The organism is Clostridium sp. NSJ-145, assembly GCF_021044725.1.
GTDB classification, from domain to species: Bacteria; Bacillota; Clostridia; order Clostridiales; family Clostridiaceae; genus Clostridium; species Clostridium disporicum_B.
This window is the reverse complement of record NZ_JAJNOS010000017.1, coordinates 1-57,671: the sequence shown is the minus strand read 5'-3', so window position 1 is coordinate 57,671 and position 57,671 is coordinate 1. Positions and strand designations below refer to the sequence as shown.

Below are 57,671 nucleotides of genomic sequence, written 5' to 3'. Positions count from 1 at the left end.
TAATATCAGGATTCTTAGCTACAGGTCATATTTCAGGTGCAATATTAGCGTTAGTTAATATAATTATATCAATAGTAATTTACTTACCTTTTGTATATGCAGCAGAAAGAATGGAAGCGAAGAAATACGCTGAATAAAAAAGTATTTATTAATAGAAATATTTGAGATATAAAAAAGAAATGCCTTCGGATTATTTTGGCCGAAGGCATTTTTGTATAATAAACAATATTATTGGCAAAGATAAACTATCACTTCAATGGAGTTGACCATAATCTTTGTGTAGAAAATCATCACCTCAGCATAGCGATATTTCCCATTTTGCAAAAGCAAAACCTTTCATCTTACCTCAGGTAATCTTTCACCTTTACGAAGTAAGCTTACTCGTATTTTTCTATTTTTTTAATTACGTTTTCATACATGGTATTAACAACATCAAAATTCATAGCTTTTATATAGAATTCTTCTAAATCATCATGTAGAGCATGAGAATTACTAATTAGAGAAATAGCTTTATCAAGTAATTCATAGAAGATTTTACTATTATATTCTATTTCTGAAGCTTTAGAAGCAAGTGAATTAGGTTTTGTATAGTCTTTTAGATAATAATTTATTCCGGAATAATTTGCTCGGTTAATTTCATTGTTGGTTAAGACACATGTTGATATTTCAGGAATGAATATATGCTCAATACGCTCAGGAATAAATGGATCATACATATATTCAACATAATATCCTTTCTTTTGTCCAGAAGTACCTAAGTATTTTAATATATCTGTTTTTCCCATACCTGGTCCACCAGTCAGAACATATATGTTTTTATATCCATTAGATAAATTATCTGCAAAAGTAATTATACCGTTAGGAGTTATAGCTGTTGCAAAAAGTCTACGCTCTCCACCATAGCCAGATATATCTGTTCTAAAAATATCATTTTTTAATGTTTCTATTAATACAGATATTTTATTAGAATCTAGAGATTCATAATTAAGATTACTCCAATCATCATGAATAGACCTTGCAGCAGCAAGATATCTATAAGCTCTTTTGTAACATTTGCTTATATCTCTGTTTATACATAAAATGTCTCTTTTATGCTTTGACAGCATATCCATATCTAGTGCATCACCCATATTTAATATTTCATCTACAGCTCCTGGAGTTATTGGATCAACTATGTGTGGAGATGTGCCATCAATTAATGCTACACCTAATTCTTTTATTACTATTCCATCTAAAGAATTATTGTCAGAGGAACAATGATGATATTCGATTGTATAGCCTTTGTTAAAAAAATAATCTCCTACTTTTTTCATCAAAGAAGATTTACCTGTGCCAGGGCCACCCTTAAGACATAAAATACGCTTGGCATCATCTTGACTTAGAATATATCTATAAAAAGAGTAAAATCCTTTTGATGTATTGCCTCCAGGAAAAAAGTGTCTCCCTTTCAAATTATCCATTTGATCACTCCTAATAAAATTTTAATAATATATTTTATTCAAGCAACCTATAAATGTAGACTTTAAAGAGAATAAAAAATGAAAATACATATGAATAATTGGTGAAAGTTTATGCATATAGATATAAATACTGTAAAAAAGGTATCTTTAAGAATTGATATAAACAAGCATTTTTACTTGTTTATAGTTATGTAATTAGCTTGAAATTATAAAAAGGGAAAAAATGTTTAAAAAAACTCTTGCATAAATATGATTTTATGATGTATAATTATGCAAGAGTTAAAAAGACATTTCAGAAATAAAAAGGGGGATTAAATATGAAAAAATCATTAATAAAAAAAATAATGGCAGTTGTTATTGTTGGGGTAATTGGAATTATGGCTGTTGGATGTAGTAGTAAATCTACAGGAGAAGTTAAAGACAAACTTACAGAAATAAAAGAAAGTGGAAAATTAGTTGTAGGTATGAGTGCTGATTATGCACCTTACGAGTATCATGCCTTAATAGATGGTGAAGATAAGATAATTGGATTTGATGTTGATATAGCACAAGCTATAGCTGATGATATTGGAGTAGAATTAGAGCTTAAAGAAATGAACTTTGATTCATTATGTGAGGCTGTTCAATTGGGAAAAATTGATATGACTATATCAGGAATGACTCCTAAACCAGATAGAAAAAAAGCAGTAGATTTTTCAGACATATATTATAAAGCAGAGCAAGCATTTTTAATACAAGCATCTAATAAAGATACTTACAAAACTTTAGCTGATTTAGAAGGTAAAAAAATAGGAGCTCAAATGGGATCTATTCAAGCTGAGATAGCTGAAGGAATTGAAGGAGCAAGTGTGAAACTATTATCTGATGTTAACACTTTAATACTTGAACTTAAAAATGGAAATATTGATGCATTAATTATTGAGGCTCCAGTTGCGAACTTAGCAACAACTACTAACACAGACTTAGTTGTTGGAGAAGAAATAATAGAAGATTCTGAAGGGGGATCAGCTATTGGTATGCCAAAGGATTCACCAGAATTAGTTGAGCAAGTTAATTCAACATTAAAAAAATTAATGGATGAAGGAAAGATAGATGAATTTGTTCAAAAAGCAGTAGAACAAGTTAAAAACCAAGTGGAATAGTAGTTAAGGGTTAACAGAGAAAAGTTAATAGTTTATGATAGTTTAATTAATGACTATTAACTTTTAACTCTTAATTTCTAACTAAGAAAAGTAGGTGGATAGGATGAATTGGGATTTTGATTTTATAACCAATGGACAGATGGTTTATTTTTTTCAAGGGGCAAAGTGGACTTTAACAATATCACTTGCTTCAGTTGTATTAGGGGTAGTATTCGGAACTATATTAACATTTTTAAAACGTTCAAAGATTAAATTATTAAAATTTATAGCATCAGCTTATATAGAAATAGTTAGGGGAACACCGTTACTATTACAAATTTTTATAGTTTATTTCGGTTTGAGTAATGTTCTTAAAATAAATGAATTATTTGCAGTTATAATAGCATTGTCATTAAATTCAGCTGCATATGTTTCTGAGCTTATAAGAGCTGGTATTGAAGCGGTTGATAAAGGACAAATGGAAGCAGCAAGAAGTCTAGGCATGAGTGAAAGTATGGCTATGAGATTGATAGTTATACCACAAGCTATAAAAAACATATTACCTGCTATAGGTAATGAATTTGTTGCAATAATTAAAGAGTCTTCAATGGCTTCAACTTTAGGAGTAGCAGAGCTTATGTATGCAGCAAATGTTGTTAGTACAAGAAGTTTTAATAAGACAGAAACTTTAATAATGTCAGCGGTATTTTATTTTATAATGACATTCTCATTAGGTAGACTTATAAAATACATCGAGAGGAGGTTGAAGGTAAGTGATTCAAATTAAAAATCTTCATAAGAGTTTTAATCAAAATGAAGTACTAAAAGGCATCGATGATAACATAGAAAAAGGCGAAGTAGTTGTAATAATAGGACCTTCAGGTTCAGGAAAAAGTACTTTTTTAAGGTGTTTAAATTTATTAGAAGTTCCTACAAGTGGAGAAATAATATTTGAGGGAACTAATATAACAGATAGAAAGATTGATATAAATAAAATAAGAGAAAAGATGGGAATGGTTTTTCAACAATTTAATTTATTCCCTCATAAGACAGTGTTAGAAAATTTAATTATAGCGCCTGTTATGGTAAAAAAAATAAGTGAAGAAGATGCAAAGAAGAAAGCATATGACTTATTAGGAAAAGTTGGACTAGTAGATAAGGCAGATGCATATCCAGCATCACTTTCAGGTGGGCAAAAGCAAAGAATAGCAATAGCAAGAGCGCTTTGTATGGAGCCAGATGTTATGCTTTTTGATGAACCAACATCAGCGCTAGACCCAGAAATGGTTGGAGAAGTTTTGTCAGTTATGAAAGACCTTGCAAAAGAAGGAATGACTATGGTTGTGGTAACACATGAAATGGGATTTGCAAGGGAAGTTGGAGATAGAATATTGTTCATGGATAATGGAAAGATAGTTGAAGAAGGTTCCCCTCAAGAAATATTTAATAATCCAAAGAATCCAAGAACAATAGACTTTTTATCAAAAATTATTTAAAAAGAGCCGAGAGGCTCTTTTTGTTTTGCTGTGCAAAAAGTGAAAAGTCAGCTTTGCTAGGGGGAAAAGTTTTTCTTAAAGATAAAGGTGAAAGGTCAACTTTGCTGATATTAAAAGTTTTGCTGGTGCAAAAGATAAGAAGTACGTTTTCATTATTGCAAAGCAATGTTTTCACTATGATGCAGTCAGATTTTACCCAGAACATAGTTCAATTTTCACTTGGAAATAGTCCACTTTTCGTTGCTACAAAGTAGACAAATAATCATATATAAACTTGCTTACTAATAAAATAGTAATAGATATTAAGAGTGCTTAGGAGGCAAGATGGAAAATAGACTTAATTTGGATTTTTTGAAGATAGAATTTAGAAAGTTATACACTGAAGTTAATAATATCTTCGATTATAAAGGAAAAGATATAATAATTCATTTTAAGAGTATAGTAGAGTATATTATTTTACTTATTTATGAAAAAAATAAGATTTTGTATGATGATAAAGTAGGGTTAAATGAAAATATAACTAGATTATATAATAAGGGAATACTACCTGGAAAGATTTACAGAAATATTATATTAGTCTTATCACAGATAAATATTTGTTATCAGTGTAAAAATGACGAAGATGAAACTGAATGGTTTGAGGGGTTTATAGACAAATACAAAGATAGACTATATGAAATATTAGTTTTTGTAGCTGTAAAATGTGGTGAAGAAAATTATTCTCTTATATTAAGCGGATTAAATGAAGAGGAAAAAAATATATTTAAACAATATTTAAATAACAAAGAAAGCAATATTATTGACGATAAAGATGAAGAGAAGAGATTAGTTTTATATGAAGATGCGGCAAATATGGAAGATATAGATTCTGATGAAGTAAAAGAAAAAGTTTCAAAGTTAGTTGAAGCTGGTGAAAATTATTATTTAGGAAGAGGAGTACAAAAAAATAATAAGGAAGCTTTTAAGAATTTTATAGAAGCAGCTAAATATGATAGCGAAGTAGCAGAAGCTTATCTAGGTTTGTTTTATGAAAGGGGATTGTCTGTTGAAAGAAATTATGATTTAGCTAATAAGTGGTATAGGAGAGCTGCAGCTAAAGGTAATTCTTTTGCTCAATATTCATTAGGATGTTTATATCTAAATGGAACAGGAGTAGCTAGGGATTATCAGAAAGCATTAATATGCTTTGGAAAGAGCTCAGAAAGTGAGTATAGTCCAGCTTATTATCAATTAGGAAGAATGTATTATAACGGATATGGTGTAGACAAGAATTTAGAGTTTGCTTTTAAGTGGTATAAGAAAGCTGCAGAGGAAAATTTACCAGCAGCACAACATGCTTTATCGTATATGTATAAAACAGGAGAAGGTTGTGAAAGGAATATAGTTAGAGCATATTATTGGGTAGAAAGGGCAGCAGAAAATGATTATGAGGATGCTTATTATATTGTAGGAAAATCTTATTTAGAAGGAATATGTTATGAAGTAAATTATGAAAAAGCATATTATTACTTAAAAAAGGGATATGAAGCTTATGATACAGATTGTATAGAGTCTTTAGCAGATATGTATTATTCAGGATTATATGTAGATAAGGATGTAACTAAAGCTTTAGATTTATACAATAGAAGTATAGAATGTGGAAATAGAAATATATTCTTTAAAGTAGGCAAAATATATGAAGATGAAAACTTGATTGATGAAGCTATAGAACTATACGATATGGGAAGTAGAGAAGGGGATTTAAAATGTATACAGAGATTAGGAATAATGTATTACAATGGAGAATTAGTAAAGAGAGATACAGAAAAGGCCATAAAATATATAGAGATAGCTGCAGAGAATAAGGCTGCACATGCTATGTATATGATGGCTATAGCATATCTTAGAGTTAATAAATTTGGAGAAGACACTACAAGGATAGTTAAGAAATTATTAGAAGAGGCTTATGAGCTAAAGTCCCAATTTGCAGCAGAGTATTTAGCATTTCTAATGTTAGCAGATAAAAAGGATGGTAAAGATATAAATGAAAAGAAACTACTAGAATATTTAGAGTTTGGGTTTGCTAATGGAGTAGTTGGATCATCTTTTCAATATGGCTATATATACGAAAATGGTATCGTAGTAGAAAAGAATTTAGAAAAAGCTTATTCATATTATAAGATGGCTGCTGATAGAGATTATATAAAAGCTATAGTTAAGCTTGCTTCTTGGTATAAGATAGGTAAGTTTTTACCTCAAGATATAAATGAATCTATAAAATTATATACAAAAGCAGCAGAGCACAATGATATTGAAGCTATAGAAAGTCTTATAGAGATATATGAATTAGGGTTTGGAAATAGTAAAAGTGATATTAAAGCATTAAAATATGTATTTAAACTTATAGAACTAGATGCGTTAAAAGGTAAGTGTAAGCTTGCTTATTATTGTTTAGCTGGGATAGGTGTAGAAAAAGATGAAAAGAGAGCAAATGAGATAATAAAAGAAATAGAGGATATTGATAAAGGAACAGCTAATAATCTTAAATGCATTTTAGCAGAAAAACAATTAATTACTAATATGTCTCAAGATGAAATAATAGACACTTATATGGAAGGAATAGATCTTGGAAACTCAGATTGTTACGGAAACTTAGCATTATATTTATATAATAATAATCTATATAAAGATAAAAAATACGAAGAATACTTTAAATCAGCAATGGCAGGTAAGGATCTTGGAATAAAGAAATGTAACTACGTTTATTTAAAAGATATATTAAAGAAAAAAGAAGAAAATTCAATTGTAACGGAAGAAGAGATGAGAGTTGTAAAAGATTTAAGAGATATGATTGATAAGGGTATGTATGAAGCTATAAATGACTTATTAGAATGGTATGATATCAGAGATAAAACAGATGATAAGAATTACTATGAATTAAAAAAACAAGCTATCTTTTATAATATTACAAGGCCTAAACAAAAGCATAAAAAAAAGCTGTCAAGGCAAGAAACGCTTAATGTAATTACTATAGTTTCAGTATTTATGCTGATTATAATAATGATATATGCAATAGTTAAATAAGGTTTAGAAATTAGATTAAAGTGCAATAATTTAAAAAGTATAACTTAATAGTTGATGTGGGCTACTGGTATCACTTATACATAAATAATGTATTTCCTTTTTATGAGGAGGTGATACTAATGACGAATGAAGCTTTAACTATACTATTACAATGTGGTTTATTTTTTATAGCCTTCTTAGAATTAATAATAGGCTTGATAGATAAATTTACAAAAAAATAGTAGCCCCACCTCACAATTGGACGCTACTAGTTTTTTATAACTATATGTGATACCAGTTGTCTTAAACAACTAAAGTTATATTATAGGAATCTAACATATAACAGTATGTTAGATTCTTTATTTTATGCAAAATTTATATAATTTATTATTATTATTATTATTATTATCAAATTTTAATAAAATAAACATAAAATTCAATATCAAATTTAATGTGGCAAATAATTTTTTTTATATATTAATTTTTTTACTTTTTTGAACAAACTTTTAAATTGAACATACTGATTTTTATACCTGAAGAAATTTATTATATTAGTTCTAAATCTACTGTTATTATGCAATTAAATTGCGGGTGTAGCTTTTTAATATCTCGTTCTATAAATTGAGAAAGCTTTTCTTTAGTAAAGCAATCATTTAAATCTGTAGGATTTACTACTATATCAAAAATTAAATTTTTAATATCATTTTCTCCAACAACTCTAAAATCATGAAGCGATTTAACTGCTGGATATGTTTTTAATACATCTTCAACAATTTTACGAGCATCAATAATTTCATCAGTGTCCACACAAATAGGATCCATGTGTATTACTAAGTATATATTTAACTTTTTTGAAATCTCTCTTTCAGCAGTATCAATTATATGATGTATAGTCATAACATCAATGTCAGAAGGTATTTCAGCATGAATTGATGCCATAATTCTTCCAGGACCATAGTTGTGTACTACTAAATCATGAATACCATTAATATTTTCATAAGACATTACCATATCTGAGATATTATTAACTAACACTGGATCTGGAGCTTCTCCAAGAAGAGGATTTAAAGTTTCCTTTATAAGTCCGTATCCAGAATATATAATAGCACAAGCAACAAATACTCCTATATATCCATCAAGAGGGAATTGAGTAAATTTTGCTAATAAAAATGAAATAACAACTGTACTTGAAGTAAATACATCTCCTAAAGCATCAGTAGCAGCAGCTTTTAAAGCTGAAGAATTTATTTTGTGTCCTACGGTTTTATTAAATTTAGAAAGCCACAATTTAAAGAATATAGATACAAGAAGAAGTAAAAATGGTATAACTTCAAATTTTACAATAGAAGGATTAGTTATTCTTTCAAAAGAACTTTTAATAAATTGTAATCCTACTAACATAACTAAAAATGACACTATTAAAGCAGAGATATACTCTATACGACCATGTCCAAAAGGGTGTTCTGCATCAGCAGGTTTATTAGCCATTTTAAATCCAATTATAGTTATGATAGAAGAAGCTGCATCAGATAGATTATTAAAGGCATCAGCCATTACAGCTACTGATCCAGCTAAAAGGCCAACGGATAACTTTATTGCAAATAATAATACATTAACTAATATACCTACAGCACCAGCTAAGTTACCGTAAGCATTTCTAACTTTGATATTATCGACTTTTTCATTATCCTTGACGAATGTTTTAATTAGGTAATTTGTTATCATATTAAAAACACCTCAGAAATATTTTTTGCATTAACTAAAATAAATATTAGTTCAAAATCAAAAGCCCTTATTTGGTAATTTGAAGCTAACTAAAAGCTTGAGTAATTTGATAGCTAGAAGTTAGAGTATAAATATATTTATACTAAATATATTAACAAGGATTCTCTTATATTCTATATCCTAATTTATCCAAAAACAAAAGTCAATAAGCATATCTTATTGAGAAAAATATGAAAATAGGATATATTATAAAGTATACGCAATAAAGCAAAAAGGGAGAGAATTACATGGAAAAAGTATTAGCAAAAGAACTTATAGAATTTTTATATAATAGTCCATCAGCATCTCATGGAGTAGAATCTGTAAAAGCTATGTTAAACGTAGCTGGATTTACTGAAATAAAGGAAGCAGATAAATGGAACCTTAAAAAAGGTGATAAACATTATGTTGTAAAAAATGATTCTGCACTTATAGCTTTTGAAGTTGGAAATGAAAATATAGAAGAGTCAGGATTTAGACTTATAGGAGCACATACAGATGTACCAGGTTTTAGAATAAAGCCAAATCCACAAATGATTTCTGAAAATACATATGTAAAGTTAAACACAGAAGTTTATGGAGGACCGATATTAAGTACTTGGTATGATAGACCATTAGGGATTGCTGGGAAAGTTGCAGTAAAAGGTTCATCTCCATTAAAACCAGAAATAAGATTAGTTAATATAAATAAACCGTTATTAATAATCCCAAGCTTAGCTATACATATGAATAGAGAAGTAAACAATGGTTATAAATATAATGCACAAGTAGATACATTACCTTTATTAGGACTTATAAATGACAAGCTAGAAAGAGAAGACTATTTAATGAACATTTTAGCGCAAGAGCTTAATGTTGATAAGAGTGATATCTTAAACTTTGAACTTGGATTATATGAGTACGAAAAAGGATCATTAATAGGAATGAATGAAGAGCTTATATCTTCTGGTAGATTTGATGACTTATGGATGGTATTTGCAGGAGTTAAAGCTTTAATAGATAGTAAGGAAATAGATGCAACTAAAGTTATGGTATGTATAGATAATGAAGAGATAGGAAGCAGAACAGCTCAAGGTGCTGCATCTTCTATACTAAATAATCTTTTAGAAAGAATAATATTAGGATTAGGAAAAGATACAGAAAGCTATTACAGAGCGTTATCAAATTCAATAATGATTTCTGCAGACCTTTCACATGCAGTACATCCAAACTTAGGAGATAAACATGATCCAACAAATAGACCTGTATTAGGAAATGGACCTGTTCTTAAGATAGCTGCATCAGGAAGCTATAGCACAGATAGCTTTAATGGAGCAGTATTTGCATCAGTTTGTGAAGCAGCAAATGTTCCATTCCAAAAATTTGTTAATAGATCAGACGTTAGAGGTGGAAGTACTATAGGACCAATAACATCAGCTTTATTAAACATTCCTGTAATTGATATGGGAGCACCAGTTTTAGGAATGCACTCTATAAGAGAGTTAGCAGCTGTTAAAGATAACTACTATACAGTTAAAGCATTTACAGAATTCTTTAGCATTTAATTAAGATGGAACAGTTGAAAAGTAAGGATTAAACTTATAATTTAGGAAATTTTAAGCCAGCAATATGCTGGCTTTATTTTTTGGATAATTTTGATGATTATTAGGAGAGATTAAAACTCTCTTTTTTATTTTACAACAAAAAACAAAAAAAGATAAAAAAGTAAAATAATGATGAATAAAATTGTTTTGATAGGATAGAATCAAGACGTAATTACAAAAAATGGATAATAATGAGGTGAGTAGTGTATTTAATTTAAGGATAAAAATTAGTAATACAGTATGGAGTTTTGTATTAATATGTGCAATATCATATTTAATATCTTCTTATAATGTTTATAAAGGAGAAGAAGTCATACCTAATATTTTAGGGGTGTATGGATTTACAATAAGTACAGGAAGTATGGAACCAACTATTAATGCTGGAGATTATTTAGTAGCAAAAAAAGTAAAGAGTGATGATATTAAAGTAGGAGACATAATAACTTTTGTAGAAGGAAATATAATAATTACTCATAGAGTATCAGGGATTATCAATAATCAGTACGAAGAGATAATGTTTATAACTAAAGGCGATGGAAATAATGTGGAAGATGATATTTCTATAATGAGTGAAAATATTGTTGGTAAATATGTATTTAAAATACCTATGCTTGGATATGTTTTAGATTATTTTAAGTATATGAATCCAATGATAAAAGTAGGAATTTTATTATTAATGTATCTTATTTATTTAAATATAGGTAAAGAAAAAAATATAAAACAGGAGGAACAGTATGAAGAAAATAGATAAAAAGACAGCATCGCTTTTCATAATTTTATTATGTTTTATTATAGGAGGTAGCTTAAGTTTCGAAAGCTTAGCTAGATTTACAAAGAAATTTGAGATAGTAAATAAGAAGGTAAGTGTAGCAACTTTTGAAGTAAGCGCAGATAGTGAATTTGTATCAGAAGCTGAAATTAAGCCTGGAGATGTATTATCGGCAGATACTATAAAATTAAAAAATGATAATGATTATCCAGTTGAATTTACTATTAGTTTAAGTGAAAAGAGTGAAAATAATAATAAAGACAAGTCAACAAGTGAAGGAGCTAAAGACTTAATAAAGTATTTGACATTAACCATAGAGGGGGTGAATCAAACAGAATCAAAAAATCACTATACAACTATAGTAAATCCTAATAATGAAAAGGTTGTTTCAGCTAAAATAGAATGGATTACAGATGATGATATAGAAATATATGAGAATGATATATTAGATAATATTGCTAGATATACTTATGATATTAAAGCTAAACAAGTATTAGTTGATGATACTATACCACCAAGCACAAGTGATGAAAACAAAGAAATAGTATTTTATAAAAGTGATTTTGGAAATACAGGTTATATACATGATTGAAAGATATATGATCAATCTATAGAAAATATTAAAAAAGTTTATATAAAAGATTCTTCTTTGATAGTTGGAACTAGGGCATGGGTTGCATTAGGAAATGAAAATCTTGATTTGAAAAGTCAAAAATTATATTTTGATGCAGAAATAGAGATATTAGATGAGTTAAATAATAGCAAAGGAAATGGATTTAATCTTACAGTTGGTATTAGAGATACATTAAATGAAGACAATAGCAATAATTTTACGTATCAATTTTATAAAGTTAAGGAAGATGATAAAAGTAATATATTCACTAGATTAACTAATAATAATGGTTCAAATCTTCAGAATGTAATGTATCTCAAAGATGATAATGATATAGTTATTGATAGTGAAAAATTAATATTAATAGGAGAAATAGAGCTAAATGGGGATGAAACAATTGTATGTAATCTTATTATAAAAGATTATAATAGTAAGACTATATTATATGAAAAACGGCTAGAGGGAAGAAAATATTCTAAAAATAATAAGATTTTTATTAATATTAGCGGATTTTGTGGTGGAGAAGGAGTTAAAATTAACTCAATGGAAGTAAAAGCGAAGGAAATATAGATATAAAAAGTTTTTTGTATAAATAATATATAGAATTTTAATAAGAGTTACGAACTAATAATTTAGTAAGTAACTCTTATATTATTATCTAGAATTTATTGTTGTAACTATTCCGTTGGTCATAGTAAAGTCATATTTTTCGGTATTAAGTAAATTTCTGCAATCTTCAATAGTAAATTTTGATGGAATTTTAGTAATTTCGGATAAAGTTACAGGGCTTCCAGATAAACTTACGACTGATTCTATATAATCTTTTTCTGTTAGTGTATTGAATTTTAGATTTAGGTTTTCATAGGCTGTTAATACTCTTTTTGCTTGATCTAAAACTACAACTTTTCTAGCTTCATCCATATAACCCGATAATTTAGGGGTAAAGGCAGCAGCTAATACTGCAACTATAGCTATAACAACTACTAATTCTATTAATGTAAAGGCTCGCTTTTTAGAGTGGGATTTAGATTTGTTATTCTTTATCATGAATATCCTCCAAATATATTTGCTTATCTAAAAATTATGAACATATTTATGGATAAATATTCAAATTAATTAAATCTGAAGTAAGATATTTACAGATTTTAGACAATAGTCTTTTATTTTGGTAAAAAAATAAGCTACCAATGGTAGCTTATTAAAATTCAAAATCATTTATGCTTTCGATGAATATCTTACCGTCTTTATCTACTACAACTTTAGCAATTACGTCAGAATAAATACTAGGTTTACCTATAGTTACAGACACATTGTATCTTATTTCGTACATTGATTCATATCTAGAATCATTATTTTCTATATTTTTTACTAATGTGATAAGTAAATCAGAATAAGAAACTTTTTCGCCATAAGATATTATCTTATTTATCATGTTTTCAGCACCTTCTGGTGTAAAGTTTTCTTTTATGTAATTCTCAGCTTCAATAGATTGTTCTTCATTGGAGTAATCTTTTGTATATAAGTAGTCCATAATTTCAGTAAATTTTTCTTCTATTTTTTCTTCAGTAATTTCTTCAACAACTACATTTGATTCGACATTTTTATCATCTGAAGAAATTTCATCGTCTTTTTTATCATCTTCTGGTTGTTGTTCGTGCTGTTCTTGATTAGAATTTTGAATATTATTATTATCATTGTTGTTTCCACAACCAACAAATAAAGAGATTGATAATGCTGATATTAAAATTATTGATAAAATCCTTTTTTTCATTACATTTCCTCCAAAGTATAAAATAGGTACAAGGTAATTATAACATAAATAAAAAAAATAATAAAAGTTTAGAATAATAGGACAAAAAAGTGGTTAGAACAATAGTAAGAAGTAGAAAAACTACTTCTAGAACTTTGATTTCACATCATAGAGTTGGGACACAGACCTAATATTATGTTAGGGCATAATTCCATCTTTATATTATTAAATTATTAATAAGCCTTATATATTAGGTGATGGTTCAAAAGTATTCAACACAGATGATGTTGAGCATAATCTCGGAAATCCTTAAAAATATACATACTGCATTAATATAAGGACATCAAAGTTATCTTTTAGATAACAAAAAAGGTTATGAAATATACTTTGTGAGTACAAGTCACGATGGTTAAGGGACTGTTAGTAATTTGATAATCTATAGTTTATAGCTATAAGTATTGTAATGTTAAAATATTACAATGATGAAGCAGAAAACTATAAGTGTGGTCAAAGTTCTTTTATTTTACATAAGAGTAATGAATTTTTTGTAATTGTGAAAACTATATTGACATGGTAAAAAAAGGATGTTAATATATAAAACAAATATTAACTAATTAATAACAAAATAGCTATATTTTGAATACATTATCAAACATATAGGTTTATGATTGATAAAACGTTTTCTTAAATAATGCAATTTTGATAAAAAGTTAATTTGGGGATGAAATTTTGAGAATAATAAAAAAAGGGGGCTAAAAGGTATGAAAAAGAGATTATTAGGGGGAATATTAGCTTTATCTATGCTGACTATGGGGCTAGTTGGCTGCGGAAATGGACAAGGTTCATCTGATGATGCAGATGAAATAGTAATTGGGGCAATAGGACCATTATCTGGTGCAGCATCAACATATGGACAATCAGTTAAGAATGGAGCTCAAGTATTTTTAGATAAGGTTAATGCAAATGGAGGAATCGACGGAAAGCAAGTTGTATTGAAGTTTGAGGATGATGAAGCAGATCCAACTAAATCTATAAATGCTTATGATAAATTAGTAAATCAAGATGGAGTTAAACTTTTATTAGGTCCTGTAACTTCAGGAGCAGCTAATGCAGTTGGACCTAATGCTACAGCTGATGGTGTTCCTATGATAACTCCTTCAGGTACAGAAACTAATCTTACCACAACTGGTGGAGAATATGTATTTAGGACATGCTATATAGATGCGACACAAGGTGAAGTTATATCAAAATATGCTAGCGAAAACCTTGGAGCAAAGACAATGGCTATTCTTTATAATAAGGATTCAGATTACTCAATAGGTATTGCAGAAGCTGCTAAGGCACAATTCGAATCTAATGGAGGAACAGTAGTAGAGTATATATCTTACAATGATGGAGATAAGGATTTCTCAGCTCAATTAACTAATATTAAGAGTTCAAATCCAGATGTTTTAGTATTACCTGATTATTATAGCGTGGTTCCAGTTATTGCAGACCAAGCTAGAAAGATAGGAATAACTTCACAATTAATGGGTGGAGACGGATGGGATTCACCAGAATTAGTTAAGATAGGTGGAGATGCTGTTGAAGGTGCTGTATTTGTAAATCACTATTCACCAGATGACTCTGACCCAGAAGTTCAAGAATTTGTTAATTCATATAAAGAAAAATACGGAGAAACTCCAGATGCTTTTGCAGCATTAAGCTATAGTACTTTACAACTTTTCGAAGAAGCTATAACTAAAGCAGGTTCAACTGATGGAGAAGCTGTTAAAGATGCATTAAAAAATATAGATGTTGATACAATTTCAGGAAATATAAGATTTGATGAAAATAGAAACCCACAAAAATCAGTATCAATAATAAAGATAGAAAATGGAGAAGCAAAACTTGAAACTAAAGTCAATCCATAAAACTAATATTAATATGAGCCACTTACTTCGGTACTAATTCACTAGCATAAGAGTTTCTATTGTTCCTTACATTAAAAATTGCTAAAGTTTATGAACTCACTACGTTCAGGCAATATAAACATTTTAACGCAATTTTTAATTGCAGGAACAATGAAAATCTAAATACTAGTTCATGATGTACCTGTATAAGCATCTCATATTAATAAAATGTTTAATGAATTATAAAAACAAAGATAAGTTAAATTTAATAAGCTAACAATTAGTTTGAAGGGGGGAAAGAAATATGGCATTTATACAGCAAATTATAAATGGATTATCGTTAGGATCTATTTATGCACTCATAGCTTTGGGATATACCATGGTTTATGGAATTATTAAATTAATAAATTTTGCTCATGGAGATATCTACATGATTGGGGCTTTTGTAGGATTATACTGTGGGACGACTTTAAAGTTATCACTTATTCCAACATTATTGATATCAATGCTTGGGGCAGCATTGGTAGGAGTAATTGTTGAGAAGGTAGCTTACAAGCCATTAAGAAATTCACCAAGAATAACATTATTAATAACAGCGATTGGGGTATCTTTGTTATTACAAAATGGTATGAGGTTATTAATGGGACCTTCACCTAAGGCATTTCCAAAGTTATTAAGCAAGGAAGTAATAAAAATAGGGGCTTTATCTATAGAAACGTCAAAAATATTAATGCTTGCTGTATCAATAGTCTTAGTTCTTCTTCTTCAAATTATTGTATATAAAACTAAGGTGGGTAAGGCAATGAGAGGTGCTTCATATGATATTGAAGCTGCATCATTGATGGGAATAAATGTTAACAACATAATCTCACTTACATTTGCTATAGGATCAGCTCTTGCTGGGGCAGCAGGAGTACTTGTATCCTTAGCATTCACTGTAGTAGAGCCTTATATGGGCATAATTCCAGGATTGAAAGCATTTATTGCAGCTGTTTTAGGGGGGATAGGTAGTATACCAGGAGCATTAGTCGGAGGTTTATTGATAGGACTAACTGAAACATTGACAAAAGCATATATATCTACCACTTTATCAGATGCAATAGTGTTTGCAATTCTTATAATAATTCTTCTTGTTAAACCAACAGGTTTATTAGGAAAGAAAGTAAATGAGAAAGTGTAGGTGAAGAAGATGAAAAAATATAGAAGTCAAATAATTATGATAATACTAGTATTTGGAGCCTTTTTCATCATTAATTCACTTATTGGAGCAAATATAATAAATAGATATATCACAAGGCTAATGATACTTAGCTGTATTAATATAATTTTAGCAATTTCACTAAACCTGATTACAGGAATAACTGGACAATTAAGCTTAGGAAATGCAGCATTTATGGCAATTGGAGCATATGTTTCAGCATTTTTTTCAGTAAATTTAGGAATGCCATTTGTTGTATCACTTATAGCTGGAGCAATTACAGCAGCAGCTATGTCAATAATTGTAGGAATTCCAACATTAAAATTAAAAGGAGACTATTTTGCAATAACAACTTTAGGAGTATGTGAAATAGTAAGAGTTTTAATAACAAATATGGACATAGTAGGTGGAGCTAGAGGTTTCACTGGAATACCAAAAAAAACTACATTTACAATAGCTTATTTTGCAGTAGTTATTGTAATAGTAGTTGTAGTGAACATAGTAAAATCTACAAAAGGTAGAGCGATGCTTGCAATAAGGGAAAATGAAATTGCAGCAGAGGCTATGGGAGTTAATACAACAAAATATAAAGTAGTAGCATTCTTTATATCAGCATTAATTGCAGGTTTTGCAGGAGGATTATTTTCACATTATACAGCATTTATTCAACCAACAACCTTTAACTTCTTAAAATCTATAGAGATAGTAACCTTTGTAGTACTAGGGGGAATGGGGTCAATAACAGGTTCAGTAATAGCGGCAATAATATTGACAATACTTCCAGAAGCACTAAGAGAATTCGCAGATCTAAGAATGATATTCTACTCAATAACACTAGTTGTATTAATGATATTTAGACCACAAGGTTTACTGGGAACACTAGAAATAACAGACTTAATTGAAAAATTCAAAAATAAAAGAAAAATAAAAAAACAAAACAAAGCAACTACAATAGCAAGTAGCAAGTAATGCTTTATTAATAAGAAGTGATATAGTAGTAAATTAGAGGAGAGGAGCATAAAATAAGACTCCTAGAAAATAAATATCTAAGTAGTAAAATTGAAAATAAAAAGTTAAGAGAATATGTTCTAGAAATTTAAGATATTAAAAAAGTAGAAACTACGAAGTAGTTTCATCCTTAAGTATGGTAAAGAATTAAAAGATTATGTTAGTAGTAATATTGAAAATATATATTTGTGGAAGCACATATGAATGAGTAACTATGATTTCATTATTTCTGGAATTAAAATTGCGTTAAGAGGTTTAATTGTTTGAGGTACGAGTTATTAAACCTTAGTAATTTTAATGAAAGGAATAATAGAAATTATATACGAAATGAATCGGTGCTAAAGCAAATATATATTTTCAATAAGACTAACATGAACAAGGAGGGAATATGCTAAAGGCTAACAGACTTACAATTAAATTCGGCGGACTAGTTGCTGTTTCAGATTTTTCTATTGAAATAGGGGACAAAGAAGTCGTAGGACTGATTGGCCCTAATGGAGCAGGAAAAACTACAATATTTAATATGCTAACAGGTGTTTATACACCGACAGAAGGTACTATAAGCTATCTTGGAGAGCAAATAAATGGCCTAAAGCCATATGTTGTTACTTCAAAAAAGTTAGCAAGAACATTTCAAAATATAAGATTATTTGAAAAGATGACAGTTATGGATAACGTAAAGATATCCTATGATTATAGAGTTAAGTATGGTTATTTCGATGCTATATTTAGAACGAAAAAATTTAGAAAAATAGAAAATAAAATGGATGAAGAGGTAAGGGATATATTAGATACCTTTAATCTGCTAGATAAGGCAAATGAAAAGGCAGGTAATCTATCTTATGGGGAACAAAGAAGACTTGAAATAGCGAGAGCACTTGCAACAAATCCAAAGTTACTTCTTTTAGATGAACCTGCGGCAGGTATGAATCCACAAGAAACAATGCAATTATCTGAGTTAATTAAAAGTATAAGAGATAAATTTAATATTTCTATACTGTTGATAGAACATGATATGAAGCTTGTTATGGGGATATGTGATAGGATTTCTGTATTAGATTATGGAAAGAAGATTGCGGAAGGAGCTCCTGAAGAAATTAAGACAGATAAGCGAGTTATTGAAGCATATCTTGGTGCCTGACAGTAAAAAAATGTTTTCTCCCACTTAATATATTAGCTTAATTAATGCTCATGAATATTCTAAAATTCATGAGTGTTAATTAAGATTTATAATTTACTATACATTATAAATGCAATTAAAGTAATTAACATATACCACTATATGTAAAATTATGGTAAAATATTAACCTAAAGGGAAGGTGTGTATATGAATAATAAAAGAGAATCAAATATAGAATTACTTAGAATTGTATCGATGATCATGATAATAGGATTGCATTATTTTAATGGATCAATGGGGGGAGCGTTGAAGTATACAAATAGTGGGGGAGTAAATTGGTATATTATTAGATTTATAGAAAGTATGTTTATAATGTCGGTTAATATATTTGTATTAATTACTGGATTTTGTATGATAAATAAAAAAGAAGTTAGGTTAAAAAAAATAATAGATTTATATATAAAGCTAACTATATTAAATGTATTTATATACATTACATTTATAATTTTAAAAATAGAAACATTTAGTGTTAAATTGTTAATTAAGAATTCTTTACCATTATTATATAGTGAGTATTGGTTTTTTAAAATATATATAGCATTATTTTTGCTAATTCCATTTATAAATTCTTTGTTAACTAGATTAGATGAAAGAGAATATAAAAGACTATTGATTATATTAATTGTGGTTTTTTCGATTTATGACTCAATAATGACTAATAAAGTGGTTAATGATGGAGGGTATGGTATAGTAAATTTTATTGTAATATATACTATCGGGGGATATATAAGGTTACATTATAAAAATCGTAGAAGCTCACTATTTTGGAGTAGTGGATATATGTTATTTAGTATAATTACATTTGGCTCAATATTTATTCCAATTATAAATAATAATTCATGGAATTATAATTTTATTACTAATATATTAGGAGCAGTATGTTTATTTAATGCTTTTAATAAACTAAAAATTAGAAATAATTTTATAAATAAAATAGCATCTAGTATTTTTGGGATATTTATATTACATTTAAATCCTTATTTACTGAACATTCAATATAAAATAGCAAAAACACATTTATTTTGGAATAGTAAATATATGATTATTCATTTTTTAATAACTTGTATAAGTATATTTTTTATTTTCGTATTGTTAGATAAAATAACCGAAAAAATAATAAACTTAATTAATATAAAAACCTTAGAAAAGATTGATTCATTGAAAATAAGTATATAAGTAATATTTTATAAAAATATAATTATATGTGAAAGGAGGCGTAGCTATTGGAAAAGGTTGTTTTGGAGATTGAGGATCTTAATCTTTATTACGGAGGGATTCATGCTTTAAAGGGGATAAGTCTAAAGGTGCGTGAGGGAGAGATTATTACTCTTATAGGAGCAAATGGTGCAGGCAAAACTTCAACTTTAAGAGCCATATCTTCATTAGAAAAGATTAAGTCAGGTGAAGTGTCTTTTTATGGAGAAAAGATAAATGGGGTTAGTGCAAATAAATTAGTATCAAAAGGATTAAGCCATGTTCCAGAAGGCAGAAAGATATTTGGTAACCTTACAGTTATGGAGAATCTAGAGCTTGGAGCATATTTAAGAAAAGATAAAGCTCAAGTTAAAAAAGATTATGAGATGGTTTTTGAAAAATTTCCAAGATTAAAGGAACGAAGAAATCAAAATGCAGGTACACTTTCAGGGGGAGAGCAACAGATGCTTGCTATAGGAAGAGCTTTGATGAGTAGACCTAAAATGCTTTTATTAGATGAACCTTCAATGGGACTAGCTCCTATGGTAGTTAAAGATATATTTGATACTATTGTAGAAATAAATAAATCAGGTACTACTGTATTACTTGTAGAGCAAAATGCTAATATAGCACTTTCGATAGCTGATAGAGCTTATGTACTTGAGACAGGAACTATAGTTATTGATGGTAAAGCAGATGTATTGCTTAAGGATGATAGGATAAGAGAAGCGTATCTTGGATAACAATATATAATAACCTATTCTGTTTAAACTTCAGGATAGGTTATTTTTATTAATTAAGATTTTAATAAAATATTACTATATAAGCGTATATTAATAGAAAATAATAATTATATTACAATTAAAAAAAATATATACTTTATTAAAAACGATATTATGAAGAAGAGTATTTAAAGCACTAAATAAAATCAGATAAAAAGTCCTAGAAAAGTGGATAAGTTGAATAATATAAGTAGATAGATGACTAAGTCTATCTTTTTTTATTTTAAATATACTCTTAAAATGGAAAATTAAGCTATGAATAGACATTGCACTAAATAAAATAAATATTATCTTAAGAAAAAACACGTATTAGAAAAAAAGTTTCGTAATAGAAATTTGATTTTATTTAAGTTAACATCAAAAAAATAATAGTTAAATGGAATATATAATTAAATTTATAATTTGTATGAAAAAAATTTTTGATAAAGACATTATTAGAAGTATTTCAATAAATAAAACTATAAATATAAAATTTTTCTAGAATAGAAGAGATTAAGGGAGGAAAAAGACGATAAAAACCTCTCTAATTCCATGTAAATAAATGGTAGAATATAAAATATAAGGAAGGGATGAGTTTGATGTTATATGATATTTCTGGAACACTGAGTAGAAAGACAAAGATAATAGTATTGATGATAATAGATATCTGTATAATAGTTGCATCATATTTATTTAGCTTTTTTATAACACATATTTACTATTATAATAAGTTAACTTTTAAGCCAATACTAAAAATACTACCAGTAATAACTATTACATATATAGCTGTACTTTGGATACTTAATATGTATAGGAGTATATGGAGCAAAGCTGGTGTATACGAAGGTGTTAAGTCAGTAATAGCTTGTCTAATATCTGGAGCATTAATTTTAGTAGTAACGAGTGGATTTACTAATTTAATTCCAAGAGAACTTAATTTTATAGCTGGGACATTTATAGTGATATTCTGTACAACAACTAGATTTTCTATACATCTAATTAAAACTTTTACTACTTATGCAATATCATTATTAAGTAGTGGTAAAGAGAATGTGCTTATTATAGGTGCTGGGGTGTGTTCATCAATTCTTATAGATGAGATAAGAAGAGAAAAAGCAAATGAATACAATATTATAGGAATAATAGATGATAGTGTAAACAAAAAGAATACTTATTTAAATGGAATTAAGATATTAGGTAATAGAAATGATATTTTAAAAATAGTTGAAGAAAAAAATATAGATTTAATATTATTTGCTATATCAAAGATACGAAATGATGAAAAGAAAAAAATTATAGATATATGCCAATTAACTAATGCAAGGATAAAGGTTATTCCAGGAATATATGAATTATTAGACAAGGATATTTCAATGAGAGCGATGAGAGATGTTAATCTTAAGGATTTACTTGGAAGAGATGAGGTTAACTTAGATAAAGAAGGCATAAGCGAATATATAGAAGGAAAAACAATATTAGTAACTGGAGGAGGCGGGTCTATAGGGTCTGAACTTTGTAGACAAATTGCAAATTATAATCCAAAGCTGCTACTTATTCTTGATATTTATGAAAACAATGCATATGATCTTCAAAATGAATTAACTATGAAGATGCCATATTTAAATAAAAAGGTAATTATAGCATCAGTAAGAGATAAAGGTAGATTATCACAAATATTTAATAGCTATAAACCAGATATAGTATTTCATGCAGCAGCACATAAACACGTACCACTTATGGAAGATAATCCAACAGAGGCAATAAAAAATAATGTTATAGGTACGTTAAATGTAGCAAAGTGTGCAAGCAAATATAATGCTAAAAAGTTTGTATTAATATCAACAGATAAAGCGGTAAATCCAACAAATGTTATGGGAGCAACAAAAAGATTATGTGAAATGATAATACAAGCTATAGATAAAGAAAGTAAAACAGAATACGTAGCAGTTAGATTTGGTAACGTATTAGGAAGTAATGGTTCGGTAATTCCATTGTTTCAAAGGCAAATTAAAGAGGGTGGACCAGTTACATTAACACATATGAATATTACAAGATATTTCATGCTTATACCAGAGGCAGCTCAGCTAGTTATGCAAGCTGGAGCATATGCTAAAGGCGGAGAAATATTCGTTCTGGATATGGGGGAACCAGTAAGAATATATGATTTAGCTAAAAATCTAATAAGATTATCAGGATTAAAGCTGAATAAAGATATAGAAATAAAGGTAACAGGTTTAAGGTCAGGAGAAAAACTTTATGAAGAATTACTGATGAATAATGATAACCTAAAAAAAACATCACATAAAAAGATTTTTATAGATAAACCAGAAAAATTTGATTTAAAGGAATTAGTTTCTAAGATAGATGAATTGGTATTTGTAGCAAAAACTGAAGATAGGGAAAAATTAGTCTCTACTTTAAAAGAAATTGTACCAACATATACATCAGCAGAACATTACAATAAAAATAATAATGCTAATAAAGAGGTTGCTTTAGATTATCAGTAGGGGGTAATGAGTGTGGAATTAATAAAGGAAAAAGCTAAACCCAAAATTAATAAAAGAATATTTTTATCATCACCACATATTGGCAAATACGAAAAGAAATTTATAGATGAAGCATTTTTAACTAATTGGATAGCACCATTAGGAGCTAATGTTGAAGGATTTGAAAAAGAGCTTTCAGAGTATGTGGGAATAAGGGGAGGATTAGCGTTATCATCAGGAACAGCAGCACTTCATATGGCTGTAAAGTTATTAGGAGTTACAAAAGGAGATATTGTATTTTGTTCAAGCTTAACATTTGTGGCGAGTTGCAATCCAATAATGTATGAAGGAGCAGAGCCAGTGTTTATAGATTCAGAACCAGAAAGTTTAAATATGTCTCCTATAGCCTTAGAGAATGCGTTCAAATATTATGAGGAGTTAGGTAAATTACCAAAGGCTGTTATAGTAGTTCATCTTTATGGACAAAGTGCTGATATGGATCCAATAATGGAGATTTGTAATAGATATAATGTACCAATTATTGAAGATGCAGCAGAAAGCTTGGGAGCAACATATAAAGGTATTCAAACGGGGACAATTGGTAAATATGGAATATACTCATTTAATGGAAATAAGATAATTACTACTTCTGGTGGAGGAATGCTTGTATCAGATGATACTGATGGACTACTTAAGGCAAAGTTTTGGTCAACTCAAGCAAGAGATAAAGCAAGACATTATCAACATAGTGAGCTTGGATACAATTATAGAATGAGCAATGTTGTAGCAGGAATAGGAAGAGGACAACTAAGAGTTTTAGAAGACAGAATAAAGAAGAAAAAAGAAATATATGAGCTTTATAAAGATGGTTTTAGTGAAATAGAAGATATAAAAATGGCACCGATAAGAGATTATGGAGATTCAAATTACTGGTTAAGCGTTGTTATCTTAGATGAAGCTTCAAAGATAAAGCCAATTGACATAATCTTAGCTTTAGAGGAAGAAAATATAGAATCAAGACCAGTTTGGAAGCCAATTCATCTTCAGCCTTATTATGAAGAATACAGATTTTTTAAGCATAATGAAGATTTAGAAATAAGTGTTGCTGAAGATGTATTTAATAGAGGAATATGTTTGCCTTCAGATACAAAAATGACTATAGAAGAACAAGAATACGTAATAGAAATTATAAAAAATTTATTTAGAGAGATATAAGTTATGTTAATTAAAAGAGTATTTGATATTTTAGTCTCAATGTTGTTATTATTTTTTTTATGGCCTTTGATATTAATTATTTACTTATCAGTAAAAATTAGCTTAGGAAGTCCTGCATTCTTTCTTCAAGAAAGAGTAGGAAAAGATAATAAAGTATTTAAGATAATTAAATTTAGGACTATGAAGGATGCAAAAGATAAGTATGGAAATGACTTGCCAGATTTTGAAAGAGCGACAAGGTTAGGTTTATTTTTAAGAGCTACAAGCTTAGATGAACTTCCAGAATTAATAAATGTTATAAAGGGAGAAATGAGTTTAGTAGGACCAAGGCCACTTTTAACACAATACTTAGGTGTATATAACGAAGAACAAATAAGAAGACATGAAGTATTACCAGGTATTACAGGCTGGGCACAAATTAATGGAAGAAACTCGTTAACTTGGAATGAAAAGTTTGAGCTTGATGTTTGGTATGTAGATAATAGAACATTTTTATTAGATTTAAAGATACTATTCCTAACAGTATATAAGGTTTTAAAGAGAGATGGGATAAACCAAGGAGAAGGAGTAACGATGGAATATTTTAATGGAAGGAATTAGTTTGATTCGCAAGTAAAATATTTTTATTGCGGAAAAGATTAAAAGTATCTGTAGCAGATAAAAAGTTAACTTCATAGAGGTGAAGGATTTTATAACGCAAAGAGAAAGAATGGAATAGCTGTGTGGGGGAAAGGGTAATAACTTAACTTTATAAGGTTAATAGGGGAGTAAGTGAGATACTAAGGTTAGGGAGTGATATGAAGTGGATGATAAGTTGTTTGACTTTGAGGAAATGTTTTATTTATTTAAGAAAAAGTTTTGGATTGTTATTTTGATAACTATAATTACAACAAGTTTTGCAATATATAAGGTGTCTAAATATCAACCATCTTATAGCGCAAGAGCTAAGATTTTTATTGGCAAAAGTACTGAACTTATGAATTTTTACTCTCAACAGGAATTGGAGTATTATTCACAATTTGTGGACTTATTTAGTGAAGTAGCAAAGATTGATGGATTTTTAGATGAGGCATTTGAAAAAAATAATATAGATGTACCATCATCATCGATTGCTTCAAGATTAAGTTTTTCATCAAATTCTTCAAATGTACCTATTTATACAATTTCTTATTCAAGCTATACAGATAAAGACATGGCAAAAATATTAAATGTAGTTTGTGACGAAATGATAAAAAAGGTAAAAGAAATGATGCCTGAAACAGTTCCTTCTGTTCTTAGCAAGGCTACTGTATCAACTATATATCCTGATAAACGTAAATTACCAATAATGGCTTTTGGGGTAGGAATAGTACTATCAATAGGGTTAATTTTAGTAATAGATTATTTAGATGATAGATTAATATCTAAAAAACAGTTAGAGAAGGCATTACCTATACCAGTTATAGGAGAAATACCAACTCATGAAAAAACTTTTATTAAGGAGGATAAACATGTTAGTAGTAAACAAACTTCCAAGGTCGCTGTCAGCAGAGGCATATAAATCTTTAAGAACTAATATTAAGTATGCGTCTGTAGATAAAAAATTACAAACAATAGTAGTAACAAGTTCTCAACCAGGTGAAGGTAAATCAACAGTAGCAGGAAATTTAGCATATACATTAAGTAAAGATGGAGCAAGAGTGTTACTTATGGATTGTGATTTAAGAAAACCAACACTTCATAAAAAGTTAGATTTAATTAATGAAAAAGGAGTAACAGATTTTTTGGTTGATAAGTGTGATATTAAGCTTTCCATACATGAAGTTGAAGATAACCTTTTTGTAATGCCTTCAGGCTCAAGAGTTCCAAATCCATCGGAAATATTAGGTTCTAGAGCTATGGAAGAGTTCTTAAATGATTTAAAGAGAGCTTATGATTATATAATACTTGATACACCTCCAGTTATACCTGTAACTGATGGATTAATATTGGCAGGGAAAGCAGATGGAACAATATTAGTAGCAAGATCAAGAAAAACTCAAGAAAGAATATTAAAACAGAGCTATAGTGATCTTACAAATATTGGAGCTAATATTATAGGTTCAGTTTTAACTGATTTAGAAAATACAAGATATGATAAATATCATGAATATTATGGAACAGGAAGAATGGGATTTAGAAACAGAAAAAGAAAGTAAAAGTTTAATATTTATAAGTAAAGGGTTAGTGAAATGAAGAATTTAGTTATCATAGGAGCAGGAGGGGTCGGAAGAGAAGTTTCATTAATAGTTCAACAAATTAATGAGATAGAACCAACCTGGAATATGATTGGATTCATTGATGATAATGTGGACAATTGGGGAAAGGTCATAAATGGTTATTCAATAATTGGTGGAGTAGACTCTTTAGATTTCTTAACACAGGATCATTATGTAGTAATAGCTATAGCAAATTACGAAGCTAAAAAGAGAATAGTAAATAGGCTTAAAGGTAGATTTAAGTTTGCTACAATAATTCATCCTAAGGTTTGGATACATGATTTTATGACTTTAGGAGAAGGATCGATTGTTTATGAGGGAGTTATACTTACTGCAAATATTGAAATAGGAAAACATGTAATTATAAGTCCTAAATGTGGTATAGGTCATGATTCTATAGTTAAAGATTACGTTTCATTACTTTGGAATGTTAATATATCAGGTAATGACTTAATTGAAGAAGGAGTAATGATGGGATCAGGATCAACTGTTATTCAAGGTAAAACAATTGGACAAGGTTCAACAATAGGAGCAGGTGCTGTTGTTATTAACGATATTAGTAAATATAGTACAGCAGTTGGAGTGCCAGCAAAAGTAGTTAAGAGTTATTAGCTAAGAATTATTGTATATTTGCATAAATATAATAAAGGAAGGCATAGATAAGGAGAAAATAATCAAGAATTATTTTAATAAAATATAGATTAAGTTTAATAAGCAATAGTTATAGAGGTGAGGAATGTGAAAAAAGTATTATATATAACAACTATGAGTAGAACTATAAATGCATTTTTAGTTCCTCATATTGAGATGCTTTTAGAAAAAGGATATAAGGTTGACTGTGCTTGCTCAATAGATAGGCCTATAGATAAAAGGCTAATATCAAAAGGTGTTAGTATATTTGAAGTACCTTTTTCAAGAAATCCATTAGGAGTAGATAACTTAAAAGCTTTTAACAAATTAATAGATATACAAAAAATAAATAATTATGATATTGTACATGTTCATACACCAGTAGCAGCTACATATGGTAGATTACTTAGATTTAAATTTCCAAAATTAAAGACTATATATACGGCTCATGGATATCACTTTTTAAAAGGGGGATCAAAATTAGGATGGTTACTATATTATCCAATAGAAAAATTTATGGCAGCGTTAACTGATATAACAATAAATATAAATGAAGAGGATTATGAAATAACAAAAAGTAAACTTAAACCTGAAAGATGCTATTTAATGAATGGTGTAGGTTTAGATCTTAATAATTATAAAAAACTTAGTAATGAAAAAATAAATGAAAAGAAAAAGGAACTTGATTTAAAGGAATCTGACTTTATAGTGTTAATGATTGCAGAGCTTAATAAAAATAAAAACCATATTCAACTTATTAAAGCTATAGAATTATTAAAAGATAAATATGCAAATATAAAAGTTATTTTCGTAGGAGAAGGAAACAAGCTAGAAGAGTTAAAAGAAGAAGCCAATAGGTTAGGTCTAGAAAACAACTTTAAATTTTTAGGATTTAGAACTGATATTAATGAGCTTATAAATGTAGCTGATATAGGAGTTTTACTATCATATAGAGAAGGGCTGCCAAGGAGTTTAATGGAGTTTATGGCTTGTGGTAGAAAAGTTGTAGCTACCAATATAAGAGGATGTAGAGATATAGTTTGCAATGATAATGTTGGACAGGTTGTAGAAGTAGGAGATTATGAGGCTACAGCTAAGGCTATAGAGATATATTATTTATTAAATGATAAAAAATTTAAGGTACAAGAAGAGATTGATAAATACAACATTAAAAATATTACGAAAGAATTAAGTGATATTTATGAGGATATTAATAATGAAATATGTCTGGAAAGAGGATTTGCTTATCATATGAAAAATTTATTTTTCTAAGATTTTAAAGAATATAAGATACGTAAGAGGGGGCGAAGAGATGGATAGGGTGTTACATATTTTACCTATGAATAAGATGAGTGGTGCAGAAAGAATGGTTTTATTAATGTGTAAGAATTTAAAAAACTATGAACCAGTTGTAGTGTGTGGAGGAGAAACGTTAAAGAAAGTATTTGAAAAAAATAAAATAAAAAGCTATAGTGTAAGATTTTCTAATAAGAATATGATATCAGTTATAAGCTCATTAAAGAAAATCATCAGGGAAAATGATATAAAAATTGTGCATGCTCACGATAATAACGCATCATTAATAGTTTATCTAACAAAGAGAATATTTAAATTAAATATAAAGGTAGTGTCTCATATCCATAATTGTTATCCATTTTTAAAAGATGGTGGGTTAAATAAAAATATAGATAAGTTTATTAGGAATAAGTATGATTCAAATATTACTTGTGGGAAGATTGTAACTAAATTTTATAAAGAAAATGCTGATTATTTTAAGAGTGATAAGGTGCTTACGATATCAAATGCAATAGATGTAGATTATATAACGAATATAGACTATAAAAAATGTGATGAAGTAAGAGAAAAATATAATATTCCAAGTGATAAAAGGATATTAGGTTTTATAGGGAGACTTGATGAACAAAAAGGGTTAATTCCTTTTATAAATGAATTTTTAAAACATAAGGATAAGTTTAGTGATTCAAAAATATTAATAGTAGGAAACGGATCACAAGAGAAAGAGATAAAAGAATTATTAAATAGATTAGAATTAGAAGATTTATTTATATTAGTAGGTTTTCAAGATGATATTTATAACTTTTATCCAATTATAGATATTTTCTTTTTACCATCATTATATGAAGGATTACCTATGGTTTTATTAGAAGCAATGGCTTTTAAGAAAGCAGTAATTTCTATGAATGTAGGAAGTATAAATGAAGTTATTAATAATAATACAGGAATATTAGTTGCACCAGAAAAATATGATATATTCATAAATAAGCTAATATATTTAAAAGAAAATAATGATTTAATAAAAAGATTCGGAAATAATGCATACAAACTTATAAGTACTGAATTTAATATCAATAATTATATTAGAAAAGTTGAAGACAAATACTTCGAAATAAATAATATATAAGCTAAGGGGAAGTTTATGAAACCATTATTAACTATATTTACACCAACATATAATAGGAGAGAATTATTAACTAGATGTTATGAGAGCTTAAAGAGACAGACATCAAATAATTTTGAATGGTTAATAATTGATGATGGTTCTACAGATGATACAAAGGAATTTGTAGAAAAATGGATTAAAGAGAATAATAAATTTAAAATAAAGTATATATATCAAAAAAATCAAGGTATGCATGGAGCACATAATACTGCATATGAAAATATAGATACAGAATTAAATACTTGTATTGACTCAGATGACTATATGCCAGATGATGCGGTAGAAAAGATATGTGATTTTTGGATTCAAAATGGTTCTGATAAGTATGCAGGTATTGCAGCATTAGATGTTTTTGAAAATGGTCAAGTTATAGGCGTTAAATTTCCAGAGGGTATGAAGAAATCAACTCTGTTTGATATGTATAAGAAAAAAGGAATTAGGGGAGATAAAAAATTAATATATAGAAGTGAACTAACTAGAGATTTTCCATATCCAGTTTATGAAGGTGAAAAGTATGTTGGTTTAGATTATAAATATCATATGATAGATCAAAAGTATGAGCTGTTATTGATGAATGAAGTTGTTTGTATAGTAGAATATCAACAAGATGGATCATCTATGAATATGTTTAGACAATACTTAAGAAATCCAAGAGGATTTGCCTTTTACAGAATACAAAATATGAAAAATCCAAAAGGAAATCTAAAATACAAATTTAAAGAGAGTATACATTATGTATCTAGTAGTTTTATATCAAAAAATAAAAAATTTTTAAAGGACACACCTTGTAAGATTTTAACTATATGTGCAGTACCATTAGGAGTAATTTTATTTGTATATATAAAATATAAGACAGCAGAATTATAAAATAACACAAGAAAGAAGGTATAAGGTGTGGGACCGTTTTATACAGTATTATTTTTTAGCTATATTTTTGCTTTATTAGCTAGACTCGTATCAAACAAAATGAATAAACCATCAATATTTTATACGCTTATTGTTATAGCTATTTTAGCATTATTTTCAGGATTAAGGTGGGGGATAGGAGATACACCATTTTATGTTCATACCTATAATTTATTAGGTCCAGGATTTAATGCAGAGGGATATGAAAAAGGATTTCTGCTAATTATGCAGATATTAAAAAAGATATCCGCTAACCCACAATTTATGATATTTGTATTAGGAGTTGTTACTACTTCCTTGAATATATGGATAATGAGACAATATTCAGCTTGTTTTGAGTTATCAGTCTTTATGTATATAACATCAGGTTTTTATCTTGTTACAATGAATGGCCTTAGACAATGTTTAGCTGCAGCGTTTTTATTTACAGGTACTTACCTTATTATTAAGGGTAAATTTAAAGCATATTTGTTATTAGTATTACTTATGACAACTATACATAGTACTGCAATAGTTATGATTCCATTATATTTTATCGCAAGAATGGAACCATGGTCAAAAAGTATATATATAGTTTTAGGAGTATTTTTGATAGGTTTATTTTTCTACGAACCAATGATGCAAATATTATCGCAGGTCAATGATAAGGCTGCAGTATACTCAGAATCAACAGAAGGTGGAGCAAATATAGTTAGAGTAGCTGTATATATAGTACCAGTTATTTTTTCATATCTTAAAAGAGAAGAATTAAGTAAAGTATGGCCAGAGAGTAATATATTTGTAAATATATCATTAGTTAATTTAATGATAATGTTATTTTCTTTATATAATTGGATATTTGCAAGATTTAATATATATACACAAGTATATACTTTTGTTTTACTTCCTTATATTATAATTAAATGTTTGAATGGAAAAGAACGAAGATTAATATATTATGGATTGTTATCAGCATATTTTGTGTTTTTTATATTTGAATATAAGATAAGCATGAATATAGTTTATACAACAAATTTTAAACTATTTAATTTTATTTATTAATAGTATAAGTTATCTAAAGTTGAAGATGTAAAAAGTATTGAATAATAGAGATGTATATAACAATTATTAAAAGAAATTATTCTTAACTAAAAATAAAAATTTAGGTGGAAATTATGAGTAAAAGTAGAATATTACATGTTACAGGTGCTATGAATGTTGGTGGAACTGAAACTATGTTAATTAATTTATATAGAAAAGTTAATAATCAAATGATTTTTGATTTTATTTCTTATAGTGATAAAGAAGCTTATTATGATAAAGAAATAGAAAAACTAGGTGGAAAGGTAATTAGATTAAAGGCACCAAGTGAAAGAGGATTTTTAGGATCAATTAATGATATAAGAAAAGTGATAAAGGAAAATGGTCCCTATACTGCTGTTCATACTCATATGTTATTTAATTGTGGAATTGCTATGATTTCAGCTTATTTTTTAGGAGTTAAAATTAGAGTATCACATGCCCATACAACAGCAGATAATAGTACAAGTTTAATTAGAAAATTATATATTTCGGTAATGAGGTTATTAATTAGAATTTTTTCTACTAATTTTCTTGCTTGTAGTGATGCAGCAGGAAGATACCTTTTTGGCGATAACATAATTAATAATAAAAAGTACAAAATACTTCCTAATTATATAGATTACGAAAAGTTTATTAATTCCAATGATAAAAATAAGATTAGGTTAGAGACTGGAATTAAAGAAGATGATATAGTTATTGGTCATATAGGAAGATTCATAACTGCTAAAAATCATACTTTTTTAATTGATGTAGCTAATGAAATGATACAGAAAAATAGTAAAGTAAAGTTAATTCTAGTTGGAACAGGTAATTTGGAAAAACAAATAAAAGAGAAGGTAAAAAAACTCGGTATTGATAGTAATGTTTATTTTTTAGGTGTAAGAGATGATATACCATCTATCTTAAAAAGTATGAATCTATTTATACTTCCTTCAATTAGTGAAGGGTTAGGTTTAGTTTTATTAGAGGCTCAAGCTTCACAGATACCTTGTTTAGTATCAGAAGCTATTCAACCTGAAGTTGATTTAGGTGTTAATTTAATAAATAAAATAAACTTAAGTTGTGGAAAAGAAGAATGGGCAAGAAAAGCATTTGATATTATAGAAAAAAATAATAATAAAAGCATAAATATTGTAAATGCTGTAAAAGAAAAAAAATACGATTTAAATTCAATATTAGATAATTTAAAAGTAGTTTATAATTTGAACTTAAGCTAGGAGGAAAAATGAAAAAAATATTAATATCTTCCTTTGATATGGAGGTTGGTGGTGTAGAAAGAAGCTTAATAAGTATGTTGGATAACTTTGATTATGATAATTATGATGTAGATTTAATGCTGTATAGTCATACAGGAGAATTCATGGATTTGCTTACAGATAAAGTTAAGTTATTACCGGAGATTAAGAAATTAGCTTCTTTTAGAAAAGGAATAAATCAGATAATAAAAGAAGGAAATCTTTTTATTGGAGCATCAAGAATATTAGCAAAATTAAATGGATATATAAGAACTAAAATAAATAATAAAGAGATAGAAAGTGTTATTCAAATGCAATTGATGTGGAAATATTCATTGCCTCTTTTACCTAAATTGGATAAAGAGTATGATGTGGCAATTAGTTATTTATGGCCACATTATTTTATAGCTGAAAAGGTTAAGGCTAAAAGAAAAATAGCGTGGATTCATACAGATTATTCAACTATAGAAACAGATATTAAAGAAGATTTAAAGTTGTGGGATAAGTTTGATTATATCATGGCAGTTTCAGAGGAGTGTAAAAATGCTTTTCTTAAGAAATATCCAGCTTTGAATGAAAAGGTTAGAGTTATGGAAAATATAACTTCACCTGATTTTATAAAAAGAATGTCTGAAGAAGATATTATTGATGAAATTAAAAAGGATAATAGCTTTAATTTAGTATCAGTTGGAAGATTATCTTATGCAAAGGGTATAGACAATGCAGTCAGAGCACTAAAGATATTACATAGTAAAGGCCTAAGTAATATTAAATGGTATGTTGTAGGCTACGGTGGAGATGAAGCTATGATAAAATCTTTGATTAAGGAAAATAATCTTGAAGATAAGTTTATATTACTAGGAAAAAAAACTAATCCATATCCATATATGAAAGCATGTGATCTTTATGTGCAGCCATCAAGATACGAAGGTAAAGCAGTTACTGTTACAGAAGCTCAAATACTAGGAAAGCCTGTAATGATAACAAATTATACAACAGCAAAAAGCCAGGTGGATAATGAAGTAAATGGATATATAACAGAAATAGGTCCAAAGGGAATAGCTGATGGTATTGAGAAATTAACTAACAATAAGGTTTTATTAAAGCGTATAGAAGATAATTGTAAAAGTAGAGATTTTAGTAATATTGATGAATTAGAAAAATTATATAAACTATTTAGCTAAAATAAATGTAGTATTTTGGAATAACTAGGGGAAATATGAAAAACGAATATATTCATATTTTATATTGAAAAATGGTATAATAGAATCATTGAATGTAAAATATTAAATTAAATGTAAAAAAATAGAGGTAAATTTATGGAGTTACAAAAGGTTAGTATAGTTGTACCTATATATAATGTTGAAAAATATATTAATAAGTGTGTTGATAGTATTTTAAATCAAACGTATAAAAATTTACAAGTAATATTGGTAGATGATGGTTCACCAGATAATTGTGGAAAAATAGCCGATGAATATGCTAAAAAAGATTTTAGAATAGAGGTTATTCATAAGGAAAACGGTGGATTATCAGACGCAAGAAATTTTGGAGTTAAAGAGGTAACTGGAGATTTTACCTTATTTGTAGATAGTGATGATTGGTTGGATAAAAACATGGTGAAAACAATGGTTTATACAATTAATAAATTTAATGCAGATGTAGTACAAGCTGGGTTTTATTATGCATATGAAGATCATCTTTTATATGACGATAGGTATTATCGTGAAAATTCAAAACCTATTGTACTTAATAATAATGAGCTTATGCGTGAGTTAGTGATAAATGAAAAAGTTAAGAATTTTGCATGGGGAAAGTTGTATAAAACAAGCTTAATTAAGGATATACCTTTTAAGAAAGGTGTTTTATTTGAGGATGTTTTTTGGGCTCATAATGTTATGAAAAATGTAATTAAATATGTAATTATTCATAAACCATTATGTTATTACTTACAAAGAGATGACAGTATAGTAGCTAGTTACAGTATAAGAAATTTAGATACATTAAAAGGATTGAAAGAGAGACATAAGTTTATAGAAAATAACTATAAGGAATTAATAAATAAATCTTTAAATTTAATATTAAGGACTAGTATGTTTCACTATAATTTATTAGTTATGAATAGTAGTGAAGATAAGAGTGGTATATATAGAAAAGAAATTAGAAAATATATATTAGAAAATTATAAAGACTTAAAAAAATCTATTAATAACGAAGAAAAAGATTTAAAAAATCAATTAATGTTATTTAAACTATGGGGGCCATTAAATACTTTAGTACCAATTAAAAATAAAGTAAAAAGAAAGCTTTTAAAAAATTATAAAGAAAAAACTTTAAAAAGAATAGATATAGTAAGTTAATTTTAATGGAAGAGGTATTAGAATAATGAAATTATCAGATGAAATGAAGAATAAGATGCAAAATTTAATAGTAGATTTTTTTAATATCTTTCCTATTAAGAAAAATAAGATTTTTATTTTTAGTTATTATGGAAATCAATATGGTGATAGCCCTAAGTATATATCAGAGTATTTAGTTAAAAATTATCCACGAAATAAGTTTGATATAGTATGGCAATTTAATGATTTAGAATCTCACAAGGATATAGATGGAATAAGAGTAGTAAAGACTATGACATTAAGATGTTTATATGAAATGTGTACATCTAAAGTTATTCTTACAAATTATAGAACTACAGATTTATTTAAAAAGAGAAAGGGACAATATTATATTCAGACCTGGCATAGTTCATTAAGATTAAAACAAATAGAGAAGGATGCTGAAAATTCATTACCCAAAGAGTATATAGAAATGGCAAAAGAAGATTCAAAGAAATGTGACTTGTTATTGTCAGGATGCGAATATAGTACAAAAATATTTAAGAGAGCTTTTTGGTATGAAGGAGAGATATTTGAAAAAGGTACTCCTAGAAGTGATATGTTACTAAAAAACAATAATGAAATAAGTAAAAAAGTAAAAAAAAAATTAGGGATAAATGAAAATAGAAAACTAATATTATATGCACCTACTTTTAGAAAAGATGATAGTTTAGAGGTGTATAACGTAGATTATAAGAATGTAATTGAAGCAGTTAAGAAAAAATATGGAGGACAATGGTCATTTTTAGTAAGACTACATCCACACTTAGTATCTAAATCTAAGGAGTTAATATATGGAGATAATGTCATAGATGTAACTAAATATGATGATATTCAAGAGTTGTTAGTTCCATCAGATATATTAATTTCAGATTACTCTTCATTAATGTTTGATTTTGCGTTAACTGAAAGACCATGCTTTTTATATGTACCAGATTTAAAAGAATATATAAAAAATGATAGAAAACTATATTTTAATATTAAAGAATTACCTTTTATAAATTCATCAAGTAACGATGAGTTAATAGATTCAATAAATAATTTTGATGATGAAATATATAAAAGTAAATTGAAAGATTTTTATAACAAAATAGGAAATTTTGAGGATGGAAAAGCTTGTGAAAATCTGGCTAAAAAAATAGAAGCGGTTTGCTTTTCTTAAAATTTAGGAGGGGAAAGGGTATTGAAAAAATATAAAGTAGGTTATACAACAGGTGTATTTGATATGTTTCATATAGGACATTTAAATATATTGAGAAGAGCTAAAGAACAATGTGATTATCTTATAGTTGGAGTAAGTACAGATGAATTAGTAAAAGAATATAAAAATAAAGTTCCAGTTGTACCTTTTGAAGAAAGATGCGAAATAGTACAAGCTATAGATTGTGTAGATAAAGTAGTGCCCCAAGAAAACAGAGATAAATTTTTGGCATGGAAGAATATTGGCTTTGATGTAATGTTTGTTGGTGATGATTGGAAGGGTAAACCTCTGTTTGTAGAAGTAGAAGCTGAATTCAAGAAAGTTGGAGTTGATGTAGTTTATTTTCCATATACAAAGGATACTTCTTCAACAATACTTAGAGAAAAATTAGCAGTATTAAAGTAAGAGGTATGTATGATGAAACCAATAATTAGTATTATAGTTCCTATTTATAATGTAGAAAAATATTTGCCTAAATGTATAGATAGTATTTTAAATCAAACCTTTAAAGAGTTTGAACTTATATTAGTAGATGATGGATCTCTGGATAATAGTGGAAGAATATGCGATGAATATTCTAAAAAAGATAAAAGAATAAGAGTTATTCATAAAGAGAATTGCGGAGTAAGTTCTGCTAGAAATGTAGGAGTAGAGTCATCATTAGGAAACTATATAGGATTTGTAGATCCAGATGATTATATAGATAAATATATGTATCAGAAAATGATAGATATGTGTACTATAAAAAATGCTGATATTGCAATATGTAAGTTTGTAAGAGAGATTAATGGACAGATAAGTGAAGCTAAAGATGGGTTTTATATAAGAGAATTAGATAATGTTGAAGGATTAAGAGAGTGTTTTAAAGGAATATTATATAGACATTCACTTTGCAATAAATTATTCAAAAAGAAGTGTTTTGAAGGTATTAGATTTCCAGAAGGTAGAATACATGAAGATTTATCAACTACATATAGATTGTTAGCTAATTCTAATAAATCAGTTTATATAAATTATAGTGGATATATTTATGTAAAAAGGGAAAATAGCATTTTAACATCAACTTTTAATGAAAAGAGATTACAAGCGTTTGAAGGATGGAAAGAAATATTAAGTTTTATGTTAGAAAATTATCCTGAATTAAAAGAACAGGTCATAGCAACATTTGCATATGCTTGCATAGACAATATGATTTATGTATTAAATCAAGTTAATAATAAAAATATAAGAAATAAATATATTAATTATATAAAAAAATATTCTAAAAAGTATAGTAAGATGATTAATAAAAATTATTTGTTAACTAATAAAAACAAAATAATTATTAATGTTTTAAATAATGCAACATACTTAATTTATATTAAAAAGATAGTTAGTTAAATGTATATAATTATAGTAGGTGAGCTAAATGGGAAAAAAATATCTAATAATTAATGCTGATGATTTTGGAGTATCAAAATCAGTTAATAAAGCAATAATTTCTCTATTAGAAGATAATAAAATATCATCCACAACTCTTATGCCAAACGTTAGATATTATAAGGAAGCTGCAGAGTGGGCTAAACATAATAAAGATAAGGTTGGATTACATTTAACATTTGTAAATGATGATTCGAAATATAAATACAAAAGTCTTTCGGGTGGAAAATCATTTGAAGATAATAATGGATATTTATATGAAGACGTAAATAAATTTAGAAATAATGTCAAGAGAAAGGAAATAATAAAAGAAGTAGATTTACAAATAGGTAAATTGAAAAGAGATGGAGTCAATATAACGCATATAGATTTACATAGATATTCTATTTATCCTACTTTTAATCCAATAATTTATATAAGTTTATGTAGCAAGTTAAATAAAACTGGGAAACTACCTATTAGATGGTCAAAAAGAGGCGGGTATCATATTTGTAATGAGGTAAATAATCTATGTGATTCTGATAATGTTTCAAGTTTTTTTGCAGCAATAACTAATTTATTTGATTTACCTATGCCTGATTACGTATTTAAATTTCCATATAGAAATGTTTTTAAAACCTATGATGAGAAGAAACAAGCGTTTATTAATATATTGAATAATTTACCATATGGGATTAGCGAAATTCACATTCATCCAGCTATAGAAAATGATGAAATCAAGGAGCTAAATCCAACCTGGCAAGAAAGAGTGTTTGAATATGAGTTAATGTATGATGAGGATATTGGTAAATTAATTAATGATTTAGGAATTGAATTAATAGCTTATAGTGATATAAGTAAGATTTCGGTAAGAAGAAAAAAATTTGAATGTATTAAAGATATAATCAGTCATGGAATAAAATATGTACTAAAAAGTTTAAAAAGAATTGTTTAATTGGAGGATATACGCCAACTATAAGTATTATTGTGCCTATATATAATGTTGAAAAGTATTTAGATAAATGCATTAAATCAATATTAGAACAAACATTTAATGATTTTGAATTAATATTAATTAATGATGGATCTACAGATAAATCAGGAGATATATGCGAGTATTATAAAGAAAAGGATAAAAGAATTAAGGTAGTTAATAAAGAAAATGGAGGAGTAAGCTCAGCTAGAAATGCTGGATTGGATATTGCTGAAGGCAAATATATTGGCTTTGTAGATCCAGATGATTGGATAGATGTTAATATGTATGAAAGAATGTACAAAGAAATAATGACTAATAATGCAGATATAGTAGTATGTGATTTTGTCAGAGAGTATGAAGATAAGATAAATAAAAAAAAGCTTAAAGAAACTAAATATGAAGTTAATATATTTAATGATATAAAAGCATTAAAGCAATTATATAAAGTTAAATATACTTATGTTGTTGCATGGAATAAGTTATATAAAAGAGAGTTGTTCAATAATATTAGATATAAAGATGGATTTATTTGTGAAGATGAATTTATAATCCATCACTTATTGTATAAAAGTGTAAAAACTATTTATATATCCGAAATTTTATATCATTATTTTCAAAGAGAAGGAAGCATTATTAATTCAGAATATAATATAAAAAGATTAGATAAGATAAAAGCACTTCATGAACGAGTAGAATTTTTTAGTGAAATTAAAGAATTCAATTTAAAATATAAAGCAGAAAAAGATTATTGGGACTCTATGATATGGGCTTACTTTATAGTGAAAAATAAAATAAAAAGTTCAAAAAATGAATTAAAGGGCTTAAAGGAAGATTTTAATCATACAATAATAGATTTACTTAAGAATCCGCTATTTACTTGGAAAAATAAAGTATTTATTATATTGTTTTGGATAAGTCCCAATTTATATAAAAGTACATTGAAATTAATTTAATTACAGAATTAGATAATGAATAATTAATAATATAGTTAATTTATATGTTATTATTACAAAAAATTGATACGAAAATTAAGTAAATAAACTATATCAGCTTTTGTAAAAATAATAGGAAGGTAAATAAGAATGAAAAAAAAGTTATTATTTGTAATAGATTCACTACATTGCGCTGGAGCTGAAAAGAGTTTAACAACATTATTAAATTTAATAGACTATTCAAAATACTCAGTTGATTTACAATTATTTGGTTATGGTGGAGAGTTTGAAAAACTGTTGCCTAAACAAGTTAATTTATTGCAGCCATTAGAGTATACAGAGTTTACAAGTGTTCCCTTAAAAAAGGCAGTATTAAAATCAATTAATATTAAAAATTTTAAAATGCTTTGTAGTAGAGTTAAATATTCAAGAGAGATTAGAAAAGGTCAGTATACACATGCTGAAAAGGCAAGGATATTTTGGCAATGTACTGAAGGGGTATTTCCTATAATGGAAAAGGAATATGATATAGCTATTAGTTATGCCCAAGGGATTCCAACTTTTTATGTAGCTGATAAGATAAATGCTAAAAAGAAATTTGCTTGGGTAAATGTTAGTTATAGATTAAAACCACTGGATATAGAGTTTCAAAAGCAATTTTATGATAAGTACAATAATATAAATGCCGTTTCGGAAACTACAAGAGATATATTATTGGAAGGTTTCCCCGAGTATAAGGACAAGATAGTAGTTATAAAAGATATAAATGATCCTAAATTTATAAATAATACTGCTAATATAGGTGAAAGTTATAAAGATAACTTTAAAGGATTAAAGATATTGACTATAGGAAGGTTAGCACCTCAAAAAGGGTATCATATAGCACTAGAAGCATGTAGGTTATTGAAAGAAAAAGGTGTTAATTTTAGATGGTATGTATTAGGTAAGGGACCATTAGAAAGTGAAATAAAAACAATTATTGATAATTATGATATAGGAGAAAACTTTAAGTTATTAGGAGTATCCTCTAATCCATATCCTTATATTAAAGACTGTGATATATATGTTCAAACATCTGTATTAGAAGGCTTTGGAATAGCAATAGCAGAAGCAAGAATGTTAAATAAGCCGGTTGTAACAACTAGATTTGATGCGGTATTTACTCAAATGGTAGATAGAAAAAATGGATTAGTAGTTGATATTAACGGACAAGCTGTTTGTGATGGTATATTAGAAGTTATTAATAATGAAAAGTTAAGACTTGAAATTATTGAGTATTTAAAGAATGAGAAGAAGGGAAATGTTGAAGAGTTAGATAAGTTTTATGAATTAATAGGATAATAATTATGGAGTGAATTATGAAGAAAAAACTCTTATTTATGTGTATAAATATGAATATTGGTGGGACTGAAAAGGCTTTACTTAATATGATAGCGGAGATACCTAATGATAAATATGAGGTTACTATATTAATGCTTGAAGAATATGGTGGTTTCTTAAGTGAGGTACCAAAGTGGGTAAAAGTAGAATATTTAAATAAGTATTCTGATATAAAACCAATATTAAATAATCCACCACAATATACAGTTAGAGAATTTACAAAAAATGGACAATCTATAAAAGCATTAAATATTGCTTTAATTTATTACATGTCTAAGATATTAAAAAATAAGAATATTTTCTTTGAATATATATTAAAAGATTACTCCTATGTAAAACAAGAATTTGATTTAGCTGTTGCTTATGCAGGACCAATGGATTTTATAACTTATTATGTTTTAAATAAAATAACCGCTAAAAAGAAAGTTCAATGGATTCATTTCGATATAGAAAATATAGGATTTGACAAGGAATTTGCAAAAAGAAATTATAAGAAGTTCGATAAGATTTTTATAGTTTCAGAAAAAGGGAAAGATAAATTATTAAAAATAGTTCCATGTTTAAAAGATAAAGTTCAAGTATTTTATAATATTATATCAAGCAAATTAGTTAAAGAGATGGCAGATAAAAACATATCTTTTGATGATGATTTTAAAGGTATTAAAATATTAGCTGTTGGGAGATTGAGTGAAGAAAAAGGGCAAGATCTTTTGATTGAAGCAGTAAATAGCTTGAATAAAGATGGATATAATGTTAAAGCTTATTTTGTCGGAGATGGACCAAAAAAAAGAGATTATGAGAATTTAATAAATAAATTTGGACTTGAAGAAAAATGTGTTTTATTAGGGGCTAAAACTAATCCATATCCTTTTATGAAAAGTTGTGATATATATATGCAGCCTTCTAGACATGAGGGATATTGTATAACTTTGGCTGAAGCAAGATGTTTTAATGCACCAATAGTTACTACGAATTTCATAGGATCAGATGAGCAAATAATTGATGGAGAAACTGGCTTAATAACAAATATTAATTCAAATGACATATACTTAGCGATTAAGAGATTATTGGATGATAAAGAATTAATGAAAAATATAAAGACTAATTTAGAAAATAAAGATATTGAGGAATATAAGGAAATAGATAAATTATTGAATTTATTTTAAATGATATGAGGTGATGATAATGAAGAAGGTTTTATTTGTATTAAGTTATATGAATATAGGTGGAGTTGAAAAGTCTTTGTTATCATTATTAGCTACTTTTCCTAAGGATAAATATGATGTAACTATATTGCTTCTTAATAAAAAAGGTGGATTTTTAGAGTACTTGCCATCTTGGGTCAAAGTAGAGGAAGCAGATTGGTTTAAATATGTTAATAATATAATTATGCAGCCACCTCAGATAACAGTAAAGAATTATATAAAAGAAAATAGATTTTTTACGGCTACTAGATTTATAAAAGATTATTTTTTTTCTAAATACATGGAAAATAGATACATATATTACAAAAATGTATTAAAAGATATTCCAGAATGTAAAGAGGAGTATGATATTGCAGTTTCTTATGCTGGACCTACTGAAATAATAGATGCATATGTAGTTAAAAAGGTTAAGGCAAAGAAAAAAGTAGCATGGGTTCATTTTGATGTTTCAAAACATTTTATAAATAAAAAGTTATATGAAAATTTATATAAAGATTATGACAAAATATTTGTAGTGTCAAATGAAGCTAAGCAACAGCTATTAAATAAGATTTCAGGAATAGAAAGAAAAACTGAGGTGTTTTTAAATATAATATCAGAAAATTTAATAAAAGAAATGGCTGAAGCAGAACAAGAAGTAAAGTATGATAGTTCATTTATTAATATAGTTACAGTTGGAAGATTGTCAAAAGAAAAAGGACAAGATTTAGCTATTGAAACCTTAAACCTATTAAAAAAAGATGGGTATAAAGTAAGATGGTATTGTGTTGGTGATGGAAATAGCAGAAAAGAATATGAAAATTTGATAAAAAAATATGAGTTGGAAGAAGACTTCATATTATTAGGGGCTAAACCTAACCCATATCCGTATATAAAAAATGCCGATATATATGTTCAAACATCAAGACATGAAGGATATTGCTTAACTTTAGCTGAGGCAAAGTGTTTAAATAAACCGATAATAACTACTAATTTTATAGGAGCTTATGAGCAAATAAAGAATGAATCTAATGGATTTATTGTTAATGCAGATGTTAATAATATTTTTGATAAAGTAAAAGAACTTATATTTAATAAGCAACTAAGAGATTATTTAACTAAAAATTTATCTAAACAGAATATAGATACAATTAGTGAATCAAATAAATTATTAAATCTAATAAATAAGGAGTAAATGATAATGGATCCTAAAATAAGTATTATAGTACCAGTCTATAAAGTAGAACCATATATTCATAAATGTATAGATTCTATATTAAATCAAACATTTAAAGATTTTGAACTTATTTTAGTAGATGATGGTTCACCAGATAGATGTGGAGAAATATGTGACGAATATGCTAAAAAAGATAATAGAATTATAGTAATCCATAAAGAAAATGGAGGGCAATCTACTGCAAGAAATGCTGCATTAGATATAGCTAAGGGAGATTATATTGGATTTGTAGATAGTGATGATTATATTGAAAAAGATATGTATGAGCTTTTATATAATATGTGTATAGAGAATGAATGTGATATAGCAAATTGTAGTAGCACTATATATTTTAAAAATAAGATTCAAGTTAATGGTGGACATGATTTGATAATTCATAATAATAGAGAGGCAATGGAAGCTGTTACAATAGGTGAACTTTATGATGAATGTTTATTGACAAAATTAATAAAAAGAGATTTGCTTAATGGATTAAGAATACCAGAAGGAATTGCTTATGAAGATACAGCTTTTACATATAAAGTTATTGCTAGAGCCAATAGAGTTTGTAGTAAAGGTGAATCAAAGTATAACTATATAAAAAGAGATAATAGCACTATGGATAGAGCAGTTAAAAATATTAATGCTGATGCAGTATTTGTATATGATGATATGTATAAATTTATGGAGAAAAATTATCCAGATATATGTGATAATGTAGCTTTGAAATTAGCTAATAATACTATGAGCATTATGAATTTAATTATAAAACAAAATGAGTTTTATAAATATAAAGATAAGTATTTCAATATATCAAAAATATTGAATAAATATTTCAATAAGACAGTAAGACTTAAAGAGTACTCTAGAAATGTAAAGATATTATTAGTTATTAATAAAATTAATCCGTTATTATATAAAAAAACCATAGAAATTCTAGAGAAGAGGAAAATATTATGAAGAAGTATTTACTTAAAATATATTATTATTTATTGAATATAAGAGATAAAATTATTATTTTTTATAATAAAAATATTATTTCAAAAAGAAAACCACCAATTATTAAAAATACAGATGATACTCTAGATAAAATAATAAAAGATAGATGCTCTGTAAGTAGGTTCGGGGATGGAGAATTTTCACTAATATATGGAGAATTATTAAAATTTCAACCAAAGAATGATGAGCTAACTAAAAGATTAAAAGAAATATTAATTAGTAATAAAAATAATCATATTGTTTGTATACCAAATGTATTCACTGATATTAATTGGGCTACAGATAAAGCAAAGTCATATTGGATAAAGTACTTAAATTTAAAAAGAAATAAGGTATATAAGATAATTAATAATAAAAAGGTATACTATGATGCTTTAGTTACTAGATTATATATTGATATTAAGGATAAAAGAAAAGTAGAGGATAGGTTTAAAAAAATAAAGAAGTTATGGAATGGGAGAAATATAGTAATTGTTGAAGGTGAAAAAAGTAGGTTAGGTATAGGTAATAATCTCTTTGATAATTCAAAATCCATTGAAAGAATTATATGTCCAGCAATAAATGCATATGAAAAATATAATGAAATTTTAAAAGAAGTAGAAAAGCAAAATAAATCAAAGTTAATATTAATAGCGCTAGGGCCTACAGCCACAGTATTAGCTTATGATTTATCAAATTCAGGATAGCAAGCAATAGATATAGGGCATATCGATATTGAATATGAGTGGTTTCTAAAAGGTGTAAAAGAAAAATGCCCAGTTAAGAATAAATATATTGGAGAAATTGATGGAGGATCAGAGGTTGAAGATACATCAAGTAAAAAATATTTAGATGAAATAATATATTGTATTAAGTAATTATATTAATGTTGTATCTGGAAAAGAGGGTTTTATGAGAACAAAATTTGCAATAAAAAATATATCAGTAAGTATTTTATCACAAGTAGTCATAGTACTATTAGGATTTTTATCTAGAAAAGTATTTGTTGATAGTTTAGGAGCTGAATATTTAGGTGTAAATGGATTATTGACTAATGTATTATCCATGATGGTTTTAATAGAGGGTGGTATAGGAATAAGTATTGTATATAATTTGTACAAGCCGCTAGCAGAAAAAAACAAACAAAAAATAATTGCATTGGTACAACTATATAAGAAAGCATATTGTGTTTTAGCAATTATTATGTTTATTGTAAGTTGCTCTTTATATCCATTTATGGGATATTTAATGAAGACTGATACAGCAGTATCAGGAATGTTTTTTGTATATTTTATCTTTGTAACAAAAAATATGATTTCTTATGCTAATGCCTATAAATGGGCATTAATTAATGCTGATCAAAGAGGATATATTTTATCTACTTCAAATTTAATTTTTCAAGTTATTACAACATTGAGTAAAATTGCAATAATAATTATGACTAATAATTACATTTCATATTTATTGGTAGAAGTGGGAGTATTTATAATACAAAATATAGTTAATACTATTATAGTATATAAAAAGTATCCATACTTACGAGAAAAATCTAAATATAAAATAGATAGTGATACTAAAGATAACATAACTAAAAATGTAAAAGCTATGTTTTTACATAATATAGGTGGATATTTAGTCTTTAGCACTGATAATATATTAATTTCTGCATTTGTTAGTGTAAAAGCTGTTGGTTTATATTCAAATTATACTATGGTAATAAATCAATTATCTAGCCTATTATCACCAATAATTAATGGAATAGGAGCTGGAGTTGGTAACTTAGTAGCAACTGAGGATGAAGAAAAGACATATTCTATATTTAAAATATCTTTTTTGGTAAGCTTTTGGATATATTCTTTTTCTACAATATTTTTATATATTTTAATAAATCCATTCATAAGTTGGATGTTTGGTAATGAATATTTACTGGATAACTATATAGTTATAGCTATATTAATTAACTTTTATTTAGATGGAATGAGAAAACCTATAGCTACATTTAAAAATAAAGCAGGATTATTTATTCAAGATAAATATATATCAGTAATAGAGGGATTAGTAAATCTAATTGGATCTTTAATTTTTATAAAGTATTTTGGATTTATAGGTGTATTTTTAGGAACTACTTTAAGCACATTAACCACTGTGTTTTGGAGTCAACCAATAGTTGTATATAAGAATTTATTTCAGAAAAATGTTATCAGTTATTTTTATGAATATATTAAATTTATATTAATAATGCTTGTTACAGGAACTTGTGCAAGTTTTATATGTAATTTATTGGTGGATGAAGTTACATTTATTAGTTTAGTATATAGGGGTATCGTATGTGTACTAATCGTAAATATAATTTACTTTTTAATATTTATTAAAACTCCTGAATTTAAATATTTAATGAGAAGTTTTAATATTCAATTTAAAAATATAAAAAGTAGAATATTAGCTAAACAGAGAGCAGTTTAAATATATTTAGAATAGGAGAAAAATAATGAATATTATGAATAAAAGAAAGTTTATTATACCAAGTTGCTTAATAATAAGCTATATACTATTAAATCAAATATATGTAAATAAGTTTATCGATCAATTTATTAATAATGCCTTAATACGAAATTTAATTATTGCAATAATATACATAGGAATACTAGATGTAATTTCGTTATATAAAATGATTAAAAATAAAAACATTTTATTAAAAAATAAAAAATATTTTTTATTTTTATCTTTAATTATAAGTATATTATTACCTTATGATGCAATATATAAAACAAGTTTTAAATCATATGCTATTTTATTCAATATTGGAATATTGATATTTTCTATAATATCTACATTTCTAATTGTAGCTTATTTTTCTATAATATTAGATTCTATAAAAAATAAAAAATATACTTATAAGTATAAGAATATAGTATATTTTTTAATTCCGTTTATATCTATATCAATAACATGGCTTAGAAACTTTCCAGCTTTAATGAGCTTTGATTCTTACTATCAATTAGAGCAAATTCAAACCAATACATTTAATGATGTGCATCCAGCAGCGCATACTTTATTTACAAAGTTATTACTACAAATATATGATAGCCCTGCAATAGTAGTATTTTTTCAAATATTATTATTATCATTAGGAATATGGTGGATATTTAAATATTTTAGTAATCATGATGTTAATAATAAATTGTTATTAGGTGTATTAATAATTTGGTCGTGTATAACACCATTGCAAACTACAACTTGCTATTTATGGAAAGATGTATTTTATTCAATATCATTATTATTTACTACAATTATATTAATAAGAATATTAGATATTAAAAGTAATATTAAATGTGGTGAAATGATTATATTAGGAGTATCTTTGGCTGGAGTATATTTATTTAGACATAATGGAATAATTCCATTTTTACTAACTATAATTTCAATTTTATTTTTAATGATTAAGTATAAATGTTTAAAATATTTAATAGCTATAGGAATCTCTCTTTTTATGATTATCGGTACTAAAACAATTATATATGATATATACAATGTACAACCAAATGACAATGGAACAAAATATGCTATATTTGCAAAAGCTATTGTTAGTGTAGTTGCTAATGATGGAAATTATACAGATAATCAATTAGATAAAATTAATGAAATAATTCCATATAAAGTTATAAAGAGAAATTATGATTGGAGCCAGGGAAATAACTTATTATGGAATATCAATAAAGAAGATACAGAGTATGGTTTCGGAAACCTTACAGGTGAACAAGGAAAAACTGTAGTTAAATTATTTATTGAGTTATTTCCAAAGAATTTCTTTATAATGACGTGGGATATAATAGGATCTGCAGCAATTATGTGGCAGATAGATTTTATAAGATTAAATTTATTTTCAATTCATATGATATACCTATTACCAATTTTAGTATGTATATTTTTATTAATAAGGAATAAAAAATATATAAATTTAATACCGTTTATACCTTGTATTGGAAATGTGATATCAATAGTAATTTCTAATATAAGTTATGAAGCTAGATATGGCTATCCTACACTTGTAATAATTCCAGTAATCTTATTGTATTCTTATTATACTTTAAAGAATAGGAGTGCTATATATGATTAAAAGTTATCAAGGAATACGTGTCGTAGCTATGTTTATGATATTTTTTTATCATTGTGTTGGATTAATGAATGAGGGTATATTAAGAAGTATTTATGTATGGTTATTTTATGATGGTCAATTTGTAGTAACTATATTTTTTATGTTATCAGGAATTGTAACATTCTTGTCTATGGAAAAAAAGAAAGTTGAATATAGGATTAGACAATCTTTTAAATTTATGTGTACAAAACTAACTAGAATGTATCCGGTTTATATACTTACTTTAATATATTTAATTATTTTTAATTCAGAATCAATAGGAGATGTTAGAAAATTAGGAATTTCAATTTTACTTCTACAGAGTTATATACCAGATAATAAAATATATTTCTCTTTAAATGGAGGAGCCTGGTATTTATCTTCATTAGCATTTTGTTTTCTTTTATCAATAGTGTTCTTTAGTATAATAAAAAAAATAGATAAAGAAAAATCTAAAATTGTAATAGTATGCCTTTATTTAATACAGTTCTTATTAGTTTTTATTTGTAAAGAATATAAATTTAGTTACTGGCTTATTTATATTAGTCCTATAATTAGAAGTGTTCAATTTTTAATGGGTATGTTATTGGTAAATGTTATTAAGGGAAGTAAGTATAATATTAATTCTTATATAGAAGTAATAACAGTAATAGCATTAATTACAGCATATTTATTAGGTAGATATGTAGATATAGAATATAGATATGGTGTTTATTATATGCCTTTTATAATAGCAATATTATATGTGTTTTATTTTGAAAAAGGAGTAATTTCTAAAGTATTATCTAATAAAATATTTATTAATTTGTCAGTTATTAGTTTTGAATTTTATATTATTCATCACTTAATAATACTAAAACTTCAGAAGATAATGCAAGGAAACAACTTAATAACTATTATAGTATCTTTTGTATTATCTTTGATTTTATCATATTTACTAAATAAATATATAACATCTAAAAATAGTATTACTACCTTAAATAAAAATTATAATATATAGAGAAAGTGGTTAATAAGTATGAATATGATAAGAAAATTTAAATATATAACTGATAAAGATTATATTAATAATAATAAACAAAGAATTATAATTACAATAATGTTATTTGTAATTGTATACTCAACGTTTTTATTAATTATTCCAGGAATACCTAGAGGGCATGATTTAACATTTCATTTATCTAGGATATCAGCATTAAGTGATGGGTTAAAATTAGGTCAGTTCCCAGTAAGAATTTATCCAAATTATTTTAATGGATATGGATACGCAAATGGATTATTTTATGGAGATATTTTCTTATATATACCTGCAGTATTATGTACTTTAGGACTAAGCGTAATAACGTCTTATAAAATATTTTTATTAATATGTACTATTTGTACTGCACTATCAATATATCTTTGCGTTAAAAGTATATCTAAATCAAAATATGCTGCAGTAGTATCTACGGTTATATATACTTTGTCATCTTATAGGATGGTAGATGTATATATAAGAGCTGCGATTGGAGAAGTAATAGCTTTTATATTTCTACCGCTTGTGGTATTAGGGATATATGAGATTATTTATAGGGATAAAAAGAAATGGTATATAATAACCATTGGTTTTTCGGGATTAATTTTATCACATAATATTAGTGCTGTAATTATGGGGGGATTTACTACATTAATATTAATAATTAATATTAAAAGAATAATTAAAGAACCAAATAGATTGGGTTATTTATTTTTGGCTGCTATAACTACTATTCTAATAGTTTCATTTTTTGTTTTTCCAATGATAGAACAAATAGTAACAGATAAATTTGTTCTTAATTCTCAGACAATTAATAGTGAAATTTGGACTACGACTATGCCATTGTATAAAATTATTTTAGAAATACCGTACTCATTAATGTTATTACCAGGAGTTTCTGGAATTGGAATAGTGTTTGTAGTGATTTTATTTATTAGATTTAAAAACAAAAAGGTAAATAATATTGTTTTTGGATATTCAGATGTATGTTTTAGTATGGGAATACTATCAATTATAGCAGTAACTAAAATTTTTCCGTGGAGAATTTTGGTTAAATATATTAAGCAATTAGCAACAATACAATTGTCATGGAGACTATATTTATTTGCAACTTTATTTTTATCAATAAGTGGAGGAATTATTTTATTGGACTATTGTAAGAATATTGAAGATAGAACAAAGAAGTTAAGTATAATAACTATTTTATCCATTTTTGCATGTAGTATTAATATGTTCGGGCAGTATGCATTTTATGGTCTAATGCAAATAAAAGGTTTACATGATGTAAGTATAATTCCATATAGAGTAGGACTTGCTGAATATTTACCAGAAGGAACTGATAAGGAATTACTTTTTGAGAGAGGAGATATAATATCATCTAATAATGATGAATTGAAAATTGATTTTTCTAGGAAAGGAACAAATTTAAGTGTGAATTTTAGTAATAATATACAAAATAATACTTTTATAGAGGTTCCATTACTATATTATTTAGGATATGAAGCTACCTACACTAGTAATAATATAAAAAAGGTTTTGCCAATTAGTAAAGGGGAAAATAATATCATAAGAATAGATTTAAAAAATTTTGCTGATGGTCAAATAAATGTAGTATATAAAGGAACAAAGATACAATATATAAGTAAATATATTAGTTTACTAGCAACTATTATATTTATAGTCTATTTAATTATTAATAGGAAAAGAGAGTTAAACAAAATAAGAAGAGAGGAAATGTATGTGTAATAAATTATCTATAATAATACCAATGTACAATGAGGAAGAATCTCTTCCTCACCTTTACAAAAGATTAGTATCATTAGGTGAACAAATAGATAATTATGAATTAGAGTTTTTATTTGTTAATGATGGAAGTAAAGATAAATCATTGAAGATAGTAAAAGAATTACGAAATAATGACAGTAGGGTATGTTATTTGAATCTTTCAAGAAATTTTGGAAAAGAGATAGCTATGGGGGCAGCATTTGATTATGTTACAGGTGATGCAGTGGCCATCATTGATGCTGACTTACAAGATCCTCCTGAGTTAATAATTGAAATGCTTAAATATTATGAAGATGGTTATGATGATGTATATGCAAAGAGAAGAAGTAGAAATGGAGAAAGTTGGCTTAAGAAATTTACATCTAAAAGTTTTTATTCTATTCTTCAAAAGGTATCTAAGGTACCTATACAAAGAGACACTGGAGATTTTAGATTATTAAGTAGGAGAGCTATAGAAGCCTTAAAGTCTTTTCCTGAAAAGCAGAGATATACTAAGGGAATGTTTAGTTTAATAGGATTTAAGAAGAAAGCTATAGAGTTTGATAGAGATCCGAGAATAGCTGGAGAAACTAAGTGGAATTATAGCAAGTTAATTGATTTAGCAATAGAAGGGATAACATCATTTACAATAGCACCCTTAAGAATGGCTACAATTGTGGGAATAATTAGTGCTATAACTTCGTTTGTATATATGATTTTTACCATTACAAAAACTATTATATATGGAATTGATGTACCAGGTTATGCAAGTTTGTTATGTGTTTTATTAATGTTAGGGGGCATACAACTTATATGTATAGGTGTAATAGGAGAATATTTAGGTAGGGTATTTATAGAAGTTAAAAATAGACCGTTATATTTTATAGATGAGTATTGCGGTAATAATATTTTAGAGAAAGAAATTATTGAAGAGGTAGCGAGTAAAGAATATATAAAAAATGAAGAGGTTAAAGTAATATGAAAAAAGATTTAAGTGAGATTATCAGTATTATTAAATTTGGAAGTGTAGGGGTAATGAATACACTAATCAACTGGATTATTTTTTTCGTATTAAACAAAATAGGAATTTATTATATGATTGCTAATATAATAGCTTATTCTATAGCTACAGTTAATAGTTATTTTTGGAATTCTATATGGGTATTTAAGTATAATAATAGTTCTAAATTGAAATCCTCAATTAAATTTATATTGTTAAATTTATGGGGTGGAAGTATAAATACTGGACTTTTATATTTACTGGTAGATAAATTAAGTATAGACAAAATGATTTCTTTGGTAATTGTAACAGGAATAGTAATGATAATTAATTATATAGTAAATAAATTATGGGTATTTAAAAGTTATCAGCAAAGTAGCTCTATATAGGAGTTACTTTGCTGATATATTATTTTATTATAATATTTTTTTTAGAAAAATTAGATAAATTAGTTTCTTGAAGAAATTTACAATTATTAAATACGATAATAGAATCTTCATCTTTAAGGTCTACTATCAAGGTCCCATTAAAAATACAATTATTAAATTGTAAATCACCATTTTTATTAGAGCTATTAGGTGCTATAGATATATTATCTTCAAATACGCAATCATTAAATATTCCACTATTAAATTGATTATGACCGACTAAATCTGTGTCAGTAGTAAAGATACAATTATTAAACTCTCTATAAGAATCAAATTTATTAAAGCTCATTTTAATTTTCTCTTCACCTTTTAATGGATAAAAAGTACAGTCTGTAAATATAAAATCATCTCCCAAATAAGGACTAGGATAAATATTGCAATTTATAGCTTTAACTCTACTACCATTAAAATTATATATATCACAATTTTCATAGCTAAATGATTCTGTAGAAGATTCTAATAAACTAGTACAATTGATTGCTGAATATTTTACTAAAGATAAAACTAGCAACATATCATTATCATCGGTGGATGAATTAAATACACCTGTAATAATATTATTGTATATACGACCAAATTTGCTTCCTGTTTCATACCCTCTAGTCCATCTACTACCAAGCATCTCATCATTATTTCTAATAACTAATCCTACAACGGAATATCTAATTACATAACCTATATTAGAATTATTTTCATATATATGATTATAGCCTGAATTATCGATTATATCAGCAGTTCCAATACTATTGCCAATTCTAGCGTTATTTAAGAAATATACATCCTGACATTCTTGCCAACCATCTTCAAAATCTACAATGGAAGGAGTTATGCTTTTTCCGCATCTAGTAAAAGTACAGTTTTGAATAAGTATATTATTACAAGTAGCAGTAGCTATAGCTGTTGTTCTTGTATCTATAAAGTCAATATTTGAATAAGTCCAATTAGTACCTAATTCATTATAAAATGCACAAACATTATCTTCTTCGATAATATCTCCTAGCATTGATACTCTAATATATTTTGAGTTCTCTGGGATAAGAGTTTTTCTATATTGATATCCTACTATTGTTTCAATGAATTCTTCATTTTCATCATAAAAATTAATATATAAAGCTAATGAATTACCTATAACTCCTCTATACCCTAAATATCTACCAATAGTTATATACTTATTAGAAATAAATTCACTTATATCAAGCAGATCAGAAGTAGACCAATTATTATCATCTATGATTTCGTCATTAATGACTAAATATTCGCTAAAATTACTTAATGCTCTAGGGGGACTTAAATTTACGCCAACTGCACCTACGGTATGTCCAGTTGTTTGTTTAATGGTTAAATTTTCTATACTTGAATATTTACCACCTTTTATAGCAATTGTATTTATAGCTTCGCCGTTATAAGAAACATTTAAACCAAGCTCATCTCGTTCATTTTTATCTCCTTCTAATGTTCCATTTATTAAATGAGAATCATAAGTATTATCCATATATACGATACTTGCATCTTTATCATTTTCTAATACCGTATTTAATTTAAATGTGCTACCATTCATATCTACAGTAAAATTAGAAGGAATAGCGATAGATTCATAACGGCCTGCATTATCTATTCTATAAATACCTTTAGGGAGAATACATTTCCTATAACCTTTAGATTGCAAATCAGAAAATAATTTAGATAAGCCTAAGCGAGTGTTAGTCATATCCATAACTATAGTACTATTTTTATTTGATATTTTATATTTAAGTAAATCACTTTCAGAAATTATATATGTTTCATTATCAGTAATAGTATAATTTTCAGGATTGATTACTAAAATTTCATTATATAACTTATGTGATTTTAATCCTGTGGTTTGATCTATGGCTTGCAATGAAAAATAATGTTCTCCTTCAGAAAGCTTGCCAATATTTAAAGTATTATCACCAGCCTTAACATCTTTTAGTTTGTATTTTAAACCATCAATTTCATATTCTAAATCTAATGTAATTATTTCATTATTTAAATATTCAGATTGATCATAATTAGTAATATATAATGGAATAATTACATTGTCATTTATAGTAGGTTTAAAATCAAAATAATAAGTTGAAATATACGGAACTTTACTATAATCTAAATTGTTGTTTAAAGTATTTATCGATGAAGTATTTGATAGAGTAGAAATAATGTTAGTAGATAGTTTAATTAAAGTTAATACAAGTAAACTTACAATGAATAAAAAAATAAAATTACGTCTTTTCATAGTCACCTCTTTATTAATTTATTATAAATAATTATATGTATATAAGATAAGAAGTATTATATTTTTCTAAGTAATTCAAGCAATACTCATAATTTTATGCAAAGTAATTTGACTAATAGTTGAATTCTCTATACTTAAGTATTTTCCTTCAATAAATTAAAAAAGAAATAAATTCTAATGAATAGATTTTTTTAAAATATGAAGCTTTAATTTCGGCTATAGATATTTAAAGAGCACTATTTATTAAATAAGAGTCATAATGACCTTTATATTATATGATTTGTTATACGATCTTAAAGGTGTCGAGTATTTGAATAAAATTTATAAGTGTGACAAAAAGTAAGTTTTTATAAAGAAATATGTTGATTGAAATTAAATGTAAAAAATATACATATGAAATATAATATATAAGTAGAGAATAATTTTATTATGTCTATTGGAGATAAGATGAGAGGTAATCATGGAATTAACTAAGAATCAAATTAAGATAACTAAAGGAGTAGCAATACTTTTTATGTTGCTATTACATTTATTTTGTATTAAATCATATGAAAGTTTATATACGCCTATAATTATGATTGGGAATGTGCCATTAATATATTATTTGGCTTTATTTGGAAATTGTTGTGTAGCTATTTATTGTTTTTGTAGTGGATATGGCTTGATGATAAGTTATAAAAATAATAAAGAAAAATATATGAAAAATAATTTAATAAGAATTTTTAAATTATATATAAATTTTTGGATAATACTTTTTTTATTTGTTATATTACTAGGACCGACAATGGGACATGCTAATAATTATCCAGGAGATCTTAAGACATTTATATTAACATTTACTGCAATATCCCCAGCTTATAATGGAGCATGGTGGTTTCTTACAACTTATATAGTATTAGTGCTAGTATCTTCAACTATTAATAAAGTAGTAATTAAAAATAATAATGGAGTTATAGTAGCAACATCACTAGTTTTTTATTTCTTTGCATATATACAGAGAATTAAAGGTGTACTAGTATTTGAGAATGAGATAATAAATTGGTTTATTAGACAACTTGCTTTATTTGGTACTTCTCAGTTACCTTTTATTATAGGGGCAATATTCGAAGATAAGAAAATATATAGTAAGTTATATAACATAATTAATAAAATTAGATTTAAAAATATGATATGCACTTCAATAATTATTTTAATGATGGTAGCTCATGGATTTGTAGAAACATTATTTGTTGCAGTATTTACAGGAATAATATTTATATGTTGTTTTAACTTAATGGACAAACCAAGGTGGATAAATAAAATATTAGATTATTTAGGAGAACATTCAACTAATATGTGGTTGACACATATGTTTTTCTATATGATTTATTTTAAAGAAATAGTATTTGCACCTAAGTATAGCTTCTTAATATTTCCATGGTTAATTATATTATGTTTAGGAGCATCTTATTTAACAAATATAATTTATGATAAAACAATTAATATACTAAGTATTAAGATGAGAGCAGTTAAATATGGAAAGCTAAGAAAAGAGGTGTAAAAAAATATGGATAAAATTCAGAGAAATTCTAATTTTGAATTACTTAGAATAATTTGTATTATCTTAGTTATATGTGGGCATATAACTATGTATAATGGAACTTTAGGACAAATAGGAACAATAAATTATTATATAGGAAATATTATAAGAAGTTTTTGTATGGTAGCTGTAAACTGTTTTATATTGATAAGTGGTTATTTTGGAATTAAATTTAGTTTAAAAAAGTTAATTAAATTAGAATGCATAGTAGTTTTTCATACATTACTTCTATTTATTTTAGCTGTTATTTTTAAAATTCACACAATATCGTTTAAAGAAGATATATTACTATTAATGCCTGTATTAACTAAGAGGTATTGGTTTATAACGATTTATATAGCTTTATGTGTTATAAGTCCTATACTTAATTTAATAGTCAATGTTATAACTAAAGAGCAATACAAAAAAATATTGATAATATCAATAATAATGTTTTATATTCTTCCTACTTTTCTATACACTATTAATGCTCCGACAATTACAGGTGATTCAGGTTATGGAATAATAAATTTTGGCTTTGTTTTAATAAACTGTTGAAATTTGATTAACCTCTATAAATATGGTTATAATATATAATATAACTACTATTTAGGGGGTTTTTTATACCAAGAGTTAATAATGTTATTCAGCAAGTTTCACAATTAAATACATATGAGCAAGAGAAGGTATTTGATTTTTTAAAGACTGTATTGATGTCAAATGGAATAACTAACTCTATAGATGAAGAAATCGCTGAAAATAGATTTAACAAGGGGAAGTGCTGTCCTTTTTGCAATCATGATAAAATATCTAA

General features: G+C 26.6%; 51 protein-coding genes and 2 pseudogenes (1 of these 53 running past the window's edge). 48 read left to right on the top strand and 5 right to left on the bottom strand.

Annotated elements, in window-relative coordinates; genetic code table 11:
- Positions 1-137, top strand: partial view of a PTS sugar transporter subunit IIC gene (locus LQE93_RS14285; protein ID WP_055266039.1) — the 3' end only. The gene continues 1,174 nt to the left of window position 1, outside the view; the window shows 137 of its 1,311 coding nt (coding positions 1,175-1,311); its start codon lies off the left edge, out of view; the stop codon is at positions 135-137.
- A 240-nt stretch (positions 138-377) separates the two neighbouring features.
- Here LQE93_RS14285 and LQE93_RS14280 read toward each other — a convergent pair whose 3' ends face one another.
- Positions 378-1,460 carry a PRK06851 family protein gene (locus LQE93_RS14280; RefSeq protein ID WP_231074163.1) on the bottom strand — a complete coding sequence of 361 codons (1,083 nt, stop codon included), beginning with the start codon at positions 1,458-1,460 and terminating at the stop codon, positions 378-380.
- Positions 1,461-1,777: 317 nt separating this feature from the next.
- Between LQE93_RS14280 and LQE93_RS14275 the strand changes: the two genes are divergently transcribed.
- The 5 genes from LQE93_RS14275 to LQE93_RS14255 all read left to right on the top strand — a co-directional run bounded on the left by LQE93_RS14275 (position 1,778) and on the right by LQE93_RS14255 (position 7,361).
- A complete protein-coding gene (locus LQE93_RS14275) occupies positions 1,778-2,602 on the top strand; it encodes a transporter substrate-binding domain-containing protein (RefSeq protein WP_055266042.1) in 825 nt (274 codons plus the stop codon).
- A gap of 103 nt (positions 2,603-2,705) precedes the next feature.
- The gene (locus LQE93_RS14270; RefSeq protein ID WP_055266044.1) at positions 2,706-3,368 is read left to right on the top strand and encodes an amino acid ABC transporter permease; all 663 of its coding nucleotides are present in this window, start codon (positions 2,706-2,708) and stop codon (positions 3,366-3,368) included.
- Positions 3,355-4,077 (top strand): amino acid ABC transporter ATP-binding protein, encoded by a 723-nt coding sequence (locus LQE93_RS14265; RefSeq protein ID WP_055266046.1) that lies wholly within the window; start codon positions 3,355-3,357, stop codon positions 4,075-4,077. Before LQE93_RS14270 ends, LQE93_RS14265 begins: the two co-directional genes overlap by 14 nt.
- Before the next feature lie 324 nt (positions 4,078-4,401).
- The gene (locus LQE93_RS14260; RefSeq protein ID WP_231074162.1) at positions 4,402-7,140 is read left to right on the top strand and encodes a tetratricopeptide repeat protein; all 2,739 of its coding nucleotides are present in this window, start codon (positions 4,402-4,404) and stop codon (positions 7,138-7,140) included.
- A gap of 119 nt (positions 7,141-7,259) precedes the next feature.
- On the top strand, positions 7,260-7,361 hold the full coding sequence (locus LQE93_RS14255) for a putative holin-like toxin (RefSeq protein WP_231074160.1): 102 nt from the start codon (positions 7,260-7,262) through the stop codon (positions 7,359-7,361).
- Positions 7,362-7,665: 304 nt separating this feature from the next.
- On the opposite strand, the gene LQE93_RS14250 is transcribed toward LQE93_RS14255, so the two are convergent.
- Positions 7,666-8,844, bottom strand: a complete 1,179-nt coding sequence (locus LQE93_RS14250; RefSeq protein WP_231074159.1) for a cation diffusion facilitator family transporter — start codon at positions 8,842-8,844, stop codon at positions 7,666-7,668.
- Between the two features lie 287 nt (positions 8,845-9,131).
- Here LQE93_RS14250 and LQE93_RS14245 point away from each other — a divergent pair, with 287 nt between their 5' ends.
- The 4 genes from LQE93_RS14245 (at position 9,132) to LQE93_RS14230 (ending at position 12,418) form a co-directional block, all read left to right on the top strand.
- Complete coding sequence (locus tag LQE93_RS14245) at positions 9,132-10,427, top strand: M18 family aminopeptidase (protein WP_186837616.1); 1,296 nt, start codon at positions 9,132-9,134, stop codon at positions 10,425-10,427.
- Between the two features lie 235 nt (positions 10,428-10,662).
- A complete protein-coding gene (locus LQE93_RS14240) occupies positions 10,663-11,217 on the top strand; it encodes a signal peptidase I (RefSeq protein WP_186837617.1) in 555 nt (184 codons plus the stop codon).
- Complete coding sequence (locus LQE93_RS14235) at positions 11,201-11,827, top strand: hypothetical protein (RefSeq protein ID WP_231074157.1); 627 nt, start codon at positions 11,201-11,203, stop codon at positions 11,825-11,827. Before LQE93_RS14240 ends, LQE93_RS14235 begins: the two co-directional genes overlap by 17 nt.
- A gap of 57 nt (positions 11,828-11,884) precedes the next feature.
- The gene (locus tag LQE93_RS14230) at positions 11,885-12,418 is read left to right on the top strand and encodes a hypothetical protein (RefSeq protein ID WP_186837619.1); all 534 of its coding nucleotides are present in this window, start codon (positions 11,885-11,887) and stop codon (positions 12,416-12,418) included.
- 84 nt (positions 12,419-12,502) lie between these two features.
- Here LQE93_RS14230 and LQE93_RS14225 read toward each other — a convergent pair whose 3' ends face one another.
- The gene (locus LQE93_RS14225) at positions 12,503-12,895 is read right to left on the bottom strand and encodes a prepilin-type N-terminal cleavage/methylation domain-containing protein (protein WP_231074156.1); all 393 of its coding nucleotides are present in this window, start codon (positions 12,893-12,895) and stop codon (positions 12,503-12,505) included.
- A gap of 151 nt (positions 12,896-13,046) precedes the next feature.
- On the bottom strand, positions 13,047-13,619 hold the full coding sequence (locus LQE93_RS14220) for a hypothetical protein (RefSeq protein WP_231074154.1): 573 nt from the start codon (positions 13,617-13,619) through the stop codon (positions 13,047-13,049).
- Positions 13,620-14,359: 740 nt separating this feature from the next.
- On the opposite strand from LQE93_RS14220, the gene LQE93_RS14215 reads away from it, so the two are divergent.
- The 35 genes and pseudogenes from LQE93_RS14215 to LQE93_RS14045 all read left to right on the top strand — a co-directional run bounded on the left by LQE93_RS14215 (position 14,360) and on the right by LQE93_RS14045 (position 53,009).
- A complete protein-coding gene (locus LQE93_RS14215) occupies positions 14,360-15,511 on the top strand; it encodes an ABC transporter substrate-binding protein (protein ID WP_231074153.1) in 1,152 nt (383 codons plus the stop codon).
- A 283-nt stretch (positions 15,512-15,794) separates the two neighbouring features.
- Positions 15,795-16,670: a branched-chain amino acid ABC transporter permease gene (locus LQE93_RS14210; RefSeq protein ID WP_231074152.1), complete on the top strand. Its 876-nt coding sequence runs from the start codon at positions 15,795-15,797 to the stop codon at positions 16,668-16,670.
- A gap of 9 nt (positions 16,671-16,679) precedes the next feature.
- A complete protein-coding gene (locus LQE93_RS14205; RefSeq protein WP_055266070.1) occupies positions 16,680-17,657 on the top strand; it encodes a branched-chain amino acid ABC transporter permease in 978 nt (325 codons plus the stop codon).
- 427 nt (positions 17,658-18,084) lie between these two features.
- Positions 18,085-18,837 carry an ABC transporter ATP-binding protein gene (locus tag LQE93_RS14200; protein ID WP_055266072.1) on the top strand — a complete coding sequence of 251 codons (753 nt, stop codon included), beginning with the start codon at positions 18,085-18,087 and terminating at the stop codon, positions 18,835-18,837.
- A gap of 186 nt (positions 18,838-19,023) precedes the next feature.
- A complete protein-coding gene (locus LQE93_RS14195; RefSeq protein ID WP_231074151.1) occupies positions 19,024-20,052 on the top strand; it encodes an acyltransferase in 1,029 nt (342 codons plus the stop codon).
- A gap of 47 nt (positions 20,053-20,099) precedes the next feature.
- Positions 20,100-20,813, top strand: coding sequence for an ABC transporter ATP-binding protein (locus LQE93_RS14190; RefSeq protein ID WP_231074149.1), 714 nt, complete (start codon positions 20,100-20,102; stop codon positions 20,811-20,813).
- A gap of 608 nt (positions 20,814-21,421) precedes the next feature.
- Positions 21,422-23,338, top strand: a complete 1,917-nt coding sequence (locus tag LQE93_RS14185) for a polysaccharide biosynthesis protein (protein ID WP_231074148.1) — start codon at positions 21,422-21,424, stop codon at positions 23,336-23,338.
- 12 nt (positions 23,339-23,350) lie between these two features.
- Positions 23,351-24,532 (top strand): DegT/DnrJ/EryC1/StrS family aminotransferase, encoded by a 1,182-nt coding sequence (locus LQE93_RS14180; RefSeq protein ID WP_331000429.1) that lies wholly within the window; start codon positions 23,351-23,353, stop codon positions 24,530-24,532.
- A 3-nt stretch (positions 24,533-24,535) separates the two neighbouring features.
- Positions 24,536-25,132, top strand: a complete 597-nt coding sequence (locus LQE93_RS14175) for a sugar transferase (protein ID WP_231074147.1) — start codon at positions 24,536-24,538, stop codon at positions 25,130-25,132.
- A 202-nt stretch (positions 25,133-25,334) separates the two neighbouring features.
- Positions 25,335-26,072 carry a YveK family protein gene (locus tag LQE93_RS14170; RefSeq protein WP_231074145.1) on the top strand — a complete coding sequence of 246 codons (738 nt, stop codon included), beginning with the start codon at positions 25,335-25,337 and terminating at the stop codon, positions 26,070-26,072.
- Positions 26,023-26,709, top strand: coding sequence for a CpsD/CapB family tyrosine-protein kinase (locus LQE93_RS14165; protein WP_231074143.1), 687 nt, complete (start codon positions 26,023-26,025; stop codon positions 26,707-26,709). The genes LQE93_RS14170 and LQE93_RS14165 overlap by 50 nt, the downstream gene beginning before the upstream one ends.
- Positions 26,710-26,742: 33 nt before the next feature.
- Complete coding sequence (locus tag LQE93_RS14160) at positions 26,743-27,381, top strand: acetyltransferase (protein WP_231074141.1); 639 nt, start codon at positions 26,743-26,745, stop codon at positions 27,379-27,381.
- A gap of 126 nt (positions 27,382-27,507) precedes the next feature.
- Positions 27,508-28,671, top strand: a complete 1,164-nt coding sequence (locus LQE93_RS16910) for a glycosyltransferase family 4 protein (RefSeq protein ID WP_231074139.1) — start codon at positions 27,508-27,510, stop codon at positions 28,669-28,671.
- 40 nt (positions 28,672-28,711) lie between these two features.
- Positions 28,712-29,821: a glycosyltransferase gene (locus tag LQE93_RS14150; RefSeq protein ID WP_231074138.1), complete on the top strand. Its 1,110-nt coding sequence runs from the start codon at positions 28,712-28,714 to the stop codon at positions 29,819-29,821.
- 15 nt (positions 29,822-29,836) lie between these two features.
- Positions 29,837-30,727 (top strand): glycosyltransferase family 2 protein, encoded by an 891-nt coding sequence (locus tag LQE93_RS14145; RefSeq protein WP_231074137.1) that lies wholly within the window; start codon positions 29,837-29,839, stop codon positions 30,725-30,727.
- A gap of 27 nt (positions 30,728-30,754) precedes the next feature.
- On the top strand, positions 30,755-31,807 hold the full coding sequence (locus LQE93_RS14140) for an EpsG family protein (protein WP_231074136.1): 1,053 nt from the start codon (positions 30,755-30,757) through the stop codon (positions 31,805-31,807).
- 113 nt (positions 31,808-31,920) lie between these two features.
- Complete coding sequence (locus LQE93_RS14135; RefSeq protein ID WP_231074134.1) at positions 31,921-33,045, top strand: glycosyltransferase family 1 protein; 1,125 nt, start codon at positions 31,921-31,923, stop codon at positions 33,043-33,045.
- Positions 33,046-33,053: 8 nt separating this feature from the next.
- Positions 33,054-34,247 (top strand): glycosyltransferase, encoded by a 1,194-nt coding sequence (locus LQE93_RS14130; protein ID WP_231074133.1) that lies wholly within the window; start codon positions 33,054-33,056, stop codon positions 34,245-34,247.
- A 135-nt stretch (positions 34,248-34,382) separates the two neighbouring features.
- Positions 34,383-35,423: a glycosyltransferase family 2 protein gene (locus LQE93_RS14125; protein WP_231074132.1), complete on the top strand. Its 1,041-nt coding sequence runs from the start codon at positions 34,383-34,385 to the stop codon at positions 35,421-35,423.
- A 25-nt stretch (positions 35,424-35,448) separates the two neighbouring features.
- Positions 35,449-36,603: a CDP-glycerol glycerophosphotransferase family protein gene (locus LQE93_RS14120; RefSeq protein WP_231074130.1), complete on the top strand. Its 1,155-nt coding sequence runs from the start codon at positions 35,449-35,451 to the stop codon at positions 36,601-36,603.
- Positions 36,604-36,624: 21 nt separating this feature from the next.
- Positions 36,625-37,047, top strand: a complete 423-nt coding sequence (locus LQE93_RS14115) for an adenylyltransferase/cytidyltransferase family protein (RefSeq protein WP_231074129.1) — start codon at positions 36,625-36,627, stop codon at positions 37,045-37,047.
- A 9-nt stretch (positions 37,048-37,056) separates the two neighbouring features.
- Positions 37,057-38,022, top strand: a complete 966-nt coding sequence (locus LQE93_RS14110; protein WP_231074128.1) for a glycosyltransferase — start codon at positions 37,057-37,059, stop codon at positions 38,020-38,022.
- A 28-nt stretch (positions 38,023-38,050) separates the two neighbouring features.
- Positions 38,051-38,995, top strand: a complete 945-nt coding sequence (locus LQE93_RS14105; RefSeq protein WP_231074126.1) for a ChbG/HpnK family deacetylase — start codon at positions 38,051-38,053, stop codon at positions 38,993-38,995.
- Positions 38,962-39,969, top strand: a complete 1,008-nt coding sequence (locus tag LQE93_RS14100) for a glycosyltransferase family 2 protein (RefSeq protein WP_331000431.1) — start codon at positions 38,962-38,964, stop codon at positions 39,967-39,969. The genes LQE93_RS14105 and LQE93_RS14100 overlap by 34 nt, the downstream gene beginning before the upstream one ends.
- A gap of 129 nt (positions 39,970-40,098) precedes the next feature.
- Positions 40,099-41,289, top strand: a complete 1,191-nt coding sequence (locus LQE93_RS14095) for a glycosyltransferase (protein WP_231074124.1) — start codon at positions 40,099-40,101, stop codon at positions 41,287-41,289.
- A 17-nt stretch (positions 41,290-41,306) separates the two neighbouring features.
- Complete coding sequence (locus LQE93_RS14090; protein ID WP_231074122.1) at positions 41,307-42,494, top strand: glycosyltransferase; 1,188 nt, start codon at positions 41,307-41,309, stop codon at positions 42,492-42,494.
- Between the two features lie 19 nt (positions 42,495-42,513).
- Positions 42,514-43,707, top strand: a complete 1,194-nt coding sequence (locus LQE93_RS14085) for a glycosyltransferase (RefSeq protein WP_231074120.1) — start codon at positions 42,514-42,516, stop codon at positions 43,705-43,707.
- Between the two features lie 6 nt (positions 43,708-43,713).
- On the top strand, positions 43,714-44,688 hold the full coding sequence (locus LQE93_RS14080; RefSeq protein WP_231074118.1) for a glycosyltransferase family 2 protein: 975 nt from the start codon (positions 43,714-43,716) through the stop codon (positions 44,686-44,688).
- Positions 44,685-45,584, top strand: a pseudogene (locus LQE93_RS14075) (SP_1767 family glycosyltransferase). The gene LQE93_RS14080 and the pseudogene LQE93_RS14075 overlap by 4 nt, the downstream one beginning before the upstream one ends.
- 34 nt (positions 45,585-45,618) lie before the next feature.
- Positions 45,619-47,169 carry a lipopolysaccharide biosynthesis protein gene (locus tag LQE93_RS14070; RefSeq protein WP_231074116.1) on the top strand — a complete coding sequence of 517 codons (1,551 nt, stop codon included), beginning with the start codon at positions 45,619-45,621 and terminating at the stop codon, positions 47,167-47,169.
- A gap of 25 nt (positions 47,170-47,194) precedes the next feature.
- On the top strand, positions 47,195-48,823 hold the full coding sequence (locus LQE93_RS14065; protein ID WP_231074114.1) for a hypothetical protein: 1,629 nt from the start codon (positions 47,195-47,197) through the stop codon (positions 48,821-48,823).
- Positions 48,816-49,841, top strand: a complete 1,026-nt coding sequence (locus tag LQE93_RS14060; RefSeq protein ID WP_231074112.1) for an acyltransferase family protein — start codon at positions 48,816-48,818, stop codon at positions 49,839-49,841. Before LQE93_RS14065 ends, LQE93_RS14060 begins: the two co-directional genes overlap by 8 nt.
- Before the next feature lie 18 nt (positions 49,842-49,859).
- Positions 49,860-51,602, top strand: coding sequence for a hypothetical protein (locus LQE93_RS14055; protein ID WP_231074110.1), 1,743 nt, complete (start codon positions 49,860-49,862; stop codon positions 51,600-51,602).
- Complete coding sequence (locus LQE93_RS14050; protein WP_231074109.1) at positions 51,595-52,602, top strand: glycosyltransferase family 2 protein; 1,008 nt, start codon at positions 51,595-51,597, stop codon at positions 52,600-52,602. Before LQE93_RS14055 ends, LQE93_RS14050 begins: the two co-directional genes overlap by 8 nt.
- On the top strand, positions 52,599-53,009 hold the full coding sequence (locus LQE93_RS14045) for a GtrA family protein (protein WP_231074107.1): 411 nt from the start codon (positions 52,599-52,601) through the stop codon (positions 53,007-53,009). Before LQE93_RS14050 ends, LQE93_RS14045 begins: the two co-directional genes overlap by 4 nt.
- A 19-nt stretch (positions 53,010-53,028) precedes the next feature.
- On the opposite strand, the gene LQE93_RS14040 is transcribed toward LQE93_RS14045, so the two are convergent.
- Positions 53,029-55,299 carry a hypothetical protein gene (locus LQE93_RS14040; protein ID WP_231074106.1) on the bottom strand — a complete coding sequence of 757 codons (2,271 nt, stop codon included), beginning with the start codon at positions 55,297-55,299 and terminating at the stop codon, positions 53,029-53,031.
- Between the two features lie 460 nt (positions 55,300-55,759).
- On the opposite strand from LQE93_RS14040, the gene LQE93_RS14035 reads away from it, so the two are divergent.
- The 3 genes and pseudogenes from LQE93_RS14035 to LQE93_RS14025 all read left to right on the top strand — a co-directional run.
- The gene (locus LQE93_RS14035) at positions 55,760-56,839 is read left to right on the top strand and encodes an acyltransferase family protein (protein ID WP_231074105.1); all 1,080 of its coding nucleotides are present in this window, start codon (positions 55,760-55,762) and stop codon (positions 56,837-56,839) included.
- Positions 56,840-56,845: 6 nt separating this feature from the next.
- Positions 56,846-57,415 carry an acyltransferase family protein gene (locus tag LQE93_RS14030; RefSeq protein ID WP_231074103.1) on the top strand — a complete coding sequence of 190 codons (570 nt, stop codon included), beginning with the start codon at positions 56,846-56,848 and terminating at the stop codon, positions 57,413-57,415.
- A gap of 65 nt (positions 57,416-57,480) precedes the next feature.
- Positions 57,481-57,671 (top strand): annotated as a pseudogene (locus LQE93_RS14025) (IS1595 family transposase); the annotation flags it as partial.

Coding starts and splice junctions, on each gene's coding strand:
- LQE93_RS14165 (WP_231074143.1), top strand. CDS start 26,023: ATGTTAGTAGTAAACAAACTTCCAAGGTCGCTGTCAGCAGAGGCATAT.
- LQE93_RS14085 (WP_231074120.1), top strand. CDS start 42,514: ATGAAGAAGGTTTTATTTGTATTAAGTTATATGAATATAGGTGGAGTT.
- LQE93_RS14175 (WP_231074147.1), top strand. CDS start 24,536: ATGTTAATTAAAAGAGTATTTGATATTTTAGTCTCAATGTTGTTATTA.
- LQE93_RS14125 (WP_231074132.1), top strand. CDS start 34,383: ATGGAGTTACAAAAGGTTAGTATAGTTGTACCTATATATAATGTTGAA.
- LQE93_RS14150 (WP_231074138.1), top strand. CDS start 28,712: ATGGATAGGGTGTTACATATTTTACCTATGAATAAGATGAGTGGTGCA.
- LQE93_RS14050 (WP_231074109.1), top strand. CDS start 51,595: ATGTGTAATAAATTATCTATAATAATACCAATGTACAATGAGGAAGAA.
- LQE93_RS14090 (WP_231074122.1), top strand. CDS start 41,307: ATGAAGAAAAAACTCTTATTTATGTGTATAAATATGAATATTGGTGGG.
- LQE93_RS14250 (WP_231074159.1), bottom strand. CDS start 8,844: ATGATAACAAATTACCTAATTAAAACATTCGTCAAGGATAATGAAAAA.
- LQE93_RS14270 (WP_055266044.1), top strand. CDS start 2,706: ATGAATTGGGATTTTGATTTTATAACCAATGGACAGATGGTTTATTTT.
- LQE93_RS14105 (WP_231074126.1), top strand. CDS start 38,051: ATGGGAAAAAAATATCTAATAATTAATGCTGATGATTTTGGAGTATCA.
- LQE93_RS14045 (WP_231074107.1), top strand. CDS start 52,599: ATGAAAAAAGATTTAAGTGAGATTATCAGTATTATTAAATTTGGAAGT.
- LQE93_RS14210 (WP_231074152.1), top strand. CDS start 15,795: ATGGCATTTATACAGCAAATTATAAATGGATTATCGTTAGGATCTATT.
- LQE93_RS14070 (WP_231074116.1), top strand. CDS start 45,619: ATGAGAACAAAATTTGCAATAAAAAATATATCAGTAAGTATTTTATCA.
- LQE93_RS14035 (WP_231074105.1), top strand. CDS start 55,760: ATGGAATTAACTAAGAATCAAATTAAGATAACTAAAGGAGTAGCAATA.
- LQE93_RS14120 (WP_231074130.1), top strand. CDS start 35,449: ATGAAATTATCAGATGAAATGAAGAATAAGATGCAAAATTTAATAGTA.
- LQE93_RS14095 (WP_231074124.1), top strand. CDS start 40,099: ATGAAAAAAAAGTTATTATTTGTAATAGATTCACTACATTGCGCTGGA.
- LQE93_RS14255 (WP_231074160.1), top strand. CDS start 7,260: ATGACGAATGAAGCTTTAACTATACTATTACAATGTGGTTTATTTTTT.
- LQE93_RS14065 (WP_231074114.1), top strand. CDS start 47,195: ATGAATATTATGAATAAAAGAAAGTTTATTATACCAAGTTGCTTAATA.
- LQE93_RS14055 (WP_231074110.1), top strand. CDS start 49,860: ATGAATATGATAAGAAAATTTAAATATATAACTGATAAAGATTATATT.
- LQE93_RS14080 (WP_231074118.1), top strand. CDS start 43,714: ATGGATCCTAAAATAAGTATTATAGTACCAGTCTATAAAGTAGAACCA.
- LQE93_RS14200 (WP_055266072.1), top strand. CDS start 18,085: ATGCTAAAGGCTAACAGACTTACAATTAAATTCGGCGGACTAGTTGCT.
- LQE93_RS14030 (WP_231074103.1), top strand. CDS start 56,846: ATGGATAAAATTCAGAGAAATTCTAATTTTGAATTACTTAGAATAATT.
- LQE93_RS14215 (WP_231074153.1), top strand. CDS start 14,360: ATGAAAAAGAGATTATTAGGGGGAATATTAGCTTTATCTATGCTGACT.
- LQE93_RS14280 (WP_231074163.1), bottom strand. CDS start 1,460: ATGGATAATTTGAAAGGGAGACACTTTTTTCCTGGAGGCAATACATCA.
- LQE93_RS14205 (WP_055266070.1), top strand. CDS start 16,680: ATGAAAAAATATAGAAGTCAAATAATTATGATAATACTAGTATTTGGA.
- LQE93_RS14245 (WP_186837616.1), top strand. CDS start 9,132: ATGGAAAAAGTATTAGCAAAAGAACTTATAGAATTTTTATATAATAGT.
- LQE93_RS14225 (WP_231074156.1), bottom strand. CDS start 12,895: ATGATAAAGAATAACAAATCTAAATCCCACTCTAAAAAGCGAGCCTTT.
- LQE93_RS14130 (WP_231074133.1), top strand. CDS start 33,054: ATGAAAAAAATATTAATATCTTCCTTTGATATGGAGGTTGGTGGTGTA.
- LQE93_RS14160 (WP_231074141.1), top strand. CDS start 26,743: ATGAAGAATTTAGTTATCATAGGAGCAGGAGGGGTCGGAAGAGAAGTT.
- LQE93_RS14235 (WP_231074157.1), top strand. CDS start 11,201: ATGAAGAAAATAGATAAAAAGACAGCATCGCTTTTCATAATTTTATTA.
- LQE93_RS14145 (WP_231074137.1), top strand. CDS start 29,837: ATGAAACCATTATTAACTATATTTACACCAACATATAATAGGAGAGAA.
- LQE93_RS14220 (WP_231074154.1), bottom strand. CDS start 13,619: ATGAAAAAAAGGATTTTATCAATAATTTTAATATCAGCATTATCAATC.
- LQE93_RS14060 (WP_231074112.1), top strand. CDS start 48,816: ATGATTAAAAGTTATCAAGGAATACGTGTCGTAGCTATGTTTATGATA.
- LQE93_RS14110 (WP_231074128.1), top strand. CDS start 37,057: ATGATGAAACCAATAATTAGTATTATAGTTCCTATTTATAATGTAGAA.
- LQE93_RS14275 (WP_055266042.1), top strand. CDS start 1,778: ATGAAAAAATCATTAATAAAAAAAATAATGGCAGTTGTTATTGTTGGG.
- LQE93_RS14195 (WP_231074151.1), top strand. CDS start 19,024: ATGAATAATAAAAGAGAATCAAATATAGAATTACTTAGAATTGTATCG.
- LQE93_RS14185 (WP_231074148.1), top strand. CDS start 21,422: ATGAGTTTGATGTTATATGATATTTCTGGAACACTGAGTAGAAAGACA.
- LQE93_RS14260 (WP_231074162.1), top strand. CDS start 4,402: ATGGAAAATAGACTTAATTTGGATTTTTTGAAGATAGAATTTAGAAAG.
- LQE93_RS14040 (WP_231074106.1), bottom strand. CDS start 55,299: ATGAAAAGACGTAATTTTATTTTTTTATTCATTGTAAGTTTACTTGTA.
- LQE93_RS14135 (WP_231074134.1), top strand. CDS start 31,921: ATGAGTAAAAGTAGAATATTACATGTTACAGGTGCTATGAATGTTGGT.